Origin of the sequence: Vibrio kasasachensis, assembly GCF_050337565.1 — a bacterium.
GTDB lineage: Bacteria > Pseudomonadota > Gammaproteobacteria > Enterobacterales > Vibrionaceae > Vibrio > Vibrio kasasachensis.
Map to the genome: position 1 here is coordinate 346,029 of NZ_JAKJTB010000009.1, position 57,671 is coordinate 403,699.

Annotated in this window: 52 protein-coding genes (2 of these 52 cut by a window edge); 12 read left to right on the forward strand and 40 right to left on the reverse strand. The window is 41.8% G+C overall.

The genetic code is table 11. The features are described from left to right. From L4C38_RS04400 to L4C38_RS04410, 3 genes are all read left to right on the forward strand, one after another. A protein-coding gene (locus L4C38_RS04400) for an electron transfer flavoprotein subunit alpha/FixB family protein (RefSeq protein ID WP_428796320.1) crosses the window boundary here: on the forward strand, positions 1-132 show its end. 795 nt of this gene lie to the left of the window's left edge; the window shows 132 of its 927 coding nt (coding positions 796-927); its start codon lies beyond the left edge, outside the window; its stop codon occupies positions 130-132. Positions 133-354: 222 nt separating this feature from the next. Continuing rightward, positions 355-2,334, forward strand: a complete 1,980-nt coding sequence (locus tag L4C38_RS04405) for an acetoacetate--CoA ligase (protein ID WP_428796321.1) — start codon at positions 355-357, stop codon at positions 2,332-2,334. Positions 2,335-2,597: 263 nt separating this feature from the next. Continuing rightward, positions 2,598-2,930 carry a PBPRA1643 family SWIM/SEC-C metal-binding motif protein gene (locus tag L4C38_RS04410; RefSeq protein WP_428796322.1) on the forward strand — a complete coding sequence of 111 codons (333 nt, stop codon included), beginning with the start codon at positions 2,598-2,600 and terminating at the stop codon, positions 2,928-2,930. A 61-nt stretch (positions 2,931-2,991) separates the two neighbouring features. Here L4C38_RS04410 and L4C38_RS04415 read toward each other — a convergent pair whose 3' ends face one another. Then, positions 2,992-3,393, reverse strand: coding sequence for an NUDIX hydrolase (locus L4C38_RS04415; RefSeq protein WP_428796323.1), 402 nt, complete (start codon positions 3,391-3,393; stop codon positions 2,992-2,994). Positions 3,394-3,718: 325 nt separating this feature from the next. On the opposite strand from L4C38_RS04415, the gene exaC reads away from it, so the two are divergent. From exaC to L4C38_RS04430, 3 genes are all read left to right on the forward strand, one after another. Next, entirely contained in the window at positions 3,719-5,239 is a 1,521-nt protein-coding gene (exaC, locus tag L4C38_RS04420; RefSeq protein WP_428796324.1) for an acetaldehyde dehydrogenase ExaC, read from the forward strand. Between the two features lie 457 nt (positions 5,240-5,696). Then, a complete protein-coding gene (gene nosP, locus L4C38_RS04425) occupies positions 5,697-6,845 on the forward strand; it encodes a nitric oxide-sensing protein NosP (protein ID WP_428796325.1) in 1,149 nt (382 codons plus the stop codon). Further along, positions 6,838-9,408, forward strand: a complete 2,571-nt coding sequence (locus tag L4C38_RS04430) for a hybrid sensor histidine kinase/response regulator (protein WP_428796326.1) — start codon at positions 6,838-6,840, stop codon at positions 9,406-9,408. Before nosP ends, L4C38_RS04430 begins: the two co-directional genes overlap by 8 nt. Before the next feature lie 300 nt (positions 9,409-9,708). Here L4C38_RS04430 and L4C38_RS04435 read toward each other — a convergent pair whose 3' ends face one another. The 19 genes from L4C38_RS04435 to L4C38_RS04525 all read right to left on the reverse strand — a co-directional run bounded on the left by L4C38_RS04435 (position 9,709) and on the right by L4C38_RS04525 (position 32,634). Continuing rightward, entirely contained in the window at positions 9,709-10,365 is a 657-nt protein-coding gene (locus tag L4C38_RS04435; protein ID WP_428796327.1) for a response regulator, read from the reverse strand. Positions 10,366-10,501: 136 nt separating this feature from the next. Then, positions 10,502-10,831: a DHCW motif cupin fold protein gene (locus tag L4C38_RS04440; RefSeq protein WP_428796328.1), complete on the reverse strand. Its 330-nt coding sequence runs from the start codon at positions 10,829-10,831 to the stop codon at positions 10,502-10,504. A gap of 26 nt (positions 10,832-10,857) precedes the next feature. Beyond that, the gene (locus L4C38_RS04445) at positions 10,858-11,145 is read right to left on the reverse strand and encodes a carboxymuconolactone decarboxylase family protein (RefSeq protein WP_428796329.1); all 288 of its coding nucleotides are present in this window, start codon (positions 11,143-11,145) and stop codon (positions 10,858-10,860) included. A gap of 131 nt (positions 11,146-11,276) precedes the next feature. Continuing rightward, on the reverse strand, positions 11,277-11,780 hold the full coding sequence (def, locus tag L4C38_RS04450) for a peptide deformylase (protein WP_428796330.1): 504 nt from the start codon (positions 11,778-11,780) through the stop codon (positions 11,277-11,279). 359 nt (positions 11,781-12,139) lie between these two features. Next, the gene (gene tssM / locus L4C38_RS04455) at positions 12,140-15,685 is read right to left on the reverse strand and encodes a type VI secretion system membrane subunit TssM (RefSeq protein ID WP_428796331.1); all 3,546 of its coding nucleotides are present in this window, start codon (positions 15,683-15,685) and stop codon (positions 12,140-12,142) included. 17 nt (positions 15,686-15,702) lie between these two features. After that, positions 15,703-17,100, reverse strand: a complete 1,398-nt coding sequence (gene tssA, locus L4C38_RS04460; protein WP_428796428.1) for a type VI secretion system protein TssA — start codon at positions 17,098-17,100, stop codon at positions 15,703-15,705. A gap of 9 nt (positions 17,101-17,109) precedes the next feature. Then, positions 17,110-17,769, reverse strand: coding sequence for a type VI secretion system-associated protein VasI (gene vasI / locus L4C38_RS04465; RefSeq protein WP_428796332.1), 660 nt, complete (start codon positions 17,767-17,769; stop codon positions 17,110-17,112). Next, positions 17,766-19,331: a sigma-54 interaction domain-containing protein gene (locus tag L4C38_RS04470; RefSeq protein WP_428796333.1), complete on the reverse strand. Its 1,566-nt coding sequence runs from the start codon at positions 19,329-19,331 to the stop codon at positions 17,766-17,768. Before L4C38_RS04470 ends, vasI begins: the two co-directional genes overlap by 4 nt. A 2-nt stretch (positions 19,332-19,333) precedes the next feature. Continuing rightward, the gene (gene tssH, locus L4C38_RS04475; protein ID WP_428796334.1) at positions 19,334-21,952 is read right to left on the reverse strand and encodes a type VI secretion system ATPase TssH; all 2,619 of its coding nucleotides are present in this window, start codon (positions 21,950-21,952) and stop codon (positions 19,334-19,336) included. Positions 21,953-21,974: 22 nt separating this feature from the next. After that, entirely contained in the window at positions 21,975-22,748 is a 774-nt protein-coding gene (gene icmH / locus L4C38_RS04480; RefSeq protein ID WP_428796335.1) for a type IVB secretion system protein IcmH/DotU, read from the reverse strand. Between the two features lie 2 nt (positions 22,749-22,750). Then, positions 22,751-24,085: a type VI secretion system baseplate subunit TssK gene (tssK, locus tag L4C38_RS04485; RefSeq protein ID WP_428796336.1), complete on the reverse strand. Its 1,335-nt coding sequence runs from the start codon at positions 24,083-24,085 to the stop codon at positions 22,751-22,753. Between the two features lie 4 nt (positions 24,086-24,089). Next, the gene (tssJ, locus tag L4C38_RS04490; RefSeq protein ID WP_428796337.1) at positions 24,090-24,569 is read right to left on the reverse strand and encodes a type VI secretion system lipoprotein TssJ; all 480 of its coding nucleotides are present in this window, start codon (positions 24,567-24,569) and stop codon (positions 24,090-24,092) included. Between the two features lie 2 nt (positions 24,570-24,571). Beyond that, positions 24,572-26,044: a type VI secretion system-associated FHA domain protein TagH gene (tagH, locus tag L4C38_RS04495; RefSeq protein WP_428796338.1), complete on the reverse strand. Its 1,473-nt coding sequence runs from the start codon at positions 26,042-26,044 to the stop codon at positions 24,572-24,574. Between the two features lie 3 nt (positions 26,045-26,047). Continuing rightward, a complete protein-coding gene (tssG, locus tag L4C38_RS04500; RefSeq protein WP_428796339.1) occupies positions 26,048-27,064 on the reverse strand; it encodes a type VI secretion system baseplate subunit TssG in 1,017 nt (338 codons plus the stop codon). After that, positions 27,028-28,797, reverse strand: a complete 1,770-nt coding sequence (tssF, locus tag L4C38_RS04505; protein WP_428796340.1) for a type VI secretion system baseplate subunit TssF — start codon at positions 28,795-28,797, stop codon at positions 27,028-27,030. The genes tssG and tssF overlap by 37 nt, the downstream gene beginning before the upstream one ends. A 6-nt stretch (positions 28,798-28,803) precedes the next feature. Further along, positions 28,804-29,241 carry a type VI secretion system baseplate subunit TssE gene (gene tssE, locus L4C38_RS04510; protein ID WP_428796341.1) on the reverse strand — a complete coding sequence of 146 codons (438 nt, stop codon included), beginning with the start codon at positions 29,239-29,241 and terminating at the stop codon, positions 28,804-28,806. Between the two features lie 2 nt (positions 29,242-29,243). Beyond that, positions 29,244-30,719, reverse strand: a complete 1,476-nt coding sequence (tssC, locus tag L4C38_RS04515; protein WP_428796342.1) for a type VI secretion system contractile sheath large subunit — start codon at positions 30,717-30,719, stop codon at positions 29,244-29,246. A gap of 36 nt (positions 30,720-30,755) precedes the next feature. Then, the gene (tssB, locus tag L4C38_RS04520) at positions 30,756-31,262 is read right to left on the reverse strand and encodes a type VI secretion system contractile sheath small subunit (protein ID WP_428796343.1); all 507 of its coding nucleotides are present in this window, start codon (positions 31,260-31,262) and stop codon (positions 30,756-30,758) included. Positions 31,263-31,635: 373 nt separating this feature from the next. Continuing rightward, positions 31,636-32,634, reverse strand: coding sequence for an SEL1-like repeat protein (locus L4C38_RS04525; RefSeq protein WP_428796344.1), 999 nt, complete (start codon positions 32,632-32,634; stop codon positions 31,636-31,638). Positions 32,635-33,534: 900 nt separating this feature from the next. Between L4C38_RS04525 and L4C38_RS04530 the strand changes: the two genes are divergently transcribed. Further along, positions 33,535-33,873, forward strand: coding sequence for an ArsR/SmtB family transcription factor (locus tag L4C38_RS04530; protein ID WP_428796345.1), 339 nt, complete (start codon positions 33,535-33,537; stop codon positions 33,871-33,873). A gap of 100 nt (positions 33,874-33,973) precedes the next feature. Beyond that, a complete protein-coding gene (gene arsB / locus L4C38_RS04535; protein ID WP_428796346.1) occupies positions 33,974-35,032 on the forward strand; it encodes an ACR3 family arsenite efflux transporter in 1,059 nt (352 codons plus the stop codon). Positions 35,033-35,087: 55 nt separating this feature from the next. Here the strand turns inward: arsB and L4C38_RS04540 are convergent, their stop codons facing one another. The 7 genes from L4C38_RS04540 to L4C38_RS04570 form a co-directional block, all read right to left on the reverse strand. Beyond that, positions 35,088-37,118: an EAL domain-containing protein gene (locus L4C38_RS04540; protein WP_428796347.1), complete on the reverse strand. Its 2,031-nt coding sequence runs from the start codon at positions 37,116-37,118 to the stop codon at positions 35,088-35,090. A 272-nt stretch (positions 37,119-37,390) separates the two neighbouring features. Beyond that, positions 37,391-38,239, reverse strand: a complete 849-nt coding sequence (locus tag L4C38_RS04545; protein WP_428796348.1) for a mechanosensitive ion channel domain-containing protein — start codon at positions 38,237-38,239, stop codon at positions 37,391-37,393. 66 nt (positions 38,240-38,305) lie between these two features. Further along, positions 38,306-38,773, reverse strand: coding sequence for a DM13 domain-containing protein (locus tag L4C38_RS04550; RefSeq protein ID WP_428796349.1), 468 nt, complete (start codon positions 38,771-38,773; stop codon positions 38,306-38,308). 52 nt (positions 38,774-38,825) lie between these two features. Further along, a complete protein-coding gene (pepT, locus tag L4C38_RS04555) occupies positions 38,826-40,055 on the reverse strand; it encodes a peptidase T (RefSeq protein ID WP_428796350.1) in 1,230 nt (409 codons plus the stop codon). Positions 40,056-40,391: 336 nt separating this feature from the next. Further along, on the reverse strand, positions 40,392-40,949 hold the full coding sequence (locus L4C38_RS04560) for a hypothetical protein (protein WP_428750092.1): 558 nt from the start codon (positions 40,947-40,949) through the stop codon (positions 40,392-40,394). 250 nt (positions 40,950-41,199) lie between these two features. After that, on the reverse strand, positions 41,200-42,408 hold the full coding sequence (locus tag L4C38_RS04565) for a NupC/NupG family nucleoside CNT transporter (protein WP_428796351.1): 1,209 nt from the start codon (positions 42,406-42,408) through the stop codon (positions 41,200-41,202). Positions 42,409-43,079: 671 nt separating this feature from the next. Beyond that, the gene (locus L4C38_RS04570) at positions 43,080-43,265 is read right to left on the reverse strand and encodes a hypothetical protein (protein ID WP_428796352.1); all 186 of its coding nucleotides are present in this window, start codon (positions 43,263-43,265) and stop codon (positions 43,080-43,082) included. A gap of 73 nt (positions 43,266-43,338) precedes the next feature. Between L4C38_RS04570 and L4C38_RS04575 the strand changes: the two genes are divergently transcribed. Further along, positions 43,339-44,175, forward strand: a complete 837-nt coding sequence (locus L4C38_RS04575) for an alpha/beta fold hydrolase (RefSeq protein WP_428796353.1) — start codon at positions 43,339-43,341, stop codon at positions 44,173-44,175. 88 nt (positions 44,176-44,263) lie between these two features. Here the strand turns inward: L4C38_RS04575 and L4C38_RS04580 are convergent, their stop codons facing one another. The 11 genes from L4C38_RS04580 to L4C38_RS04630 form a co-directional block, all read right to left on the reverse strand. Further along, on the reverse strand, positions 44,264-45,160 hold the full coding sequence (locus L4C38_RS04580) for a hypothetical protein (RefSeq protein WP_428796354.1): 897 nt from the start codon (positions 45,158-45,160) through the stop codon (positions 44,264-44,266). Positions 45,161-45,416: 256 nt separating this feature from the next. Next, positions 45,417-45,752 (reverse strand): YnfA family protein, encoded by a 336-nt coding sequence (locus L4C38_RS04585; protein WP_428796355.1) that lies wholly within the window; start codon positions 45,750-45,752, stop codon positions 45,417-45,419. Positions 45,753-46,217: 465 nt separating this feature from the next. Further along, the gene (tdh, locus tag L4C38_RS04590) at positions 46,218-47,249 is read right to left on the reverse strand and encodes an L-threonine 3-dehydrogenase (protein ID WP_428796429.1); all 1,032 of its coding nucleotides are present in this window, start codon (positions 47,247-47,249) and stop codon (positions 46,218-46,220) included. Positions 47,250-47,422: 173 nt separating this feature from the next. Beyond that, positions 47,423-48,616: a glycine C-acetyltransferase gene (locus tag L4C38_RS04595; protein ID WP_428796356.1), complete on the reverse strand. Its 1,194-nt coding sequence runs from the start codon at positions 48,614-48,616 to the stop codon at positions 47,423-47,425. Positions 48,617-48,792: 176 nt separating this feature from the next. After that, the gene (locus L4C38_RS04600; RefSeq protein ID WP_428796357.1) at positions 48,793-49,164 is read right to left on the reverse strand and encodes a VOC family protein; all 372 of its coding nucleotides are present in this window, start codon (positions 49,162-49,164) and stop codon (positions 48,793-48,795) included. Positions 49,165-49,174: 10 nt separating this feature from the next. Then, complete coding sequence (locus L4C38_RS04605) at positions 49,175-50,041, reverse strand: DMT family transporter (RefSeq protein WP_428796358.1); 867 nt, start codon at positions 50,039-50,041, stop codon at positions 49,175-49,177. Positions 50,042-50,112: 71 nt separating this feature from the next. Next, positions 50,113-50,904 carry a PhzF family phenazine biosynthesis protein gene (locus L4C38_RS04610; protein WP_428796359.1) on the reverse strand — a complete coding sequence of 264 codons (792 nt, stop codon included), beginning with the start codon at positions 50,902-50,904 and terminating at the stop codon, positions 50,113-50,115. Positions 50,905-50,985: 81 nt separating this feature from the next. Next, complete coding sequence (locus tag L4C38_RS04615) at positions 50,986-51,678, reverse strand: aspartate/glutamate racemase family protein (RefSeq protein WP_428796360.1); 693 nt, start codon at positions 51,676-51,678, stop codon at positions 50,986-50,988. A gap of 19 nt (positions 51,679-51,697) precedes the next feature. Continuing rightward, entirely contained in the window at positions 51,698-52,450 is a 753-nt protein-coding gene (locus L4C38_RS04620) for a carbon-nitrogen hydrolase family protein (protein ID WP_428796361.1), read from the reverse strand. A gap of 36 nt (positions 52,451-52,486) precedes the next feature. Then, positions 52,487-53,236, reverse strand: a complete 750-nt coding sequence (locus tag L4C38_RS04625; protein ID WP_428796362.1) for a metallophosphoesterase family protein — start codon at positions 53,234-53,236, stop codon at positions 52,487-52,489. Between the two features lie 73 nt (positions 53,237-53,309). Further along, entirely contained in the window at positions 53,310-53,702 is a 393-nt protein-coding gene (locus L4C38_RS04630) for a hypothetical protein (RefSeq protein ID WP_428796363.1), read from the reverse strand. A gap of 320 nt (positions 53,703-54,022) precedes the next feature. Between L4C38_RS04630 and L4C38_RS04635 the strand changes: the two genes are divergently transcribed. Then, positions 54,023-54,499, forward strand: coding sequence for a putative pterin-binding protein (locus tag L4C38_RS04635; protein WP_428796364.1), 477 nt, complete (start codon positions 54,023-54,025; stop codon positions 54,497-54,499). Further along, positions 54,489-55,601: a GGDEF domain-containing protein gene (locus L4C38_RS04640; RefSeq protein WP_428796365.1), complete on the forward strand. Its 1,113-nt coding sequence runs from the start codon at positions 54,489-54,491 to the stop codon at positions 55,599-55,601. The genes L4C38_RS04635 and L4C38_RS04640 overlap by 11 nt, the downstream gene beginning before the upstream one ends. Here the strand turns inward: L4C38_RS04640 and L4C38_RS04645 are convergent. Both L4C38_RS04645 and L4C38_RS04650 read right to left on the reverse strand, forming a co-directional pair. After that, positions 55,598-56,035 carry an arsenate reductase/protein-tyrosine-phosphatase family protein gene (locus L4C38_RS04645; RefSeq protein ID WP_428796366.1) on the reverse strand — a complete coding sequence of 146 codons (438 nt, stop codon included), beginning with the start codon at positions 56,033-56,035 and terminating at the stop codon, positions 55,598-55,600. The genes L4C38_RS04640 and L4C38_RS04645 overlap by 4 nt on opposite strands. Further along, entirely contained in the window at positions 56,028-57,434 is a 1,407-nt protein-coding gene (locus tag L4C38_RS04650) for an O-antigen ligase family protein (RefSeq protein ID WP_428796367.1), read from the reverse strand. The genes L4C38_RS04645 and L4C38_RS04650 overlap by 8 nt, the downstream gene beginning before the upstream one ends. 190 nt (positions 57,435-57,624) lie before the next feature. On the opposite strand from L4C38_RS04650, the gene L4C38_RS04655 reads away from it, so the two are divergent. Then, positions 57,625-57,671, forward strand: partial view of a porin gene (locus L4C38_RS04655; protein ID WP_428796368.1) — the 5' end (the start) only. 922 nt of this gene lie beyond the right edge of the window; only the first 47 of its 969 coding nucleotides appear in the window; its start codon is at positions 57,625-57,627; the stop codon falls past the right edge of the window.

Here is a 57,671-nt window from a genome sequence, read left to right on the forward strand (position 1 = left end):
GCCGGGATGAAAGAGTCGAAGGTCATTGTAGCGATAAATAAAGACCCTGACTCACCTATTTTCGAAGTGGCCGATTACGGTCTGGTGGGCGATCTATTCGAATTGCTGCCGCAACTCGCGGAACAACTCTAGCTCGAACACCACGAGAAGACAGAAAAACCGCAAAGGGATGAGATTGGGCTATTCATTCCCTTCAATGCTATATATACCCAAGAAACTTGAAGATGCAGGTAGGCGGCAGGTAAGAAAGCCCCTGAGCATAGGTGAACTATGTGATTGGGGCGCACGAACACAGCCAACACCGCTGCAACTTCAAGTATGACGGGTATACCCAAATTAATCGCAGAGGGCACTATGCCAAACCCATCACCTATTTGGTCACCGTCAGCCGAACGTATTGCAAATAGCAACTTGCTTGGTCTTATCGAGCAAATTAACGACCAATTAGATAGCAAATCGATTACGGACTACGCATCACTGCATCAATGGTCAATAAGCGACAGTGCCGCCTTCTGGCAACGTACTTGGGATTTTTGCGAGATTGTTGGTGATATGGGTGACACCATTAATGCTATTGGCGAACCAAAATGGCAACAGCCTAGTGCCAATCGGGATACGGTATGGTTCCCTAATGCTGAGCTAAATTATGCTGAAAACCAGCTCTCCCACGCAGACAAAAACCCTCAACAACCAGTAATACTATTTAGTAATGAATCAGGTGAACAGAGACGATTGAATGGGCAACAACTGCTCGAACAGGTATCAATTGTTCAACAATGGCTTACTGCCTGTGGCATTGAAAAAGGCGATGTGGTCGCCGGCTACCTGCCCTATTTAGCTGAAAGCGTTATCGCGATGCTCGCTACGGCAAGCCTTGGTGCGGTTTGGACATCTACTTCGCCAGACTTTGGCGTAGATAGCGTGGTTGAACGCTTTGGGCAAGTAGAACCCAAAGTGCTATTTTGTTGTAATGGTTATCGCTTTGGCGGGAAAACCTTCGACATGACGGACAAAAACCAAGCGGTTAGCAGCAAGCTAAGCCGTAAAATTGTGGTGTGCGAAATTGAATACATCACCAGTGAAGAACGCCACGCGCCAGTTGGCTTTACCTCTTGGCGATCATTAGCAGATACCTATCAACCTCAGGATCTTGATTATCAGCGCGTCGGATTTAACCACCCGCTGTTTATCTTGTATTCATCCGGCACCACCGGGCAACCCAAATGCATTGTTCATTCAGTTGGTGGTACATTGCTCAACCATGTAAAAGAGCATCAGTTGCACTGTGATATTAAACCGAATGACAAGGTGTTCTACTACACCACCTGCGGTTGGATGATGTGGAACTGGCATGTCTCTTCATTAGCCAGTGGCGCAACGTTAGTGATCTATGATGGTAGCCCCGTCTATCCTGACGTATCGGTATTATGGCAATTGGTGGACGACCATTCCGTATCATTGTTTGGCACTTCGGCTAAATATTTGGAAGCATTAGAACATGCCAACTATCAACCAAGAACTCAGCACAATCTAAGTACACTCAACACCTTATGCTCGACGGGTTCAGTACTTTACCCCGAACAATTTAGCTATGTTTACGATGCTATAAAATCCGATCTGCACTTGGCTTCGATCTCGGGTGGCACTGACATTTGTGGTTGTTTTGTTCTCGGTAATCCTATCTCGCCTGTTTACAAAGGTGAGTGCCAATACGCTGGGTTGGGTAATGACATCCAAATACTCGATGACGATGGCAAAGCATTAGTACAGCAACGAGGAGAATTGACTTGTACCAATTCGTTACCTAATTTCCCCATCGGTTTTTGGAAGGACACTGGTGAGCGTTATCACAATGCTTATTGGAACAAATTCAACGACATCTGGCACCACGGTGATGATGTGATGCAAACGGCTACTGGTGGCTTTATTTTCTATGGGCGCAGTGACGCAACACTTAACCCAGGCGGCGTGAGAATTGGTACCGCGGAGATTTACCAGCAAGTGAACAATCTGCCGGGAATAGAAGACTCAATTGCGGTTGGCAAATTGAATCAACAATCGGAAGAAATATGGTTGCTAGTGAAATTAGACTCTCACAGCGAACTCGACCAAAAACTGACTGATCTAATTTGCCAAACCTTAAAGGCTAAATGCTCACCACGTCATGTACCACGCAGGATTTTTGCCATCAGTGACATCCCAAAAACCCGTTCAGGAAAATTGGTTGAATTGGCGGTCAAGCAAGTGGTTAATGGTCAAGCGGTTAAAAACCTTGGAGCCATTGCAAATCCAAAGATATTGGATGAAATTAAACGATTGTGCGCGAGAAATTAGATGTAAACACGACCAAATTTGAATCAGTATTATCACGATCTAACTTGCGAATACAAAGAACGGAGGAAATGCCTAGTAGAATCACGCCCGCATATACAGCTAAAACACAATAGCTAATCAATTGATGGGAAGTAATATTTCGCTTGTAGTATTCATGCATGTGCATCAACAAAAGGTATACAGAATATCATTGCTTTATCATTTGGCGGATATCAGTATAATCCCCGCTCTATTTCGTCATATCAACCTAAAACGAGCACTCAATGTCGAAACTATTTTTTAAAGGTCGTATCGAGACCAGACAGAATCACGTATTGGCTGGCTTCAATGTAAACCGTGATGTTAAAGCGGGTACTGAAGAGTCACCAATCAAAGTTGTGGTTAATACTGAAGAACGAAAAGCAGAAATTGAAGCGCTTATTGCTGAGCAATCTATCTTTGCAGACATCATTGTAGATGCAACCAAGGAAGAAAATACCCTTGAGCTTGATACTATTCTTAATAAGCCAAAAACCGTGATTTTCGAAAAAACGCCTAACCGTAATGACCCATGTTCATGCGGAAGCGGCAAAAAATACAAGAAATGCTGCGCTTAGATAATCTAAGCCTTTCAATTACCCCGAATTAGCCGGGGTAATTAATTTCGCAATTGACCGATTAACTAATTCGAGTGTTCTCAACCAACCAATCAAGTGCTACCAAAGCTGCTAGTGAACACACCGACTTATCTTGAGCATCAATAAAGCGTAGCTCTTCTATTTCCGCATCCGCTTTGAGTTCACCTTCAAAATCTGCGAAATAGCAGGTTAGCTTGACTGAAACACCACTCGCCTTCCCATCAGCTGCCGCGACAAACGTCTCTGCATATTGGATAGTGTGAGCGACCAAATCAACAGACAGCTCTTCTTTGATTTCACGAATAAGAGCCTGCTCATCACTCTCACAAGCTTCACGCTTACCACCTGGTAAATAAAACAATTCCTTGCCTTTAGAGCGAACGACTAGAAATTTACCGTCACGAATCGTGATCCAAGCGAGTTTATCGATTACTTTGTCCATTTTTTGTTTCCAATGCTTTTACTTACTCTAAACCGTGAGTAACGGTTCCAGATATGGCTAAGAGAGCTAAATTATCTTAGCTCCCACGCAAACTTGGATTCTAACGGTCATCAGTAGTGATGTCGCGGAAAAACTTGCCCGGCTGAATTGTTAAGATCATCAAATCTCCTCCTAAAGTAGGATCTTTTTGGGCCCAATGGAGCATGTCGGCTATCTAATCGAAATACTAATATGAGTGCATCAAGGTGCTTTGGACATCCCAGAGCGGAAATCATCAGACCATGGAAAAAATTGAACTCTAAGGGTCTACATTTCGAGGTGACATATGATCTATGCATATCCGGGTAGCGATAACTCAATTGTGTCTTTTAAAGCGCAGTACGAAAATTTCATCGGCGGTAAATGGGTTGCTCCTGTAAAAGGGCAATACTTTGACAATACTACGCCAGTCACTGGCGAGTCGTTTTGTCGTATCCCACGTTCATGCGCACAAGATATTGAGTTAGCTTTAGATGCAGCTCACGCGGCTAAAGATGCATGGGGACGAACTTCTGTACAAGAGCGTTCAAATATTCTACTCAAAATTGCCGATCGTATTGACGCTAACTTAGAAACATTAGCCGTTGCCGAAACTTGGGATAATGGTAAAGCCGTACGTGAAACCCTTGCAGCAGATGTACCCCTAAGCTCAGACCATTTCCGTTATTTTGCAGGCTGTATTCGCTCTCAAGAAGGTAGCCTGTCAGAAATTGATAACGATACTGTTGCGTACCACTTCCATGAACCACTTGGCGTTGTAGGACAAATCATTCCTTGGAACTTCCCATTACTAATGGCGGCATGGAAACTTGCCCCTGCCCTTGCTGCCGGGAACTGTATTGTTCTTAAACCCGCAGAACAAACGCCTGCCAGTATCTTGGTATTGATGGAGCTAATTGAAGATCTTCTTCCTGCAGGCGTACTAAACATTGTGAACGGCTTTGGTAAAGAAGCGGGCGAAGCTTTAGCCACCAGCACACGTATCGCCAAAATTGCATTTACAGGCTCAACAGCAGTCGGGAGCCACATCATTAAGTGTGCCGCCGAAAACCTAATTCCTTCAACGGTAGAGCTAGGTGGTAAATCGCCAAACATCTATTTTAAAGACGTTACGCAACACGAAGATGACTACCTTGATAAATGTGCTGAAGGTTTTGTTCTTGGTTTCTTTAACCAAGGTGAAGTGTGTACCTGCCCTTCGCGTGCGCTCATCCAAGAAGATATCTTTGACCAATTCATGGAAAAAGTACTGCAAAAAACCAAAGACATTATTCGTGGCAATCCATTAGATACCACGACTATGGTGGGTGCTCAAACTTCACAAGAGCAGTACAACAAAATCATGGGGTATCTTGATATTGGTCGCCAAGAAGGTGCTAAAGTGCTCAGTGGGGGCGATTCAGAAACATTAGGAGATGCATTAAACAATGGCTTCTATGTTCAGCCAACGATCTTGCAAGGTGACAACTCTATGCGCATCTTCCAAGAAGAGATATTTGGCCCCGTCATTGCTGTAACCACATTTAAAGATGAAGCCGAAGCATTAGAGATTGCCAACGATTCTGCCTATGGTTTGGGTGCAGGTGTTTGGACTCGTGACACCAACCTGGCTTACCGTATGGGTCGTGGAATCCAAGCTGGTCGTATCTGGACTAACTGCTACCACCTCTATCCAGCACATGCAGCGTTTGGTGGGTATAAAAAATCTGGCATTGGACGCGAGACGCACAAAATGGCGTTAGATAATTATCAACAGACCAAGAACTTGCTTGTCAGCTACAGCACTAGCCCACTTGGTTTCTTCTAACCCTTAACTCTATCACTCCCAAATCAACTTGGTTTGGGAGTGATATTATTTTTACACCCCCACTGCATCGCTTAGCCATTGCAAATAGACTCCTCACTCCTATTCGAGAACTTAACGATTTATCTCATCCCCTGAGCAACACGCCACTAATTTACCGACAATTATTTATGAGCTTCGCCTACAGTCCTGTGAAAAAATTTAAATAAAACTAAGGCACTGCAAATTTTGGACACTTGACTGCAAATAAAGCCAAAAAATGAGCGACAATCAAGATTTAACGCTAACGTAACATATACGATACACATAGAGACATGATTTTAGCCTTAAATTCCACCAATTTGACCATCATCAAGGGTACGAAATCAGTCAAATGAAATCTCACATACGGAAATAGTGGATTTTAAAACAATTAAAAACTTTGACCAATAGAAAAAAACTGTCAGCAACAGGATAGAAAATGACGACTATAAAAACTAAACATGCGGTCAGTAAAGTACGAGATCCCCAACAGGCAAGCCTTGATATATATAAACAGTTAGATAACCCTCAAAACGGATTTGTACTGTTTTATTGCTCTGTTGTGTACCCACTCGATCAACTTGCCAATGCCATGAAAAACCAATTTACCAATATAGAACTGGCTGGCTGTACAACCGCAGGTGAGGTAACGAGTGATGGCTATGAGCAACACTCTCTCGTTGCTATTTGGTTCTCTCCTGACTATTTTTCCATTAGTTCAACCACTATTAATTCAATTGAATCATTTGATCTCATTGCTGCACAGACAAAAATTAATCAACTGGTTGAGAGATGCAGCTTTAAAGAACTAGCCGAAATTGAAGGCAATACCTTCATTCTTACCTTGATTGACGGGCTTTCAACCAAAGAAGAGCAGTTGCTCAGTATTCTAAACTCTGCGGCAAACGGAATTCCTCACTTTGGTGGTTCCGCCGGTGATGATGTTAACTTGGCAAATACTCACGTTTACCATCAAGACTCATTTATCGCCAACGCCGCCGTTGTCATCATGGTTAATACACGCTGCAAATTTGAAGTGTTCAATTGTAATCACATCTGCTCTTCAAAAGAGAAGTTAGTGGTCACCGAAGCTAATGCGCAAACCCGCACGGTTTATGAACTCAACTCCGAGCCAGCCGCATTAGAATACGCTCGAATCCTTGGTCTCGACATCAGCGAACTCAATCCAGAAATATTTTCACTGCATCCACTCGCGGTAAAAATAGGAGACAACTATTACGCTCGCTCCATCCAAAAGGTCAACAAAGAGGATTTCAGCCTGACCTTCTACTGCGCGGTAGATACAGGAATCATACTCAGCGCAGTCAAAATGGAGAGCATTATTGATTCGTTGTTAAACAAGCTAAAAAACCTAAAACAAAGGCTCCTCAAACCAGAGCGAGTACTCGCGTGTGATTGCTTCTTAAGACGGTTGGAAATTGAACAAATGGGTTTGATGAACGAGATCGCGGACCTTCAGAATCAGTATCGAATTTTTGGTTTTAATACCTACGGTGAACACATCAATGGTATGCACTTAAACCAAACTTTTACCGGTGTGTATATCTCTGGAGACTTGAATGAATGACCTGCATTTAAAGGAGGAAATCGAGAAGCTCAAATTGGAAAATAGTAAGTTGGTTAAAATTAACCAAGTACTAATGAAGCGTGTCGAAGATGGTGGAAGCGTTCAGAACATCCCATACGCAACGTTTGAGCATTCAGTACAGCTCGCTGAACAAGTTAAAGAAAAAACACAGAAACTCAACGAAACCCTCGCAAAGCTCGAACGCAGTAATCGCGCTCTGGTACAAGCCAACGAACAAGCCAATATATTTAAACAACGCTTTATCGATGCCATTGAAAGCATTTCTGACGCTTTCGTTTTACTCGACAGCGAAGGTCGAATTATTCTGCAAAATAGTCATTTCTTAAATTACTGGAAAAATGTCGGCATCAAAATTGAGGAAGGCACTAACCTCAACGACTTTAAAACACTCGCAAAAACACGCGGTATCATCTCTCAAGCGTACCCTGCTAATGCCGATCATAACGCGGTGTACAAGCTGTCCGATAACCGCTGGTTTCAGTTAAGTGAACACCGCACACGCGAAGGTGGCTGGGTCATGTTATATACCGACATAACGGCTTTGAAAGTAGCTGAAAGTGAACGCTACGAACAAGCGATGGCACAGAAATCTAAACTACTTCAAAATCTGGTTGATAACCTGTCGCAAGGCGTCATTCTGATCAGCAGCCATAATCAGATTGAGGTGTGGAATAAAAAGTTTGTCGAGCTCAGTAAACTATCCCCCCAAATGTTACGTGCTAAGCCCTACTTCTCAAATTTTCTTAACTTAACCGAGCTTGATCTTGAAGTTAAATCACACGGGGTTGACTGCTGTTACGTGCAAACATTATCAAATGGAACCGTACTTGAAATTAGAGATCACCGACTGAATAACGGCAAACTAATCAAAACCTTTACTGACATAACCACCTCTCACCGCTATGCAGAATCTTTGAAAAAGAGTGAAAGTTGGTTGAGGCTTATCACCGATAATGTACCCGCAATGATTGCGTATGTCGGTTCTGATCTAAAATTTCAGTTTACCAATAAAGTCTATGTCGATTGGTATGGCAGAAAACGAGGCGAGCTTTTTGGCGTTGATTTAGAAAAAAGTCGTGTTAACGGGGACTTTAGCCAACTGCAACCTTATGTCGCAAGAGCGCTCAAAGGAGAAAGTGTCAGTTTTGAAATAGAAGAAGTGAATCACTTCGGCGAGCCCGCCCATTTGCACAAATCTTATGTCCCTAATCGAGATAATAATGGCAATGTACTGGGGTTCTTTGTATTGGTGAGAGATATTACGACTCGTAGAAACCATGCCCTCGCACTGCAAAAGGCCAACGATTCACTTGAAATACGGGTCGATGAACGAACATCTCAATTACAAAGTCTAAATGATGTTTTACGTGTTGAGGTTGATGAGCGTCGTCGGGCTCAGCTTGAATTAACGACCGCTAAGAGCGAAGCAGAACAAGCTAACCTATCCAAAACCAAGTTTCTTGCCGCGGTAAGCCACGATCTACTGCAACCACTAAATGCGGCTCAACTGTTTACCAGCTCATTGGCTTGCCAATTAGTCAATGACAGTGATGCCTCTCTACTTGATTCTATTTCCAATTCATTGGATGATTTGGAAAACCTCATTGGCTCCTTAGTCGACATTTCAAAGCTTGATGCGGGTGTTGTTAAAGCTGATAAGAGCTCATTTAATGTCGGTGAACTATTAAGTAATCTCGTCAATGAATACCAACACGTATCACACCAGTACAATGTTCAGTTAAGACACGTACCCTTTAACTGTATAGTGCATTCAGATAGCGTGTTACTCGCTCGAATTCTAAGGAACTTTCTATCAAATGCCTTTCGTTACACAGATAAAGGCAAGGTACTGATAGGCTGCAGGCGTCAAGGTGATTCTATTTCTATTCAGGTTTGGGATACCGGCGCCGGCATTGCAGAGAATCAACTCAATGAGATATTTAAAGAGTTTAAGCGCTTAAAATCATCACAAAAAGTATTTAGCAACGGCCTTGGCTTGGGGTTAGCTATTGTCGATAAGCTTTCAAACGTTCTTGAGCACCCTATTCTAGTGCGCTCAGTCGAAGGTAAAGGCTCTGTTTTTTCCGTCAAGGTACCAAGTGGGACAATAGAGAAAGAACCGTTAAAACAAGATAACCTCAGCCGCGTCTTAGCCAATACCAATTTGGCTGGGCGACAAGTATGGCTGATTGATAATGATGCGAGTATTTGTGATGCCATGCGACAACTGCTATCAGGTTGGCAATGCAATGTCGTTACCGCCACCAGCCTAGAACAACTAAAACAAAAAGTGGATACAGAAAATGACCACGCTGATGTTCTAATTGTTGATTATCACTTGGATGATGACATTAATGGGCTTGATGTTACCGTCGATATAAATAAAGACCGAACCAGCCCGATTCCTACCTTAATGATCACAGCAAATTACAGCGAAGATTTAAAAGTGCAGGCCAAAAACATGGGCATTTTATTACTCAATAAGCCGGTAAAACCAATGAAATTGAAAACGTCGATTTTCTACTTACTAAAATCAGGATAAATCCTAGATCAGAAACATAGTTATACCCAAGTGACTTCAAGACGCAGGATTCAGAGCCTTGTCACTGGCTCCAGTTTAAGGAAAACAACGACGTGGAATAGCGATCTATTTCCTAGTTGTTTGACGAGAAAATGGTTCCAGTGACAGGCTCCCGAAGGGCGAGTTTGTTAGGTTTGCAGACTACGTTATCGATTCTTAATTTAGAGCGACTAGATTTGCAAATCGATGCCTTGCCTGCAAACCTAACAACTCTCGCTGAACTAAGCATCTTGAGGTTACTTGGGTATAGACTGATGCAAATTAACGCTTAAGGTATTGGTTAAAATCAATGCCACTGCAACCAAGTACTGCCTGCACTCGATTGGAGACACCCAACTTTTTCAATATTGACGAGACGTGTGATTTCACAGTTGTCTCAGAGACATTTAAGTTGTAAGCAATTTGTTTGTTGGCTTCGCCTTTAGTCATGCACTTCAACACCATCAATTGTCGCCTTGTTAGTGATGACAGCATCTCTGGAAGCAACGGGGATTCATGTCTGGAACTAGCGTTCGTTGGGGTACGAATAATATCTGAGGGCAAATAAACATTCCCCTCTAAAACGGTCGCTATTGCTTCTGAAATATCTTCTTTCGATGAAGATTTAGCGATAAAGCCAACCGCACCATAGGCGATGGTTTGGAGAATGATTTCTTTCTTATTCTCTGCTGAAACGACCACAACAGGCGTTGTGGGGCATTCATTAATAAGATCAAGTAACCCATCGAGCCCCGACATACCGGGCATGTTCAGATCAAGCATGATAAGATCAATGTCTTCATTGCCTTTGGCAAACGCTAGAGTAGTAGCAATATCTTCCGTTTCGTGACTTGTACTGTCGGGAAACCGACTCGCTAAAATATGTACAATTGCATCTCGAAATAGTGGATGATCGTCTGCTATCAATACCTTGTACATGACACAGTCTCGCTGTTAGTTGACCTACTACTCAGCTTAACCCATTGAGTTTTCGATACAAGCAAATGCCCTCATCCATTAGTCGTAAGAGTGTTCGATTTAGAGATCGTTAATGAAGGCGTAATCTCTCAACACGTCAATCAACAACGAATAGCTTTGCACCAAATTCTGTAGAAGAGCGATGAGCCTCGGCATTATCTGCAACCTGATAACTCATACCCGGTTTTAGAACATAAGTACGACCATCTTCTAGCTCTGTGGTCAATTCGCCAGAAATACAGAACAAGACGTGCCCTTTGTCACACCAATGGTCAGCGAGATAGTTAGGCGAATATTCCATCATTCGCACTCGAATCTTGCCAAACTGTTTCGTTCTCCAATAAGCCACACCAGTCTCACCCGTGTGCTCAGTAGCCTCGATTTCACTCCAATCAGTGATTCCAAAAGGTAGGTTATCAATATCCATTTTAGCAACTCCATACTTTAAAGTGGTTATTCAAAACTATCTAAGTCAATATTATACTTACGCAAAACCTCTTGCATTTGTAGCTTTTTTTGCCCAGCCGCAACAGCCATCACTTTAGCTGTCACGTCGGAAATTTCACCTCTCGTGATACCCACTTTCTTTGCTTCATTCAGGTAATATCGAGTACATGGTAAGCAGTTCATCGCCATTGCCGCCGATAAACCAACCAACAATTCCGTACGTCTATCCAAATGCTCATTGTCATGAGTAGAGCGATAAAAAGCCCCATACACTTCTTGATGCTTTCCAAGCATAAAACCTCCTTGTTATATACCTCAAATAATATGACTCCCCACTTAAGCTCATCGTTGACTCTAGTCAGGTGCCTTATTGGTCCTTAATTTCGCTGCGCAAACGCTTAATCCATTATTAGCTATAGGCGTAGTTAAGAGTTGTTCTTAAGATACTTTTTAACTTTCTTCATTGCCATCTGACGCTTTAAAGGAGACAAATAGTCGATGAATAAATTCCCGGACAAGTGATCGATTTCATGTTGCATCACAATAGCAAGGAACTCACCATTTTCTATTGTGATCGGGTGACCGTTGCGATCCAACGCAGAGACAACTACCGAAGTAAAACGCTCCACATCCGCATAGTAATCAGGTACAGATAAACACCCTTCCTGCCCTAGTGCTTTTTCACTACCGCTAACCACTACCGGATTAATAAGTATCAAGGGATCATTTCGTTCATCTGAAAGATCGATAACGACGATTGCCTCTTTACGACCAACCTGAGTTGAAGCTAATCCTATGCCGTTGTCTGTGTCATAGAGCGTATCCAACATATCGTTGATCAATGTTTGTACTGACTCAATGTCACTCACTGTCTCGCTCTTAACCTTAAGCCTTGGATCTGGTACCGTCAGAATTTCTAAAACTGCCATAACTCTATTTAATACTCATTAAGAATGATGTTGATTTCGCCGAGAAAGTGCCCAGTATTCATGCCATTGATTGATATGGCAAGTACGTCCAACGATAAATAGTAAAATTACACACCTCAACAATAAGCTGGTGTGCAAATTTTCATAGCTACTCTATGGGGAAATATAATATCAGCAGGAGGGATTTGAGGAGCGATGGTTATCGCTCCTTTATTAACCTTGATATACCCGTCATACTTGAAGCTGCAGCGGTGTTGGCTGTGTTCGTGCGCCCCAATCACATAGTTCACCTATGCTCAGGGGACTTTCTTACTTGCCGCCGACCTGCACCTTCAAGTTTCTTGGGTATACAACTAGTATCAATACAAGGTTTTAGATAATTTGAAAGACTTAAACAATCTTTCTGTGAACGGGTTAATGTCTGCTTCCGAATTAAGTCGATAAATCATCGCACCGCCATCAACTGAGAACTTAAAGTCCACAGAAGTAGCGCTCGCTCCAACTACGTCACCTTGCTCAAGCAAACGGAAAAACGCCCACGGTCCTCGTATATTTATACTTCGAGGTGACATGTTATTTTTCGAAGGCACTAACGTCACTTTGGAGACGGCAGACTCACGGAAAGTATTTGGCCAAATAAATTCAACACTGTCTCTCGGACCATGATTATAGGCGAGATATTGACCGTCCACATTCAATACACTACGACGCTTGTCGCTGCTTAAAAGCAATGGCTCAACTGAAAAACTAACATCCAAAACCCCTTTGCGGTTAAAGAATGCTTGCCTAATTTTATTCGCCTGCTCAAGCTGATTGATCACCTCTTTTCGCACTACACCTTGCGTGTAACCTTCATCATTTACAGCGACTTTTTCTTCAACAAACATTTTCAATTGAGTGTTATAGAAATTATCCAAGGTGCCATCTGGGGCAAAGAAGGCTTCAAAATCTTCAAACGAACTATCTTTCTTCGACGATGGATTAAATGGATAGCGACCCGCTAACTTTTGCTGGAACGTTTTATAGACATCATCATGCCAACGAACCTCCAAATGCCTAATCGCTTCTTGCTTAACCACATACCAACTTTCTTCGGCTAATTTTTCTAGCATGGTATCCAGTGGTTTTGGTAATCCCGATGCAATACGTTTAACTGTATAAATTGGGTCAGCATTAACTAGCTTGACGCGTGCTTTTGTTGCATCTAATGCCGCCATACCGACATCTGGCGATTCTTTGATAGATTTAACATAATTGTGCAACCCTTCCACAGCTAGCAGAACTTCATTAATGTACGCAGGCTTATCACCCACTTCTACAAGCATGCTGTTCAATTCAGTAAATGGGGCATCAATTTGTGCAGCGACGTTATATTTGGAATTTTTTAACAACTCTTCCTGTGCCACTTCATCGCTGGCAATACTGGCGTACATTTGTGTGTTGCTTTCTAGTACACGGAGTAAACGCTGAATAGGTTCAATACTACTGGTTAAATTTTCCAGAACAGACACCGCATCATTGATATCATGGAAATAGCGAATGTTTATCTCACTCAGTGCACTACTCCAAGTACTGGTATAATCCGCAACATACAGTTTGCGTACGTTTTCACGTAATGCCAGTTTATCCGCTTCGCTAAATTGCGCCGATTTCGATAGCCCCAGAACCCAACTATCAATCAATGCAAGTTCCGAAATAGATTCGGACTGAGGCATGAAATAGTCTTCAAAACCTTTTTTGGTTAACATTTGAGGAATATATATCGCGCTACTATTGACCGCTCGCTCTTCAAACACCACGTCAAAAACCGGACCAATAAGATTACGCAAATTAATGGATGGACCAAGAACAACTTGAGAGTTGAGCTTTAGATTGCGGTATACACGCTGGTCATTCGGTATCACACTCAGCTCTGCTTGAACTCTGCCTATTTCATAGTCATACGGCTTCATGACTTGCTCAGAATTTAGGTCGCCTTTCGCCCGTGATCCCGTCAAATCGGTATGCAACATGGCATAATCTAAGTGATCAATTAGCTCTTTTTGAATCTCTCTCTGACCAGCATATTCCCTCTGCCAATACTTGCCGAAGTAATCGAGTACATAATGTTTATAGCGACCACTATTATCAACCATCATCCGATAGACCCGCAAAACGGCTAACTTATCTTCATCTGTCCTTGCTTGCCTAAGCTGGACCACTAAATCAGCCATCAACATTGGCAGGAAACGGCTTTCGAGCAAGTTTAGATACGTCTCTTCGACCATTGGACCTATGGTATGACCTTGATATAAGCCAAAGTCAGAAATGTACTCAGGTTTATCGCGAAAGAAACCAAATTCTAAAGTCGCTTCACGTATTTTATTCAACGGCTCCAATACATCTTGCTGTGAAACCGTACTGATGTTGGGTACAAACTCATTTTTGTATTCGTTAACTTTAGTTAATACAGCATCGGAATGTTGTACATTGTCGAGATAGTAACGGTGCCACGTTCCAACCAGTAAAACCGTAGCAATTGAACACGCCATTACGGTTAGACCAATTACGCGGCGATTTTGTTTTGTCACGCGGACATTATCAGACGCCAGCCCAGCTTCGGGGTAAATAATATTATTGAAGAGTTTTTGCGTAAAATAGATGGTTGAATTTTTCGCTTGTTGCGCTTTATTAATGGCGTGATCTAACCCATAGCGGCGTGAAGCGGCATCATCAAATGCATTGGTTGGCACACCTTGCTGATACACCGAAGTGAAATAAACACCACGCACCAAAGCCGACGTCGAAAATTGGTCACTCGCTAAAGCTTCAGTTAAAAAATTCGTTAAAATATCTTTTAGACCCGAAACTTGTCGAGTAAAACTGTAAATCGCATTACGCTCTTCCAGAGACATCGGCGCCGAAACCGCATGAGGTAATACATCATTAACTCGTTCGATAAACTGACCATATTCTTGCGAGAATTCATTAAGCCAGCTATCTAATTCATCAACGGAATCAAGCGAGAAAGTAAAGCCCAACACCTCTTCACGTTGGCGACGTGTGTAATGCTTAAAGAACGGTTCAAACCCATGTAACAAGTCTAGTTTTGTCAATGTTACATAGACAGGTAAACGGGTCGATAAACTTTCCATCAACTCACGTAGACGCGCACGCAAAAGGTTTGCGTAAGCTTTGCGCTCAGTTGCGGTTCCTGTCGCAAGACGCGAAACATCCAAAGCCAAAACGATACCATTGAGCGGACGACGGTTGCGCGTTCTCCCTAACCAATTGACAAAGTGCAGCCATAAGCGGCGTTCCATTTCTCCACTATCTTCATTACTGTGATTACCCTGAGTAAGAAGCTCGCCATCCGGGTCGATCAGTACAGACTCATCACCAATCCACCAATCAAATGAATACGGGTTTTCACTTTTTTGTCCAGAAGCGCGCATAACCGATGAAAATACGTAGTTTTGTCCTGAGCGATTGATCAAACTCGTCTTGCCCGCATTTTCTAGACCAAGAACTAAGTACCACGGCAAAGCATAAAGATAGTCATGCTGGTTTATATTCTCTTTCATCGCCACCATGACACGATTCAGCTCAATTTCTTGTCGCTGTTCATACGCTTTTATTGGGTCTTCTCGTAACTGTTGTTCATGTTGTTGATTTTCTCTAAGCCCCAACAGTTTTCGCCATTGCAATACCCCCCATAGGGCAAGCATTGATAAGCTAAATAAGCTGCTTACTACCGCTCGTTCAATGATTGAATCTAAAGGTGTATCACCTGCAATTTCTAGCCAAGGACCAGCCCACCAAATTGCCACGTTCACTAACAGAAATAAGCTAATTAGTAAAATAGGCATCGCCGAGATGAAGTTTGGTTTTAACTTCCGCACGATCCTAAAAATGTAATTCCACATGGATTTTTATCCTTCGTTTACTGTGACGTTGTGTATTGTTCTAATTGCTCGACCAATGAGGGCTCCCAATCAATTACACTCATGGTAGTAATTTGAGAATGCAGCGTTTGGTACTGCTCTTTCGCCATTGCATCTAAACTATTAGCGTTCAACAAGTCTGCGGATAACAACCGCCAATAAAACTTGTCTCTAGGTTCATTTGCCTCTAGTAAGCCATCATTGAGCATGGATAACGCCACCGCTATTCCTCCCTCTTTTGCGAGGATAGCTGCTTCTTCACCCTTCTCTTGCCAAGTACCACCCAATGAATTTGAGCCGCCCGCATTTTTATAGCTTAAAAGCCATTGCTTCACTGCCTCGCTGATAAAAGGTTCACCCCCTTTAAATTTGAGGTCGAGTAACATCGGCATACGCGCCAAAAATTGCTCACTTTCACTTAAGATCGCATCACACCACGACTCCTTTCCAAGGCTTTGTGCGATTTGGTAACTCATCATTTGACCTTCAAACCAAAACGGAGCCATCGTTAGACTCTGTTCTACCTTCTGCCATAAGACTAAATCCGGGCTACGCATATGATCTTGATACTCTTTGACTCGCTCTTGCATCATTCCACGTAGTTGTGTTTCCCCGCTCGCTGCATGTTCTGGCAAAGAAGTAATGCTAGACCAGACAGCATAACGCCGTACCCTTATCGCGAGGTCCGTTCCAAACTCTTGTTGCGATAGAAAATCAGCGACTTTGAGTATTGATTGCTTTGTCGCCTTATCACTCGAGCTGTCAATTGAGACGGCACTCTTAACTGTAGATATTTGCTCTACGACTGAGGTCTCTTCTTCGTGAGTGTCGACATTTTCTCGTTCCGTTGCTCGCTGCTGCTGGCTACCAATTTTTGTAACCAAGCTTTCTACACCGTCGGAAGATACGCCTTGTTTGATGGTGGTTTTTAGCCACGCTTCTGTTGCAAGGGTTAAATCATTACGTTCCTGATGACTAAATTGACTGAAGTCTAGCTTGCCGATAGCCAAAGAAAATCGCTGTACGATCTGGCCAAAAAATTTACCACGAGTAACACGTCCTTTCTCTCCTGGTACGGGAAAGCAACCATCCCAGTACAAATTCATAAAATGAGTTACTAACTCTATTGAAGTAATAAACCGGACAGGTGTTGCGTCGTTGTGCAAACATTGCAACAAATAGATAAGCAACTTGAGATCTTTACTCTTCTCACCCAGCAGCTTTAGCGTACTTTGCTCGACTTTTTCCCATTGCACACTCGTGTGTGATAATGAACCGACCTTCATCATTTGATCTTCGATGAAATCATATAACGGCTCGTCGACTAGGCGCTTTCCTACAGGATTGTCTGCCTGAATCGGCTGAGTTACATAACGGCAATAATTATTTAGTTTCACTGTCACTAGTTACCACCCACAACGCATTTGTAACGCAGTTTGTAATGTCGAAAGGTTACTGGCATCAAACCAAAGTCCATCAACTAAAGGGGAATTTGAACGTAGAACTAAACGGTTTTGCTTTGCCATTGCTTTCATCATTGCGATTGCCGGCATACCCCTTCCCGATGAAAACAACAGACCTAGGTCGTCACTTCTCCATGATTGAGCAGGCATACCAACAATCGATATTTGCACTTTAGGGTCATCTATCGCGCTCGGAAACGCCAACTCAACTCGGCTCAAATTATCAATACAGCTCAGTAGCAACACCGGTTTGGTATTTCCTGCAAAACCCGTATTTTTATTTAGAGCCATTAACGTAACCCAAGCATTACCTTTGTCACTGTTACCTTGCGTAGTTAGATGACTCACGTCCCCTGTTTGATATTGGTTTAAACTATCAAACGCTCGTTGCCATGAAATCGGCACATCAGAGTGCGGTAATGGGTTAGATAGCACGTTCGCCGGTGTATTAAATAGTGCATCAAAACAACTTAACCTATCCAAGCGCGATGTTATCTCGGTGCACTGCTGGGCACGCTCAAATGCTTCATCAGAAGCTTGCGCGACTGACAAGCCCATGCTCAAGCATAGCCCGACAGAAAGACTGAAGTTTATTTTCATCATGGTGTTTTACTTTCCAACTTTTGGCACTTGTAGGCCAAGGTACGCTTAGGTATACCAAGACTTTCGGCAGCTTTTGCTCTATCACCAGAAAAGTATTGAAGACGTTCGCGAATAATATGTATTTCAAATTCATTGACTGCCAACTTCAAGTCATCAATTAATTCAAAGTTTAAACTAAGCCCTGATTTGTGCTCTTCACTCCCGTTCAGATCTGTTGCTGATTTCGCAACGAAATCCATACCAGATAAACGATGTTCAAAGCAGTGTTCTTCAACTTGGGTTGCATCGGCAGTTTGCGCGCAAGCAAATTCGATCAGGTGTTTTAACTCGCGCACATTGCCTGGAAAATCATACCGCTGAAGGCAATCGATTGCTTTGTAATCTAAACCGCGAATACTGGTTTGATGTTGCTGGTTAAAAGAGTCAACAAAGTGCTGGCTAAGCATTTCAATATCTTCAATTTTTTCTGCAAGGGTTGGCAATGTAATTGGATATTGCAGCAATCTGTAATACAAATCTTGGCGAAATACTTTGTTTTTTACTTGTGCCAGCAGGTTCACGTGTGTCGCCGAAACTAAACGAAAATCCGATGTAAGCTCATCTTTACCACCTAAAGGTCTAAACACTCGGGATTCAAGCACACGTAGTAACTTGGCTTGCAAGTTAAGGGGCATGTCTCCAATCTCATCCAAAAACAGCGTTCCACCGTCAGCTTGCGCTATTAAACCTTTCTTTTCTTTGTCTGCTCCAGAAAAAGCGCCTTTGCTGTAACCAAATAGCTCACTTTCAAGCAGGCTTTCTGGAATCGCAGCACAGTTGATCGCAACAAAGGGGGCATCTTTTCTCGGTGAAAGTTGGTGTACTGCTTGCGCGACCAACTCTTTACCTGTACCTGTCTCTCCTTGAATCATCACTGACAACTTTGAAGGAGCGGCATTAATGATCTGCTCGCGTAATTTATCCATAGCGCTACTATTGCCAATCAAGGTTCTAGATAGCTGAGCGATGGTGGTTGAACGTACTTTGTCACGTTCAACATCAGACAGTGATTCAGACAACACCTGACGATTCTGATTTTCACGCTCTATTTCGTTTAACAGTGACCATTGATGAGTAAACACACCTAAGAACTTCACAAATTCCAGCTGCTCGAATAGATTTTCGACAACGCTATGCTCACCAATCAACAGCAGCACAGATTCAACTTGCTTATCTCCCAACGGTAAAGGATGTATCATCACGGAGTCCAATAGACCGACATTGCGTGTAAGTTCATTAAAACAACGATTTAGACGCCAGAACACCAGTTCGTCTGAGTTCAAACACATCGCTTTTGCCGATTGCAATACATGCGCAAAAGGACAATCAAAATCAGTAACAGACCAGCTTAGTTCGAGAGCACTATCCTGCGGCAACAGCATACGACCATCAGAACTAGGAATAAGTAGCATGCACTTATCAAGCCTTAGCTCTTGGCGCAAGATGTCCACAAACATGGTAGCCAATTGACTCGGTTTTCTCGCGACAACCAGTTCAGTTGCGTAAGCTAACCACTGATTCATGTTCACTCAACCTCTCCGATGAACTCGCCGTCCTCAGCCGCTAAATAGATGCGGTTGACTGGCTTACGGTCAGCCAATTTGTTTAATAACGACAATGAAATCGGCGGTAGTAGTTGCCCTTCAATGATCGCTTCGAGCATACGCGCACCATTTTCAGAGCGTGTCGCTCGATTTAAAATTTCAGCGATCAAACTGTCTTCAATGACAACTTCGGCGGCATATCGCTGTATAAATAGTTGTTCAAGGCTAGCCAGTTTTCCTCGCACTATCTGCTCAAGTACTTCTTTCATAAGCGGCAGATAGAAAACCGTTTCCATTCGCGCAAGCAACGCTGGTTTGAAGAATGCGGCCAACTCCGAGTAAAGGCGCTCATCCAGAAGGCTTGGTTGATCAGCATGATCAACTATCGTTTGATAGCCCAAATTCGATGTGAGGAAGAAAACAATATTCTGACAATCTATCAAACGCCCTTCACCATCACACAGCTCCCCTTTATCAAACGCTTGATAGAAAATATTGAGTACTTCAGGGTGAGCTTTTTCCACTTCATCGAGCAACACTACCGAATAAGGCATCTTGCGGATCGCTTCCGTCAAAACTCCCCCTTCGCCGTAACCGACATAACCTGGAGGCGAGCCGATTAGGCGTGATACGGTATGTTTTTCTTGATATTCCGACATGTTGATTGTGGTTAAAAACTGCTTGCCACCGTATAAATGCTGAGCTAACTGCACCACCGTTTCTGTTTTACCAACCCCACTTGGACCAACGAGTAAAAAAGCACCTTTAGGACGCCCAGAGCGGCGTAAGTCAGCGCGGGCAGTCAATAAATGGCGATGTATACGTTCAATCGCAGCATCTTGACCTTTAATTGATTCCGCTAGAATTGATGATAAATGAGTTATTTTATGTAGCTCATCACTATTCATCTGATCAACGGGGACTCCTGTCCAATCAGCAATTACTTCTGCTATCTGTTTCGAGTCAACCTGTGGGTGCATTAAATGCTCATTTTGCGGAATACTGTCCAACACTTGATAGCGTTCTTGAAGCCTAGCAACCAGATCCTCACGATCAGATGATGAACCTTCTTCTGTAGAGTCACGAACAGCCAAAAGCTGTTCACGCAGTTCAATTATATTTTCAATAATTCCTTTTTGTTCTTGCCATTGCAGGGTTAATTCAGTTTTCTCTAATTCATCAGCGTGCTCTTCACTGCATAACCTATCCAAGCGACTTGTATCAACGTCTTGTCCTAAGTATTGAGCTCGCTCTAGTATGTCAATTTCAAGTTGACGTTGGTAGCAAGTCGTTTCTAATTGCGCCAAACGCTTGGGTGGTGTCGTAATATTAATTGCGATACGAGCACATGCGGTATCAAGGACATCTATCGCTTTATCCGGGAGTTGGCGACCTGAGATATAGCGGGCTGAAAGTTCAGCGGCGGCTTTCAGAGCATCGTCTGTGATCAATACATTATGTGCTTTTTCATACACACGATTTAGGCCACGCAGAATATCGACCGCTTGAGAGATCGTGGGTTCTTCCAATTTGACCAGTTGGAATCGACGAGTCAGTGCCGGGTCTTTTTCAAAGTACTTTTTGTATTCTTTCCATGTGGTCGCAGCCACCGTGCTCAGCTCACCACGTGCGAGCGCTGGTTTGAGTAGGTTAGCCGCATCACTTCCCCCCTCTTGGTTACCAGAACCAATCAAAGTGTGCGCTTCATCGATAAACAAAATAATCGGCTTAGGTGAGGCTTTTATTTCATCGATGACACCCTTAAGGCGTTTTTCAAACTCACCTTTTACTGATGCGCCAGCCTGTAATCGACCAAGATCAAGTGAACACAATTCAACATTTTGTAATTGTACAGGTACGTTCCCCGCTACAACACGCAATGCAAGCCCTTCGATCATCGCACTTTTACCAACACCTGCGTCCCCCACGACGATAGGGTTGTTTTTTCGACGACGACATAAAATATCTATCATCAAGTTTAGTTCGCTTTCCCTGCATAACACAGGGTCTAACTCACCATTACGTGCTTGTTCGGTAACGTTAGTGCAAAACTTAAATAATGACGAAGAAGCTGAATCGCCAACAAGATTTGTTTGGTCAGATGAAGCCGACGACTTATCACTCACAGTTTCAGAGGAGTCTTGCAATAAACCATCAAAATCCTTTTTCAAACTTTCTTTATTAATGTGTTGGAATTGATTAATTAAGTTCAACGACAAATAACGATCTTCGCGTACCAGCGCCGCTAAAAATATCGCCCCAGATCTAAGCTGATTTTGATTGAGTTCTGTGGTTGAAAGTAACCATGCTTCTTGAAGCAACTCCACTAGCAGCGGTGAAAATACCGGATAGGTATCTAATGTTTGCTCACGCGTATAGTCCGCACTGATTGCTTGCTTGATCGTCTCCACATCAAGATTAGCTTGCTTACAAATAATACGTATATCTGACAGTGGATTTTCAAGTAGCACTTGCAACAAATGCTCATAGGTCACTTCTGAGTGTTGGCGCTCAATGCACAATGACGCAGCTTGCTCCAGAGCGAGCTTACTCTGTTCATTAAGTTTCGAAATTAACTTGGGTAATTCAATACGGATCACTACGTTCACCTAGCCTGTATAATTAGAGTATTTGATTTAACTGATTTAATACGTCAATCGATTTGCCGTTAAGTGCGTTGGAATAACTAAAAAACACCACCAACCAGATCACCAAGAAGCCGAGTAAAACAGACCAAATGGGCAATTGGCGCCTTAAGTTATATGTCGACTTAACTACCTGATCTGTCGCGGATGTTAACTCTTTTGGCTCATGTTCATTTAGGGTGGCAATGGTACTATGCAAACGAGCAATCACTTTTTGACGCTCGTTATGCCCACCTTCCATTACTCGATATTTACCTTCAAAACCCAACACCAAGCATTGATAGATAAATTCCAATAGTGAGCGATAACGTTGAGGTTCATTTTCTAGGCGATTTAAAATCGTAAATACCTTTTCACCACCCCACGTTTCGTTATGAAAGCGTGACAACATCGAATATTCGGCCCATACACTTGATGACCCCCAATCGGTTCCCATAACTGCTTCATCAAGAAAAGCGCATAAAACATAGCGATAAGCCATTAAGATGGCGTGTTCAAAACCTTGTTCAGTCAGCTCAATTTCAATTGCTTTAATTTCTTCAACGGCTTGTTTGTAGATTTGTTCGATATTGTCACATTCGGATAAATTTCTGACGCGTAGCGACAAACCAAACAATGGGGTTGCCGCATCAATCAAGTTATTGCTGTTATCACCACGCAATTGAAACCAGTAATCTTGGTCACGATTGATTTGCTCAACGTTGTCAAAAAGCAAACTGCTGTACTGTGTGTTCTTTTTATCGATGTCCATCATCAACTCCTAATTGCCCAGAACTGAAGGTCGAGATCCTCGAATGCCCCTGCTACATGAAAAGCAAACCCACTTGATTGAGATAACATCGACCATGCTGCGCTCGTTTTATCCAATTGGTAGTACGCATAACCTGCGTGATAAGGCAGTTGTCTTGGCGCCACAGGCAAAGGCGTAATCGGAATACCCGGCAATTGCAAAGAGATCAATTCGCGAATTTTTTCCACTGAAGACACCTTAGTTTGCTGGGTGAAAAGACTGCGTAATTCATCAAGTGGTAAGCGCGCTTTCACCGCAATGATAAACTCAGCACTCTCAATCAATTGAGGGTCTTGAATTGGTGCGACCATCAAGCCATATTTACGTTTATCTAACTGAATCGAGACGGCTCTCGGCTCTAACACGATACTCAAGCTTTGTCTTAAGCTTCGAATCAAAGGTCCAAAGGAACTATTCGGCATATCATGGTTATAGCTTGGAATGCTCGGCGGCATCCGGCTTTCATCGGTAAACGTAGCGAGTTCGCCACACACACTCGAAAGGCATTCAAATAATCGTTCTGGATGCAGACTGCGTAATTGTGCAAGATGCTGAACTTGCGGTTGCAAGCGGTTCAAAGCCTGTAACAACATAAAATCCGACACGTCAGCTACCGCTCCTTGAGAGGGTGAACTGATACGCTGTGAGATATTTTTTGCGCGTTCCCGCATTAGCCCCGATATTTCGTTAACGAAACGGTGCAATGCGGCATTGCTCGCGACATTGAGATGACAAGGAATAAAGTCCGGGTCTAGAACGACGCTCCCATCAGGGCGTTTCTCCAAGATTCGTGCAATAGCAATTGAGGCGAATGCGCTCCTGTCTTCATGCTCAAGCATTAGCTGGATTCGCACTGGCGATACATCTAACGTAGTGATATCGCCACTAACCGTATGTACATCACGCACTTCAATACGGCTGCTTGTATAACGCCCCGTCCCGCGATCTTCTGGCCAGTTTATTTCCATCAAAGATCCACTCCTCAAAGGAACAGCTAGGTAAACTAACTGGTTCGCAAGTGAAGAGTCTTCAATCTCTAATGCATCGGGCAAAGTATCTTCCTGCGGGATACGAAACACCGTACCATCAGGCATAATACCAACTCCCCGTTCGATAGAAATACGACCAAACGAAAGATACTCAGGATTGAGTATTAGCTCAGAAACACCGTATAAGTAGCGGCTAACCGAAGAGACCCGTTCATCGATAATATGTTCAAAGTAACGTTGTTGCTGCTGGAAGTGCTGCGGTTTAATGAATAAACCTTCATTCCAAATTACACGATTTCGCGTAAACATCTTGTTATTCCACCCTTTCCAGCTTTACATCGTAATCTTTGAAATACATCAAAAGATGGTATTCCCGACCCGTCTTGAGTACTTTTACTGCCTTTTTCCACTCACTCAGTTCTGGTTCGGAAAAATGCGCCATAACACCGATAAAATTGGTGTCTTCATCTATCTCAAACGCATCAACAAATTTAAACTGACCCGGTGTAAGGACATAATCGTAATTATCGACAAAATTACTACGTAACGTACCTTCGTAGTCTTCTTTCATCTGGTCATAGTCGGCTGACATAAACATCGAGTCATCCTCCAACTCAAATACTTGAAGCTCTATCGGTGTTGCTTCTCCCCAGATGTTTGGGTTTGTGCCTTCATCACTGACTAAACTGAAAGTAACTTTAGTCGGCAGTTTTTCTGGCTCATACTTCTCTGACGAACTACATGCAGTTAACACCGTTAGTAGTATCAGCAGGACAAAAGACCGTTTGTTCACTGTTATAACTCCAACTGTTTTTCACGAATTTTCTTGTCGTAGGATTGTTCAAAAATTTCCCAAAACAACTTCTCAAAACCTTTTTGACGATCAGAGGTTAACTCTTGGTAGTAATGACAATACATCTCCCACGCCCATGACTCTGACGATTGATGCTGCGCATCACTATTACGTTTGTAATGTTGGAATCGACGCAGTAACACTTGGGGTGAGAAAGCATGGAGGATCTGTTGCAACGCTTCCGCAGTTGCGTGTTGCATTGCGACGTTATGATCGCGAATGCTCTTTAAACTTTCGGAAATGGCAGCAGGTGCTGACAGATGCACCAAACTTTTGTCAGCATCGTACAATGTACGAATAGTCTCTTCATAAGAGAGTCCTAAACGGAGTGGATTGTCTTCGATAGGTTGTAGATTACGATTCATCATTCCGAAACGTCCCTCAACCACTTGTTGATTTAGCTCGAGCAAACCTTGAACGCATGCTTGCAACGATTGTCCGAGTTCTTCAGACAACATGTGCATCTTATCCATGTCATGAGTATTGCCTACATCCACACCTAACCCAGTGAGCATAGGGCCCGTAAGTAGATGATTTGCATTCGTTAACGATCGATCTTGTATGTCATGATGAGACTGGTAACTTTTAGCTACTTCTTCCTCTAGTAGATCCAATGCCTTGTCGTTCATCCCTAAGCCCTCTGGTGCGTTATAAGTGCTGTTGCTAATATTCAAATGAGTCGCCTGTTGCGTTTCATGATGGCGCTCAACTGACGTTTTTGGTTTTGAGTCTTTATCTTTTCGACCAAAACCGAGAATTTTTTTTAAGCGAATTGATGCGCTCATTTCATACTCATTATCCGCTTGAGGCGTAAATTGTGGCTGCCCACTTTGCGTCTCGCATTTGGGTATAATGGTTTGATTTTTATGAGGCTGAATTGGTTGCGTTTCTTCTATCAATGACTGTTCTTTTTTTGTATCGTGCAACAAGCTATCCAGCGCAGTAATTGGATCAATTGGACTAACTGTTTCCACTTGAACTTCGCGTTCTGATGCATCGAAATCACCATCACTGAGCAAGTCTAGGCCTTCGTTCTCAAACAGTTGTTCAATCGAATTGTTAGCCAATGCGGAATCCTCACCTACCTGAGAAAACATAACTCGAACAAGATAAGGACCAATCACAATCTCATTGTTGTGCTCAAGTTTGGCCGAAGCCCCTTTTCCTAGAGGCATATGCGATCCATTCACATAGGTGCCACCGGATAGGTCCTCAATACAGAACGCACCATCAATAACACTGACCTTGCAATGTTGATGTTGAATCTGCCCCTTGGTATCTCGTAAGTACCAATGTGCGTTGTCAGAGCAACCAATTACACCGCCGGCTATATCGAAAGCACACTGAGCCGATAAACCTGATTCAAGCAGGTGGGCATTACTCACTAACATTGAAATTGTTTGATTTTTTTGCATATCCTATTGCCTCACCTGGATGCGTACATTTTTGTCAGATAGATCTTGACCTAGGAATGATGTCCAACCCAATGTCACTCCGTTATCTCGCGATAGATTCATCATAGGCACCTCACTTTCATGCATAGTGAGTTCTAAGTCGTAGGCCATTTGTTCTCTCATGATGAACTCAACCAACTTACAAAATGGTTGGTATTCTTTACCTGATGGCAAGAAATCAGCGAACCTTTCACGAGTTAACCCTTTGATGCAAATATTGAACTTTCCATTGCAATCCATTACAGAGTCACCAAGAATGGTGTTTTGTCCCAACTCACCATTCTGCTTTCCCAAGCAAAACTGTTGAGATGGATTTATCTCAACTTTTCTTCTCACCCACTGCGAAATACTGACATCTTGCAGATCAAAACAATGCGCTATAATTCCCGAGACAACTTGTGGTGATCGACTACGCCCTGCCAACATCCCCGAGTAAGCAAGCATCTTGCACCAGTTGATCGGCGTTTCGCCTCTGAGATCTGCATCTCCCAGCCCGACTAAAGCAAAAAGCTGATTTGATAACTGGTCTTGTGCCCCTTCTTGGAAGCGCACGTAATAACGATATTTTCGCCAAACGCGATACACTAAGTTAATCAATCGATTGTTAAAAAAATCGAGAAATGGTCGCTTAAACCCACCTCGATCTTCTTCTACTAATTGCTGTAAAATAAAGCCAGGCAATGGAGACTGAGCGCCCGTTAAACCGAAAAAATTGGTATGTAAGACAAGCCTCTCATCGTCTAATTTATTTAAATCGATTACATCCGAAGGAGCGAAACCTAGACTGGGATTCGCGCTAAATACCAATCGGCATTCACGTTCCCAATCTTCTGATTCAGGATTAAACGCATTCAGTTTTTGTAGCAATTCAACCAACTGATAAAAATTGTAGGTGCGTACATCACTTGGTAAGTCCATCAGAGATTCCTGCATCGCAGAAATTTCTAAATCAACGGCTGCATTCCAGACTGTGTTCCCCATCGGTACTTCTCTTGATTGGACGTATTAATAACTATCAACTCGTGAAATGAATTGATGCTGGCATAAAGTGCAAAAAAATGGCTCAGTACGGTACCAAACAGGTACAGTTCGCCTTCAGAACCGAAGCCGCTTTGCTCAATATAGATCGTGGATTGAAGTCCTCTTACTGGTAAGCCACGGAGTATTTTATCGACGGGCTGTGACTCTATTTTTTGGATACCTTCAAGGCGTAAGCGTGCTACACGTTCCGCTTGACGATCGACAAGAGCTCGAAAGTCATAAGCGCGCAATACGCTGCTCAAAGCATCTTTTGAAAGCAAAGAGAGATAGTTAAGTGATAAATTTGAAATCAACATCCACAATAAGCTGCCATCTAACATGGGGCGAAGAGATTGAGACGGAACGGTTATGTTGCTAAACGTTGCAAATGGGGGCGAACTGTCTGTCGGTTCACAAATATCCCCAACTCCTAACTCCAAAGGTAATAGCCGGTTAGTACACGTCAGTTTTAGAGATACCGCTTCATCTACATGAGTTGATTGGGTTTCGTCACCGCGGATGAATGAGATAAAATTATCGAAGCCGTCTCCGCGGATACTATCTTTAACGCGTGTTCGGTAATAAAGCGCCTCTCGATTACGGACTCGTTCAACTTCATGTTGAAAGCTTTCAAACGCGGTATAAACACGTTTTTCGCCACGGATTCTTTGGCTTGCTTGTGTTTTATCTTGCCAGCCAAACACGCCATCAACACTAAATACTTCATAGTGAGATGGGTAACGGCTAGAAGGCACAATACGATATTCTGAACGTTTACCAGATAGATCGATTGGATCTGCATCATGCTCAAACAAATTGATCACAGGCGTACAGTACAACTGAAAATTATCCTTTCGCACTCGAACATCGGTTGGCAACGTCTTAGAAAAACTGATTTTCAGTTTGAGCTCGCTTAGCTCTGACTTAGGTAGCACGCTCGCAAAATGGGCAATATCAAAAAAGTGAAACGCATCAGGAAACGATAGATACTCTTGTAGAATTCGATAACCTTCATAAACATTTTCTGGATATGGTAGCAATGACTGCTCACTATCAAACCCTACAGTTTTTACTGTGTTTCTCGGCAGAATAAACTCCGTTCCCGCCACTTCAACACTTACTTTATCGAGATAGTGATTGAGCCATAGATACAGCATTTGCGAACTATACTTATCTCCACCCAAGTAAAAACGAAGCTCATCAAGTTGTGCATCCATTATGCTGTTCTCGCCAAGCATATTGAGTGTAATGTCGATTACCGAGGCCTCTCGAGTATGGTGGGCACCGACATCACTGCACGTGACTGGGTAAATATTGACATCGCGGCACGTTCTAAAATGGCACTTGGTACCAAACACTGGCTTGCTATCAAGCTGAGTCGCTCGAGCTATCTTCTGTTTACCACTGACACTTTTATCTGGAGTAAACGCCACTATGCTCATGCTGGGAACAGGACGAAGATAATTTGGCCACAACATGTTGATAATAGAATGCGTCAACTCAGGGAACTCATCTTCAACTTTTTCACGTAAACGTGCCGTTAGAAAAGCAAAGCCTTCTAACAAACGTTCTACATCAGGATCCGTGGTCCTTCCATGTAAGAAGCGAGAAAGTTGAGGATGAATTTCAGTGAACTGCTTTCCCTGTTCCTTAAGGAAAGCAAGCTCTTCTCTAAAGTACTTATCTTGGCTCATAATGTCCTAATACACTTGGTACTTTCGGTTTTGATCCAGTAACAGATTTAACTGAACTTTCTCGTGCAACGCTTCGCTGTCTATTTCAGCCACAATGTGAAAACGCAGCATTAGAGGGCTATATGCATCTGCCTCAGTTCGAATCTCGATGTTCCGTAATCTCGGTTCGTAGGCAGTTAAACAACTTTGTATCGCAAGTTTAATCCGCAACGACAAATCTAATACTTCTAACGTTGCATCATTGAAATCGATGAGCCCTAACATTGGTGCGCTTTGAGCTTCACCCATACGCGTATTCAATATATTGGACACATTCCGCTTAATTGATTGGAGTACATCTTCAGGCTTAGGCCCTTGAGTCAATGACATTGGCTTGGTGCCGGTTTCTAAACGCTCTAAAAATCCGACACCAAATGCACTCTCTTCCGGTGCTATATATGTCATCGTTATGCTTGATCTAAGCGACCAACTAATGACAACTCAAAGTTCGCACCCATGTACTTAAAGTGCGGACGAACTGAGAGTGAAACTTGATACCAACCCGGTTCCCCTTCTACATCCATCACTTCAATTTTCGCAGCACGAAGAGGACGACGACTGCGTACGTCTGCTGGCGGATTTTCTTGATCTGCAACGTATTGTTTGATCCAGCCGTTCAACTCACGCTCAAGATCTTGACGTTCTTTCCAGGCACCTATTTGCTCACGCTGTAGCACTTTCACGTAGTGGGCTAAGCGATTAATGATCATCATATAAGGTAGCTGTGTACCTAGCTTATAGTTCGTCTCCGCTTCTTTCCCTTCTCGGGTATTTGGGAAAGCCTTCGGCTTTTGAATCGAATTCGCTGAAAAGAAAGCAGCGTTGTCACTGCCTTTACGCATCGTTAGCGCAATAAAACCTTCTTCTGCCAATTCAAACTCTTTACGATCAGTCACCAACACTTCGGTAGGGATCTTGTTCTGTAATGCCCCCATCGACTCAAACGTATGCACTGGAAGATCTTCAACTGCGCCACCACTTTTGGGACCAATAATATTTGGGCACCAGCGGTACTTAGCAAAGCTATCTGTGAGGCGAGTTGCAAATGCAAATGCTGTATTCCCCCACAGATAATGCTCATGTGAAGCACTAACATTTTCGACATAGTTAAATGATCTAATTGGATTTTCAATTGGGTCATATGGAACTCGCAATAAGAAACGCGGAGCAGTTAGTCCGAGGTATCTTGCGTCTTCTGATTCTCGCAAAGCACGCCATTTAACATACTTTGGACCTTCAAACGTCGATTTTAGATCTTTAATATTTGGCAGCTCTTCAAATGAATTAATGCCAAAGAACTCAGGTCCTACACTCGAAATAAAAGGAGCATGGGCCATAGCACCGAGCGCGCCCATGTACTGCAACAATTTCATATCGGCTGATGATGGTGTAAAAGCAAAATTACCAATAATAGCGCCTGTAGGTTCACCACCGAATTGTCCATAACCGGACGAATAGACATGCTTATATAAACCTGATTGAGTTGTCTCTGGGGCAAACTCGAAATCTTCGAGCAACTCATCCTTCGTTGCGTGCAATAAATCTACTTTGTTATTTTCACGAAAATCGGTACGATCAATAAATAACTTCAATCCGCGCCATGAAGATTCCATTTGTTGGTAGCTTTCTTGATGTAGAATTTCATCCATTTGAGAACTGATTTTCTTATCAAGCTCTACAAGCATCTGGTCAACTAGTGATTTATTTACTGGCTCTCCCACCTGGTTAGAGCCAATTAAATTTTCAACAAACGCTGCTATCCCCTTTTTAGCTACATGGTAACCTTCGTCGCTTGGAGCGATGCGCGTTTGAGCCATGATTTCATCAAGCAGACTGCTTTGTTCGGTATGTTTCCTTTCTGAAACAGCTTCGGTAGTAGACATCAACTTCGTTCCTAAATTTGATTAAGTGTGCGGTGATTAAGCTTTAGGTTCTTCTTTGTCGCCCACGAGACTAAGCTCAGACAATAGTTTGTCACGCGACTCTTCCGAGTTAAGAAGTCCCTGCAAACGCTCTCTAAAGGCAGGAATATTGCCTAAAGGTCCTTTTAAGGCGACTAGAGCTTCACGCAGTTCAACCAATTTCTTCAATTCAGGGACTTGCGATGCTACCGAATCTGGTGAAAAGTCCGCGAGTGATTTAAAACTGAGATCAATCGGAAGATCAGGGCTTCCATCCTCACCCAATCTATTAGGTACAACGGTGGTTAATTTTAGATTGCTCTCACGCATTACTGCTTCAAAGTTACTTTTTTCAACCGAAACAGTTTCTCTCTCTTCGAGAGGGCTATCTTCTGAATAACCTTTAAAATCACCGACAATAAGCGTTTTTAAAGGTAATTCTACTTCCGCCTGTGTATCTCCCGTTGCTGGAATATACTTAATATTAATCCGTTCTTTCGGGGCTACACTTCCTTCTTTAGACATTTTATGTCTCCAATCCCTATGCCAATAATTATAATTCACGGTCAGACCTATGACCAAAGTCGCGGACATTCTAGTCAAAACCGGTATTGCATTGTAAATTTGACGTGATTTCTCAGTTATTTTATTAACAATAAAATTTGCAATTTAGATATCAAATCTTGTATATTTAAGTAAGTGCTTAATTAGCAAATCAACTATAAACTGCTAAACCTTGCAACCAATTGTAATTAACAATACTATCTGTTAGCGACAATTTAAATCGACGGAATACTATATTAAGTAGCAGAATATATTAAACATAAAAATTACAAAAATTGTATAAGCATGACACGCACCCAAAAAATAATTTATTTTATCACGATTTCAACCATTATTAATGCGTGTCCCAAAACTTGTCATGATTATAAAAAATGAGACTAGTCTTATATTTGAGATATATCTCTTCAGATTGTTTCCTTTCTTTGTTATTCATCGCCACGGATATATTCTCTTCATTCAACTCCAGAGCAGTACGTAGAGATGTCATCCTTTCATCCCCTGCAAATAATAAGTAAAGATCTATGTATGCTTTGGCTCTCACTCGATCTTGAGGAACAAACGAATAAGTAGAGCTATGTCCAAGAAGAATTTTTGATACTACTGCTAAAGAGGTTATATCCCCTTGTTCGAGAGCAGTAAGTCGCCATTCATACGCTTCCTTATAGCGACCTTTATCCTCTAAGAGGCTAATGTAGTTTCTTATTGCAGGAATATACAGAGTCTTTGCCGCAGCTAGATAGAGTTTATCTGCATGATCCCCCCCTCTATCAAATTGAAACAATCCCTCATCATCACCAATACTCTTAGCCTTATCCATCAAGGCTAGAGGGTGGTCAAAGCCAGCGGCTACATCGAGGTAGTGGCTAAAAAGTTCGCTATCTGAGCCTTTGTGAAAACGGGCAAGTTCATACATCGCTTGGGATGGATTATCACGACCTAACATAATCAGGCTGGAGTAGTATTGATTTCTCCAATAAGCGATATCCATATCTCTCAACCATTTAGCACTTGTAAATAACTGGTACATCGCCCTACGATTACCTAATTCAGCGGCTTTGAGTAGATACTTACGGGCTTCAGGTGGTGTTCTAATGGTTGTTTTGTAGTTTGACAGTTCCATTGCATACAGAAATAGGGCTTCTGGATTCTCATTCTCTGCTGCTAACTTTAAATACACTCGTGATTCTGCATTTTTGAACTGAGCACGAAGTAATCGTCCCGTTTCAAACGCCTTTTCACTAGACATCGCACCAACGTCATATTCTTCTGATGCAGCCAACGAGGGGGCAAAAAATGAGGTTAATATAAGGACAGCGCACATTTTACGCCACATAGACACTACCTCCTTTCACAGGTCCAATAAAAAACCTTCTGCTTTTTTTGATATTATTATCGCTAAATTGACTGCTTTTCTTCGAATGACAGCAAACAATTTCATCCTTTGTTGACCTACTAATAAAAAAATAACAATAACGTGACATACTATTCTCCTTATGAGAATTAGGTTATTAACGTATAGCATCAGACCCGAAATTCTCAATTTGTCATTACCGATTGCAGAATATAAACATCATCATATTTAAATAAATATGTTAATAGTACTTAGATAGTAAGCCCTATCCGCAATTCACAAATTTAACAACATCACACTCGCAAGTTCCACCAAAAATTAATCTATTCAATCTTCCAATGGACGAAATCAACAATAGCTGATTAAATCAACAATAAAACAGACTCTGGCTTAGATATTGGTTCAGAAATGTTATTTAGATAACATTTCTGAACCATAATTTTCAAAAAACGCTATTCAAGAGTCTATATTACAGCAACTAGTTGTTAATTAGCCTTATATTTACAATAGAGAATTCGTTGAAATCTGTCGGGTATCTATTTATTTGTTCTAATTCTTAAAAATACAACGTGAAAAACTCTGTTATTCTCTCTATTAAGAATATATTTACACTATCTCTAGAATAATTAAGATTAGCCTTTGAAAGATTATTCTTAATTATTGACAATTTCGGGGCAAAATCATACTTGCTATGCATGAGGGGGTAGGACGTGTATCGAAAGCGATTGGTTTCATGATATTCATGTGTCCAGACAACGAACTCTACCACTGAAATCTGAATTTGAGTTAGATATTACATGTTTCTTTCGAGCATAAACCCTTGATCGAATTTTTTTGATGAACTACTATATCGTCATTCGACGATTGACTATTGTGTGACATATGAATCTATGTAATTCGACCGATGCATCCTTGCTTCAAGCAAACCAGCAACAACTCGACTTGGAACATAAATTTGCTGTGCAAGCTAAAGCACTAGCTCACCCAGCACGGGTACGTATTATTAAAACCCTTTTAGTGCTAGAAAGTATGGGAGGATGCTTAAATAGCGATTTAGTCTCTCAACTTGGTTTGGCTCAATCAACAGTTTCGGAGCATTTGCGAATTCTTAGGCTAGCTGGTTTCATTATCGCCGAGCCCAATCCACCTAAAACCTGTTATCGAATCAACCCTAGCGCTAACAAAGAATTTATCAGCTTGTTTGAACAGATTACCCAATAAAAATTAGGTCAGGGCTGAGTATGTCTTGCTGGCATCAACTTTATCTTTTAGCGCACCATGAATCGCAATTCGACGATGGACGATATAGAAAGAGTAATATATGACAAACAAAAATCAAAAACCTGAAATAAGCTTTCTCGATCGCTACTTAACATTATGGATATTTTTAGCGATGGCTATCGGTGTAGGTATCGGCGCACTCTTTCCCGAAGTTGCCTATTGGAATCAAGCGATGTCGGTGGGTTCAACCAACATCCCTCTCGCTATTGGTTTGATTTTGATGATGTATCCACCATTAGCGAAAGTGGATTACCGCTTACTCGGAAAAGTGAAACACGATAAACAAGCCATTAAACTCTCCTTGGTAATGAATTGGATCGTTGGTCCTATCTTAATGTTCATTTTGGCTATGACATTCTTAGCTGACAAACCGGGATATATGGTAGGTATCATTCTCATTGGTTTAGCTCGCTGTATCGCGATGGTCCTGGTTTGGAATGATGTCGGTGGCGGCAACAAGGAATACGGCGCTGCCTTGGTCGCGATTAACAGTGCCTTTCAGATCGTTACTTATAGCTTTATGGCGTGGCTTTTTATCACTGTGCTACCACCATTGTTTGGCTATCAAAGCTTTGCAATTGACATTTCAATGACCGATATTGCACAAAGCGTGCTAATTTATCTAGGTATCCCATTCTTAGCTGGCTTCCTTAGCCGAGAATTGCTCGTAAAGACAAAAGGTGAAATGTGGTACAACCAAGTATTTATTCCCGCAATTTCCCCTATAACACTTATTGCGCTTCTGGCAACGATCGTTTTGATGTTTAGCTTAAAAGGAGAGATGATCCTAGAATTGCCCATGGACGTCGTTCGAATTGCCATTCCTTTGACGATCTATTTTGTTCTGATGTTTTTTTTGAGCTTTTTTATCGGAAAACGGTTGAATATCCCCTATGATAAAAACGCTTCGATTGCGTTTACTGCCACGGGCAATAACTTTGAGCTCGCCATCGCAGTTTCTATCGCAGTGTTTGGGTTAAATTCAGATCAAGCTTTTGCGGGTGTGATTGGACCACTCATTGAAGTTCCAGTGCTTATAGCGTTGGTCAACATAGCACTAAGACTAAAACAGAATTATCCTAAATTTGCCAAAGCGTAAGAACGTGATAATGATAAAAAGAGGGCATTCGCCCTCTTCTATTGATTTAATGCCTTTAACAAAAGAGATTCTTGTCGACTATCTCTTTAAACGGCATTGGTTTATAAAAATAGTAGCCTTGGATTAAATTGATGCCTTGTTCAACCATAAAGTCTATTTCTTCTTGTTTCTCTACGCCTTCAACTACAATCTCCGCACCCGTAGTGCGTACAAGCTGGCTGGTTAAGCTAAACATCTCTTTACCATTATTCTCATTTAAATTGAGTACCAAAGAACGGTCGATCTTCACTTTATCAAACTCGTAGCGGCTCAAATAGCCTATTGAAGAGTATCCTGCACCAAAATCATCCAAAGCAATACAAATTCCCATCCGGCGAAGTTGCTGTAAAACAGACCACGTTTTATTTTCATCTTGTATCAACAGATCTTCCGTAATTTCAAATTCGACCTGACTATAAGATAGGCTGCTTTTCTCAATCAAATTAGTCACAATATTGGCAAAATCTTCAATCAAAAACGTATCCGGCGATATGTTAATTGAAACTTTAAAATTCGGGTTGACCGCCAATGGACTCACTTCATTCAAAGCTTGTTTAACGACCCAAAGATCAAGCTCTGACATGAGCCCTAGTTTTGCAAAGCTGGAGAGAAATCTTGGCGGAGTAATTCTGCCATTGTGGCTTTGATGGCGAATTAAGACCTCCACAGAATTTACGCAACTCTGTGACATATCGTATTGAGGTTGATAAAACAGTATAAATTCACCTGTTTTTTGCAACTGACTAATATCGCGTTGCGCTGCTAAGTTGGCGCTCATTTGCGGTAATACGCCCATCACAGATCGGTTATTACCAAGATCACGATAATTGAAGAAATTGTCTGATAGCCCTTTGGTGAAAATCGCATTGGTACCAGCAACCTTATCCATCTGTTTAAAAAACGGCAGGTAAATCAACATCCCCAGCAGCACAATCACCAATTGTAATACTGATGCAGCGAAATCATTGCCCGTGGCAAGATAGCCACTAAAAAATGCGGGAGTCATCCAACTGATTAATGTTGAAACAGGAGAAACCCAACCTAATGACGTGGCTACGTATGCGACGCTTAAACCGGCAATAGGGGCGAGTAAAAATGGGATCACTAGAACAGGGTTAAAGATAACGGGCAAACCGAATAATATCGGTTCATTTATATTGAATATACTCAATATAAGCGTTGCAATGGCAAGAGCTCGGTAGCCTTTATTCTTAGTAAAAAACAGCATACATATAACTAGGCTTAATGTATTACCTGCACCACCAATACCAGCATAAATATCGTAGAAGTTACTTGTCAAAATAGGGAGTGGCGTACCAAAAGTAGCATAGAGCTCAAAACTTTGAGTTGTGAATTCAAAAAGCTCGTTTTTTAACGGTGCGAGAATAATGTGACCGTTAACACCTATGCACCAAAAGAGATTGCGTACTAGCTCATACAGCAATGCATCGCCAAGAGAGTACTCATCTAAACTGGAGATCAATCGAGTCACCTCCCCGAATGACTGAATCCAACCTTTAAAAAAGTAACCAGCCCCTACATATAGCACAACCATAAAGATACACGCGCCAACTAAGTTAATGGTTTGATCGACCACATTAGGTAGATCACTCTCCATAAACAATTTTTTACGTTCCAAGATCTGCGTAGTTTTACTAACTAAAAGTGGGATGAATATGGCTAAGGGGTAGTTAGATGGGATCGTGCTCCCCGGTGTCAACATCCCCCATTCGTAACCAAGAATCACGTAAATCAGCAGCGAAGGCGTAATAACGTTTGTGCGTGATGTTTTATGATAGGTCGCTAAAAACTGTGAGTAATAAACAACTAATAAGATGGGAAATAATTTCCAGATCAGCGTACTAGAAAATTGTATTTTATTCGCCAATTCCGTCATACCAATCATCGTCAAACCACTACTAATCAGCATACAAAATGCTGACAACAAACTGATCGGTAGAAGCATCAAAAAGACATTACATAAGCCATTAACGTAGCTATTTTCTGATGTATTCGCTATCAAACGGTAGAGGGGGCTAAAGTTCATCTTGAGTTTTTCGTTCTTTATTTGCGTTAAGCGAGCCATGCAAACAGAAATGCAGCTCCAACTTTTTCTTTGTGGTGTTCCCCTTCAATGAGGTAGTTGCCCTATCAATCGCGCCATATTTGACTGCTCGTAATAAGTTACAGCTCTATCTAAGCATCTCGATTGGTATATAGGCATGCGGGCGCACAATACTCTCAATGAAACCAAAGTTCCATTGAGATTTATTATGGTGACGATTAATTTAAGTATTTCAGATTGTTACGGTGCAAACTCTACACCGTAGATACCACCGGAAAGCGTTCTTCATACAAAACCATAAAATCTTGGCGAATCAGTTGTTCGATGTGGCTTGCCTGATCTGTCGGGCAAAAAATCATAACGTGGAAGACCTGTTCACCAGTAGATGTACTATTGATATGGATATGTGGCTCTGAACCGGGTAAATCGACACCAGCGTGTCTTTCAATAATAGAGTTGTATCGACGCGCTACTTCAATAAAATCCAGACAATGCACTTCGATTTTCGTAATCATCTCTGGAAGCATTGGGTAAAGATTGACGAAATCTCGCACCACGATAGAAAAATCATGGTAGACAAAACGCTTCATAAAATTGAGATTTTTGACTGGATAAGTGAAAAACATGCTATTCGGCAAAGTAGCGGTTTTGCCCGTGAAATGATACTGACCATGGTACAAGTCTATTTCTTGGATAACTGTAGCCATCATGTTGTGCTCGATCACTTCGCCACACAGTTTACCAACTTCAATCCAGTCACCAATACGGAATGAGCGCGAGCTTGCCCTTTGAATTGAACCAGTAAAACATAGAATAATTTCTTTGCTTGCAACAACAACCGCGACTGCAATGGCCGTTAATGATAGCGCGAATTCATTGATCTCCGACTGCCAAAGTATAAACAGCAGCAGTACGATTAAACCAAACGATCCATTTTTAGTACGAGACATCCAATTACGTTGATCTTCCGTAACGAACGCTACATCACCACGAATCTTAGAAAGAGTGAACCTACGAATAATGGCAATTATTGTGATGATAACAATAGAAAATATAGCTTTATGAGTAAGAAGAAAATCGATAACAACTTGTACTTTCTCCACGTGTTACTCCTGTAATCAATTTGGTCAGTTGTTTGTACATGAACAATGAATTAATAAATCCAATTACTAGTTATAGCGAGCCGAAGTGATAAATTCACCAAAACTTTCACACCATACTATTACTGTGTTGTACTCAGCAACAACTACCTCCGGTGGCAAATTCAAACTGAATCGATCAAAGGTTTTAATATCGCCGATTTGAATCATTGTGTCTTTATATTGATTGAATGTATCTTCGCTCTCCACGAACACAGGTGAAAGATACAGTTTGTAATCAGGACCTGGTGATAACTCACCAATAAACACAATCTGAGTATCACTGATAGCAATTGAGCCCTCCCCCCAGTGAAGAAAATCACTATCCAACCGATCTCGTTGAAACATACCGTTGTAAAGCGCGTGCTTTGAAACATCTTGTATTTCTTTCATCGCCGGGGAGGCGGGTTGCGTAAGAATGGGCAATGCATAAATACCAAGAGCAAAGCCCATAACCATAACAGTAAGATGGGAACCTAGAAGTAGCAAAATTCTCATTAGAAGCTCCGAAAAATGAGGCACTTACCTCAATCGTAGAGCATTCAGCACATTATCGGTATTCTAATGCTGTTTTTTCTGACAGCTTCACAATAACGTTGACGGCATGCGACATCCCTTCAACGGTAATAAACTCGTGAATACCATGGAAATTGTAGCCACCAGTGAATATATTAGGACAAGGTAACCCCATAAATGAAAGCCTCGCACCATCAGTACCACCACGAATTGGCTTGATCATTGGCTCGACATTGCACTCAATCATTGCTTGTTTAGCTAACTCGATGATATGTGAGTGTGGCTCAACCATCTCTTTCATGTTGAAGTACATGTCTGTCATTTTGAGTTCGACACGCCCGTGGGTTAATTCACTGTTTAGTTGATCAACTTTGCTCTGCATAAAAGCTTTGCGTTCAACTAAACCGTCACGATCAAAATCACGGATAATGTAACCCAATTCACTTCGAGCAACAGACATTTCAGCCGATTTTAGATGGTAAAAACCTTGATAACCTTCAGTACATTCAGGCGTTTCTTGCGACGGCATCATCATTTGAAAACGTGCAGCGATATTCATCGCATTAACCATTTTGTCTTTTGCGGTGCCTGGATGCACGTTAATACCATGCACAATCACATCAGCGCTGGTTGCGTTAAAGTTCTCATACTCAAGTTCGCCAACAGGACCACCATCAATGGTATACGCCCACTTGGCAGTAAATTTTTCAACATCAAACAGATCGGCGCCACGACCAATTTCTTCATCGGGTGTAAAGCCAATACAGATGTCACCGTGGGGAATCGAAGGATTGGCGAGTAAGGTTGCGACAGCGGTAATAATTTCAGCAATACCTGCTTTGTTGTCTGCGCCCAATAGCGTGGTGCCATCTGTCGTTATGAGGTTGCAACCATGTAGCTGATGCAATTCAGGGTATTGAATTGGTGATAACACTTCATCACCCTGCCCTAATGCGATATCACCACCTTGGTAGTTTTCGACTAACTGCGGCTTAACATTTGCTCCAGAAGCATCCGGAGCGGTATCCATATGCGCAATAAAACCAATCGTAGGCACATCGTAATCTACATTGCTTGGTAAACGAGCCATCAAATAGCCATTGTCGTCCAATGTAACGTCACTTAATCCCAATTCAATAAGCTCATTTCTAAGTACATTGGCAAAAGTGAATTGCCCTTTACTGCTTGGGCAAAATGGGTTGGTAGGGTTAGATTGCGTATCAAACGTTACGTAACGCAAAAAACGGGGAACCAGATTATCCATAATTAGTATATCTCTTAAAAATTTATCGTTATAACAACCACAATTATGCAGTCAATATTATTGCCATAAATCTACAATGCAATGATTTAGGTAATACTATTGCCATTTACCCAGTATTTTCTATTGTTTGGTGTTGAATTCATTTCCTTAGATACAAAAAAAGCACCATTGATCTGGCGCTTGCTATCTATTGATTGCTTACAGCAACATAAATCCATAGGGCAGCCCGCCGCTCCGATGCGTTACGTCAATAGAACCTAGCTAGGTTGCGATTAATCACGACGAGTACTGGAATAGCACCCTCTTATACTGAACAAAATTAATAACCGTGCAAACTCATTCATAATCAGAAGTAAAGTTGCTGATATCCGTTGCGATTGTCTTTGACCAAAATAGTCGTAAATATTGCTCCGGGCTTTGTGCAAACACTGGCCAATTGGCATAGGCAAATTCCGACGTGTATATAACATCCTCTTCTTCTGAATCACCATAAATTGCTTTTAATCGTTCAATCATTTCATTAGGATCGCTGTGTGTTGCGATTGTATGTCCAAAAATGGCGACGTCAATTAACAGGCTCTGAGCATAATCAAAACGATCGATTGTAGCTAACTCTTCTATGGGTAATTCTGGGTTGCTGTCAAAATCATAGTCATAATAAGGACAATGATGATCATCCCATGGATAATCTTTATCTTCAGTTAAATACAGCATGGCAAGATCAGCTGACCGTAGCTTTTTCTCGAACTCAGTAAGATATTCAGTGGCTGATTCTTCCATTTGCTCTAAAGAGTCAGCTTGTAGAGAGAATGGAAAGATTAGAATGAGCAACAATATATATTTTTCACTATTGGTATCCTTACTTAATTTGCAAAAGGTGGCGCTTGTAAACATGGCTTACAACCATTCAAATGAAACCAGTTGAATATATAACAATATAAATGTAACACAATATGTGAAACGACATCGAATCGTTAACCGCGACGAACTTATATGCAAATATCGACTTAGCGCAAACACTCATAAAAAAAGCCAAGTGCATCATATGCACTTGGCTTTTTGACCTTTGAGGGGACAATCAAACGCTGATAGTTCTTCAAACGTTAGTATTGCCATCATCCCTGCCAATTTACCAATGTCTGGCTTATAGCAATATAAAGATTCCGGCTAAACAAGCACTCATAAGGTTAGCGAGCGTGCCTGCGGCAACCGCTTTGAGCCCCAAATTCGCTACTTCTGAACGTCGTTCTGGTGCGATTACACCAATAGAACCTAGTTGGATTGCAATTGAACCAATGTTAGCAAAACCACACAATGCAAAGGTCACAAGAATCTGAGAATGCTCTGATAACAATTGCTTGTGTTGAACAAAGTCAATGAACGCAACAAACTCATTCATCACCACTTTTTGACCAATATATGAACCAGCCATCAACACTTCATTTGCTGGTACACCAATCACCCAAGCAAGAGGGGCAAACAAATAACCAAATACACCCTGCAAGGTAATACCCGTGAAACCCGCTAGCTCACCAAGATTTTCTAGACCTGTATTCACCATCGCAATAACTGATACGAACGCAATGAGCATAGTACCCACCGCCACTGCGACTTTCATACCATTCATCGCACCACTCGCAAGCGCATCAATCACATTACTATCTTGTGCTTTGTCCATTTCGATATCAGTCTGATCGACTGGCATGCCGCGCTCTGGCACGATGATTTTAGCCATCATTAAACTACCCGGAGCCGCCATAAAACTAGCTGCGATCAGATATTTAAGATCAACACCTAAACCGGCATAACCGCCAAGTACACTGCCCGCAACAGACGCCATACCACCAGCCATTACGGCAAACAACTCTGAACGTGTCATACGTGAAAGGAAAGGACGGACTAAAAGAGGTGATTCACCTTGTGAAAGGAAGATGTTGCCCGTCGCAACAAGAGATTCAGCTTTACTGGTACCAAGGAATTTTTGAATACCACCACCAATGAACTCTATCACACGCTGCATGACGCCTAGATAGTAAAGTGCAGAGATAAGCGCACTGAAAAAGATAATGATAGGGAGAACGCGGATGGCAAAAATAAAACCAGTATTAGCAAGATCACCGAAAAGGAACTTAATACCTTCATCGGCAAAAGATAGGAGTCCCGAAACGCCGTTGCTTAAACTAGCTAACGCTACCTGACCCCAAGGGAAATAAAGAACTAAAGCGGCGAAACCAACCTGTAAAAGCAGGGCTCTAGAGACTGTTTTCCAATTGATCGCCTTACGGCTTTCCGACAACAGTACTGCACAGCCCATCAGAACGAGGACACCGATTAAACCAAAAATTACATTCACTTAAGATTACCTTATACAAGCATTGAATTAACAGCTGGTCCTGTCCTTGGGGTCATTCACTCGTCCATGTGACGGCTTGTATTGGTTGGGTCTTTTGCCCATAACCGGACGGAAAGTATAGAGATAGAATCGGGATATTCATCACATATTTTTACGCAAACGTTCAACCGCGTAAAATTTAACCAAGCAATCGATTCTATTAAACAACCGAAATGTCGATTTTGTTGAATAAAGATCACAGCGATCATAAAAAGTGAGACTAAACGCATAATGAAATTGGTAATTCTACAACTTTATTTCTACTCTTAAACAAGTTAGAAAAACACTTTGCTTTCACAACAAACGTCAGTTGAGCATTGAACTACAACAATAACCTTCTTTTCCCCGCTTCCTCGCGGGGTTCTTTTTTTCTGCGGTAAATACTTGGAGGAGAACCGAAACCAAGACGGTATGGTAGTGAAACGCTTCAAGGCGAGAATGTCGTACGAAAAAAATAGAATTGATGAATTTGCATAGCGTTGGTAGAGCTAACGTAAAGTTAAACCGAACATGATGTTCGGCTTGAGATAATGCGGTTATTTCCAATCTTAAATGACTTGATCTCACACTCCAAAGCGCATGATATTAAAGCCTTTCTATGATGTATATCATCGCTCAAATATGATGGTTTTTTATTCACCACCACTATCAAACGAAACGAGTTTAATTTCTAAATGCGCACCAAAATAACTGAATGTTAGTCTTGGGTCTTGTTCATCGGAAACTTTTTTTCCTAACGCTTCCAACAATTCAGCCATGAAATTTTTTACCGGTTGATCTGCATCAGCCAAATATTGTTCTAGTGTGTGGTTTTTCATTATTTAACTACCTAGCCATAACGTTAACTATCAATCGTTTATAGTTAAGTCCTTTCTAACAAAGGACACTATAATGGAAACTATTAAAACTGTTTTAAACGGCAATCACTATCGCTATTCTTTCCACCAATGTGCAGGGTCAGACCAATACGCACTCTTCTTATTAGGTGCGTTACAAGACATCGAAAGCGTACAGTCATTTACTAAATATTTCGCGACGAAACTTAACTGTATCACTATCGAAGTACCGGGTACTGGTCACACTGAAAATCTTGAGTCAACGATTAGCATTCGTGATCAAGCGATTATGTTACGTGATTTAATCGATTATTTAGGCGTGAGTAGTGCTCACATTATTGGCTTTTCTTACGCCACCGCAGTCGCGGTTGAGCTCTGTGATATATGGTCTAATGTACTCACCATGTCAATTTGTGGTGGCGTACCAGGAATCCCATCATCAGGACGGCTTGCAACAAAAAAAATGATCGCAGCAGCAATGGATAGCCCAAGCAAATTTGCACAGTCTTTTACGGAATCGTTAACGGTTAGTCATTGTGACATTCCGAGAAACAAAGCCATCATAAAAGCCACTGTTAGGAATATCACAAATATGCAGCAAGAACGTATTGACGTGTTTTTTGAAAACTCCGTCAGATTGCTTGTTCATACACCTTCAAATATCACCAATATCGCGGCGCCATGCACAGTGTGCGTCGGTGAATTTGATCCTTATGTGACAAAAGAAACAGCCGCTGTATTTGCAAACCAGTTAAAAAACGGTCGATTAGTGGTGATAAAAAATGCTGATCACCTCGTCCATTTACAATATCCAGACAAAGTTGCGTCCATAATGTTAGCGCAAGCAGTCGCATTTCTTGAATTGCAAAAAACACTTGAAGCTCTAACCTAAACAAAACAGCATTATTGTTATTTTTTAACTAAATATAATCAACTCAAGTCTCTGTGTAATTTGAGTTGATTATTTTCACTTGACCTAATTAGACCGCATTTTTTATGTATATTTTTGATAAAGTGGTCAAAATTTCAACGGCACGCAGTTTGCACTCCCCGTTTAGGTGACGCAATGCCTCAACAATCAAGGAATCTCTTATGTGTTGAACTTGTCTCAATTGGTGGAATTGTGGGAATTGGCGCATTTCACTTGTAAAGTTAACATGAGAATTCAATTCAAAACCTAGCTTAACTCTAAAGCCTATTGAAACGGAAAAATCACGGACTTTACTAACGTTTTCAAGTTGAAGGTATTGATATTCAGACAAACCAAGAACCCGCGCAATAACTTCAATCGGGATCTGATTCTCCTCTCGGAACCGCTTCACAGTGATGGCTGCAGAGCGATAGTAATCAATTGCAAAGGCATTAATATCCAGCACTGGTGGCGGAAGTAATTCATCGTAAATAATGTTCGGATCAAATTGAGATTCAGTCTCTATTCGAAACTTGGAAAATTGAGCTCTACTCTCTGCACTCATCATATTGGTGATCAAATCTAAATAGAGATGAAATTGCTCGCTCGGTAAGCGACCAATACAGAATAACGCCTTGATCGCTTCGTCATCCATCCCCCGATAGTGTTCTTTCATTTTTAGCGCAAAGTAGAAACTGGTCATTGGAACCATCATGATCCAAGACATTGCAGCTACCATGTGGATTGGGCGTATTGAGCGGTAGCTTTGCTGCATATAGCGTTTTAATGTTGAACCATTCAACCCGGATACACGCTGGTCGAGATCATTAAAAGACAGGCTTTGCGCTCGTCGAACAAACGACATCGATACGGCGATATCGGTATCGATCGTCTTCAGAAAAGTATCAAGCTTTTGAATCCTTTCTTCAGATACGCTGATTTTTAATTGATTGGTACGACCGAACATAAAACTATATCTCACTCAAACTGAATGGGTAGAACTATTCTACTGGGGAGTAATCTATCACATTCTATTGATTTTATAATTAACGCTCAATTTTCATGCGCTTTGCTATAAGCCCTTAACAAAGTTTTCCATACGTTTTCATCCAAAATACGAGTAACGTCTGAATCATCGAATGACGTTGAGGGATGTCGTGATTAATTGTCCATCAGGTGCATATTGTCAACTTACACACCTTCAACTCACCATTTGGGTAGGGCTATCCTGTACTACGAGGAGCAAACATTATTATTGCCATACCAAGTAAGGCAACGGCTACACCTACGAAGTCCCATAATGTCGGACGAATACCATCTACTACCCACAACCATAATATCGCAACAAAAATATATACACCGCCATACGCTGCATAAACCCTACCCGCTGCAGTTGGGTGAAGAGACAACAACCAAGCAAATAGAGCAAGGAAAAATACTGCAGGTAACAAGAGCCAAATCGACTTACCTTCTTTTAGCCATAGGTACGGCAAGTAACAACCCAATATCTCAGCGATTGCTGTGATAAAGAACAACCCTATCGTTTTTAATTCGAGCAACTTAACCCTCCTCTACTACTGCTACCACATAACCAATATTATGGAGTCCCTCTACCGAAACAACTGCACGATTAAAGAGCGGTTCGGTAATTTAATGTCGCTACGCAACGACTATTCGTTATAACCTCATATTCGCAAAATAAAAATACCAATCTCTAATTGCATCTTTTAACAGTTTAAAATTCAGCTTCTTTATTTTGTAAACAAACCCTTGATACAACATATCTAACACAACAGTATAAATGATATCGATTAGTATTCTCAATCTAAGTTAGATCTACAATCAAGACTAGATTTGGTGCTGCAGCAGCAAACAATAGAAATTTGCCTATGTAATTCTTAGATTAAAAATCAAACAGCATATAAGTGACCCATTACCCCAAAATCGAAAGACCCTTTGGGCGAGTTTCGCTGTTTTTACATAATTGATTAAACTAAGTATGCCGCTTCAAGGCACGATAACTTTTATTCCCAATCAAGAATAACCTTACCGGAAGCCCCGCTACGCATGACATCAAAGGCTTTTTGGAAGTCATCTACTTTGAACTGATGAGTGATGACTGGTGTGAGATCTAAACCCGACTGGATCAGCGTCGCCATTTTGTACCAGGTTTCGAACATTTCTCGACCATAGATTCCCTTGATCTTAAGACCTTTGAAAATCACTTGATGCCAATCAATACCCATATCTGGAGGAGGAATTCCAAGTAGTGCAATTTGACCACCATGGTTAATGGTTTTTAACATGGAATTGAACGCTGAAGGACTTCCCGACACTTCAAGACCAACATCAAATCCTTCCAACATCTTTAGATCAGACATCACCTCATCTAGCGAATCTATTTCTGCATTTATTGCTCGAGTCACGCCCATTTTACGAGCAAGATCGAGTCGATATTCATTTACATCGGTGATCACCACGTAGCGCGCGCCAGCATGTTTTGCCACCGCTGCCGCCATAATACCAATCGGTCCTGCTCCCGTGATAAGTACATCTTCACCGACAAGATTGAACGAAAGTGCTGTATGAACGGCATTACCAAATGGGTCAAAAATTGATGCGAGATCATCTGAAATTCCGTCAGGGATCTTAAAGGCGTTGAATGCTGGAATCACAAGGTATTCTGAGAAACAACCGGTACGGTTTACACCTACACCAATAGTATTGCGGCAAAGATGAGTACGGCCAGCGCGGCAATTACGGCAATACCCGCAAGTAATATGCCCTTCACCAGAAACACGATCACCAAGTGCATAGCCACGCACTTCTTGACCAATGCCAACCACTTCACCTACGTATTCATGCCCGACCACCATGGGTACCGGAATGTTATTTTGTGACCACTCATCCCAATTATAAATGTGTACATCTGTTCCACAGATAGCTGTTTTCTTTATTTTAATCAGCAGATCGTTGTGACCAAGCTTCGGCTTGTCCACTTCCGTCATCCAAATGCCTTGTTCAGGCTTTAGTTTTGATAGTGCTTTAATTTTCATACTATTCATTAACATCGCCCCCAACTATCTCTGAAATAACGCTTGTTGATTTTCAAAGTAATTCGTTCTGAGTAAACCGGTGTAAAGGCTTGATTCATTAAGCTTAGTTCATCAGCCAATCGACCCCGTCCTTGAAAGTAGACATCGCGCATAGTGAAAAAAGCGCTGACTATCTAGATAATGTCCATATCGTGACCAACATCTATAAAAGCATCAATAGCACGATCAAGTTGTTCACGAGAATGCGCCGCTGACATTTGTGTACGAATACGAGCCTGACCTTGGGGAACAACAGGAAAAGAGAAAGCTATAACGTATATGCCTTTTTGCAACGAACGTTCAGCAAACTCAGAAGCGACCTTTGCATCACCCAACATGATCGGAATAATCGCATGATCGGCACCCGATAAGGTAAAACCAGCTTGGGACATACGCGTACGAAAGTGCGCCGCGTTTTTCCATAGGTGCTCGCGCAGATGCCCACTCTCTTGGAGCAAATCAAGTACTCGAATCGAGGCATTTACAATCCCGGGGGCAACTGAATTTGAAAATAAGTAAGGGCGAGAGCGCTGACGTAGCCATTCAATCACTTCTTTCTTCGCCGAAGTGTAACCACCCGAAGCTCCCCCCATCGCCTTACCTAACGTACCCGTAATGATGTCGACTCGGCTAATGACATCATGGTATTCATGCGTTCCTGCACCATTTTTCCCCATGAATCCAACCGCGTGTGAATCATCAACCATCACTAGCGCATCGTACTTATCTGCAAGGTCACAAATAGCTGGCAGATTCGCAACCACACCATCCATCGAGAATACGCCATCAGTCACAATTAAAATGTTACGGGCAGCATTCTTTTGAGCTGCAATCAATTGCCGCTCAAGCTCGACCATGTTGTTATTTGAATAACGATAGCGCATTGCTTTACACAGACGGACACCATCAATAATTGAAGCATGGTTTAATGCATCTGAAATAATCGCGTCTTCATTACTCAAAATGGTTTCAAACAAACCTGTGTTTGCATCAAAGCATGATGTGTAAAGAATGGTGTCTTCTCTACCAAGGAATTGAGACAGCTTGTTTTCCAGCTGCTTATGGATATCTTGCGTACCACAAATAAAACGCACCGAAGCCATTCCAAAGCCATGTTGATCCATACCAATTTTGGTGGCTTCAATTAATGCAGGATGATTAGCAAGACCTAGATAGTTGTTTGCACAGAAATTAAGTACTTCTTGACCAGTAGAGATTGTGACTTGGGCTTGTTGCGGAGAGGTAATAACACGTTCAGATTTGTAAAGACCTTCAGCCTTCACTTCTTCCAGTTGTCGTTGAATTTGTTGGTAAAATGCAGAAGACATATTTAATTCCTTCTTAACTTTATCATTTTTAATTGCGCTCATTCCAGCGCTATAATGGCATATATTCTAACCCTGTTAATGCCCACTAAACAGCCGGCATTTATTGATAATAGCGTCACGCGCATCGGATAAAAAGTAACCGCATGACATAACATTGCTTAACCATAACTTCAATGCTAGCCCATAAATACGGCTTCGAGTTTATTGCCATCTTTATCACGGATATAGGCAGCATAATAACCCTCGCCATATTCTGGTCTCATTCCTGGCTTCCCCTCACAGGTACCACCAAGTGCTAATGCTTTAGTGTGAAAATCAGCGACTGCTTTTTGACTTGCAGCATTAAAGGCAACATGTGTACCATTTCCTGCCGAAGAACGCTTTTCACACGGACAACCTATCCAAAATTCAAAACGCTCACCATAAGCTGAAGCGATGTTTTCAATGGTATGGCTGCGATGGATATCTAACGCGCCCAGTACATCATCATAAAATTTAGTCGCTGCTACAACATCACTAACACCCAATGAAATATGGTTTAAAATCATTACTACTTCCTTAAACTTTGCTATCTGATTCATTTTGACTGCATTTGGATTGAATCTTGCCACTTTTTCGACGATATAAGTTAACTACATTACCAAATAGCATTAGTAACGCGCCTAAAAATAGAGCTGGTTCAATTTTTTCTGCATAGAATAGCGCCCCAACGATGGCGATCGCTGGCAGGCGTAAAAAATCCATAGTAACCACCACCGCGGCATCGGAATATTTCATCGCATGTGACAAGCAGTAATGTGCTGTAAGGGCACTAACACTAACGACGAGAAGCCAAAACCACTGCCTCAAATCAGGTGTTTGCCACTCATAAAAAGCAAAACACAATGTGATAGGGAACTGGATCGCACACATATAAAATAAGATAGTCACAGGGTTTTCTGTTGTTGCTAACGCGCGAGTACCTATGTAAGCAAAGCTGTAAAAAATTGCAGCCAGAAGAATAACCATCACACCAGCATCAACTTGCTTGAAACCCGGTTGAACAATAATCATCACACCAGCAAATCCAAAGAAGATCGCAACTAACTTACGTAAAGAAAGTGACTCTCGCAGTAACAAAAATGCCAGCAATGCCGTCCAAAAAGGCACCGTAAACTCCAGCGCGAATACTTCCGCCAATGGCAGCATACCAATCGCAACAAACCAACCATACTGCCCTGCTAAATGGGTAATATTTCGTAAACCGTGCCAGCCTAACCGCTTGGTTGTAAACCACTGCCAGTTGTTACTCAGCGTGATAATCGACACAATAATCATTAAGCTAATGGCACTACGAATGAACAAAATTTGAAAGGTATTAATTTCTCCACTCAACTCTTTTGCTGCGATTGCCATAAAACAAAAAGACGATAGAGCACCCATCATCCAACACACTGATTTGTAGATAATGATCTCCTTGTATACCCAAGTGACCTCAAGATCCTTGGGTATATCAATTACAGATATATCGTGCCGCGTAGATAAATCACAGCAAAACCTGAAACCAACACTCGCTCACCTTTTATTCGGCAATAAAGCATTCCACCACGAGTTGACGCTTGAAATGCTATCAATTCTTGCTTAACCAGTTTCTGTGACCAATAAGGAACAAGACCAGCATGAATCGATCCCGTTACCGGATCTTCATCTCCACCATTTGCCGGCCAAAAATAGCGGGAAACAAAATCATATTGCGTGCCCGGAGCAGTCACAACTACATCATATGGCGCGAGTTGTTGCAGTTGAGAGGCGTCATAAATTACTTGCTGCACATCTTGTTCAGATTCATACACCGCAAAGTAAGCTTGGCGATTCTTCAATACTTCGATTGGTGTAATCGATAAGCCATCTAATAACGCAGCGGGGATCGATTCAACGGCGGTAGGAGCGTGGTTGGGAAAGCTCATTTCAATACGACCATCATCCTTGCAGTTCACATATAATGACCCAACACTCTGAGTGAGAAACTCAATTTCACCTTCACTCTCATACAAGTTATATAGTACATACGAAGAGGCAAGCGTGGCATGCCCACAGAAATCGATTTCAGTTAACGGGGAGAACCAACGAATCAAGTATTGATTCAGCGACTCTTGCTTGATAAATGCGGTTTCAGACAGGTTATTTTCTAGCGCAATTTTTTGCATTAGATCTACATCAATCCACTCATCCAATATTACAACTGCGGCTGAATTCCCTTTAAATTGCTGATTGGTGAATGCATCAACAATGTAGATTGGTAACTCCATGACTTTCATCCCTGTAAATCGTGACTCATTGGAGGAATAACAACGCGATACCTCCCTCCTCTTTGGGCAACCAGTGGATATCTAGTTTAGTGCCCATTTAATGGCGGCATCAGCATGAATTTGCGTTGTGTCATACAGCGCAGCTTTGGTATGTTGCGGTTCCACTAACAAAGCAATTTCAGTACAACCTAAAATGACTGCTTGCGCTCCCTGCTCGATTAACGCGTCAATAATGGCAACATATTGGCTTCTTGATGAATCTTTAACGATGCCATTGCACAACTCTTGGTAAATAACATCATGTACGATCGTCCTTTGTTCTACGTTTGGTGTTACCACTTCAATACCAAAATTGTCAGTTAAACGCTGTTTGTAAAAGTCCTGCTCCATGGTGAATCGCGTACCAAGCAAACCGACCTTAGTAATACCATCAGCAACTAACACCTCTGCTGTAGCATCAGCGATATGTAAAATGGGCTTAGATATGCACTGTTCAATCTGTGGTACCACTTTATGCATGGTATTTGTACAAATCAAAATGAAGTCCGCCCCACCCGCTTCAACCGATTGAGCTGCGCGAGTAAGAATATTGGCGGTTTCTTCCCATTTACCTTGATGCTGAAGCTGTTCAATCTCGTGAAAATCGACGCTATACAAACAAATTTTGGCAGAATACAACCCACCTAGTTTTGATTTTATTCCTAGGTTCAATGCCTTGTAATAGCTAGCCGTCGACTCCCAGCTCATACCACCAATAAGACCGATCGTTTTCATTATTTATTCCTCATCGACATCATAAAAGATGTACTTTTCCTACTATATGATTGCCCGTAATTTCAACGACAGCCAAACTGGCTTGATCATTTTCAACTTCAAACGCGACGCTTCCATCGATATTCCAAACCGCGCTTTTGCCTGCAGTTTGCCAACCACCAGTTGGGCTAATGTGGTTTGAAAGCAAAACTGGTAAGCGACAAGTTGCCGCAATGTTGGAGAGGATATCAGCATCAGCACCGTACCCTGAGGGGGAGACCAATGCACTCGCTAGGTAGACATCTGCCTCATCTTCTACGGCATCATGGCTATGTTGAGGATTAGAAAAATCTGAACAAATCGCTAATGCCAATTTGTAACCTTTGAGTCTCAAGTAATGGTTATGTTGACCTGCTGAGCAATACTGCTCTTCACCACTATGTAAATACTGTTTAGCGTAAAATCCTAGCTCACCTGTTGGGTTGCAAATTACAGAACTAATCGTGGGTTTTTCAGTGCCATTTTCCAACGGGCAACCAGCGATTACTGAAATTTGATTCGCCACAGCTTGCTCTGAAAGCACTCTTAAGATGCCATGCTTGGTATTGAATGCAAGCTCACCGACTCGATCTAAAACATAACCACTAAGGGACAGTTCAGGAAAGACAACTAGGTCTGCTCCATACTCAGCTGCCTGTTTAATTGCGTGTAAATGCTGTTGCAAGTTTGCTTCAATATCACCATCCACTATTGGAATTTGTGCCAAAGCAATTGATAGGTTATTTGAGTTCATAATCATCCTTAATACAACATTGGTTATCTAACTAAATTACCTACCACGTCCAGTGGTAAGAAAGTGTACCCAGTCCTCTCTTTTCCTTAATGCCGCCTGTTCAGTTGCTGCAGCAACATCATAGGCAACCTTGTGAAAACTGACATTCCACTGGCATTGATCAGATTCGGTTAACATGGCGTAGCTCGCTAGAGAGCTATAGGTTTGCATGGAGTGTAAATGTGGCTCGTCATCCGTATACGCTGGCATACCTACGCTACCTGGATTAATGATCAACTGCCCAGTAGAAAGTTCAACGCAACGAGGAATATGGGTATGACCACATAAAATAACGGCAGTATCATTACCTGACAGCAAGTTAACAATCTCTTCATCACTACGAAGTTGCGGGTCCCCTTGCAGAGTGTCCTCCAACAAGTAAACTAAATCATCTTTCGGGGTTCCATGGCAAGCGTAAATTTGATCGGTAATTTGCTTATCAAATGGCAATTTCTTCATCCACTCAATTGGCTCATCGCCCAGATCATTCAATATAAATTGCATTGTAGGGTTGGACGTAATTTGAGGAGGAGTTGCTTGAAAGATCTGCCTGTCTTGATTGCCGCAAATGGTCACAGCATCTAGCGATTGAAGAAATTCGTACGTGGCTTTGGGAGCAATTGGACCATAAAGAATGTCACCCAGATTAATAAATTGGGTCACACCTTGTGCGTGCGCATGCTTAACCACCGCGGTAAGCGCAAATACATTACTGTGTATATCTGAAAGTATGGCGTACTTTTGCATTTTCCTCATTCCTTGAGTTAATACTATACCGCCAATATAACAGTAAAAACAAATGAGAAACAATACGTTAAAATCATCTAGTTACTTTAAATAGTCTAAATTGACTAGATTTAGGCGGCGCTCTTGGTATTGCAAGTTCAAACCGAGCGCTTAGAGCCAAAAAAGCGTATTCGGCGTCTCTCACAATGGACGTTCGCGTAAAGTATAGTGTTGGAGATGTGGAAAAATGATGGAAGTTAGAAAAATGAGTAAAAGGACAAGGCTTGCTATGTTGGGTAGCTGGCTGGTCCTGTTCGACTTGCACATACTCAAACCCATTGATGGTGCATAGCCGAGCCCAAACACCAGCATTTGGACCATGCGCATTAATCACCGGCATCAACGTCACTACCAACCAGCTCAGTGCACTGGCAAGTAACATTTTCTGCTGAAAAACACTACTGTGTTTTGGTGTGGGTGATTGCATCTTTGCCCTCTTATCTAGAAGAACAAATATATAACCAACCTGAAACACATTCAGATAAAGTGTTTAAAATTCACTCATAGATCATATAATTGTGTTAATTTAATCACTCAATAGCCAATTATGCCTATTGGTTCTTAAGTAACATCATAAACAGACCATTACACTAGGTGACAGTGTCACCAAAAATCACAACTCGAGCAAATCAGTTTTCCCTTATAGTCCTTTTAATGAGCGCTATTGATAAAAATATTTTTATTTGCATTGCTCTACACATATAATAATAACAGTCTCATTCAACTCGCATTGCCGAAGGATTCGATATGCGCAACTTGGTCGTCTTGCTTATTTTGTTCTTCAACTGTTCAGTTTTTGCATCACCGTTGAAGATCCATCTTGCCGACGGATCAACTATTGAGACAAATATGGTGAGTTTACTCGAAGAGTTTCCAACCACTAGCTTTGCAACTCGCTTACCTTGGTTCCCCAATCAACGGTCTTTTACGGGTATCCCAGTAGAGAAGCTGATCGAGCGATATGGTGATGCCACCACGTTTGCGGTAACTTTTTTAGCTTTAAATGATTATGCAGCCACTAGCACAATTGAAGATATTCAAATGTTCGCGCCAATAATTGCCATAAAAATGAATGGCGAGCCAATGCGAATTCGACATAAAGGACCTTATTGGTTAATTTTCAATTTAAATAAGTACCCTGAAATAGACAACATTAACTACCATTCTCAAATGGTGTGGCAAATAGACGAGATAATTTTGCACAGTAGGAATGATGACGAATAGTAATATAAACCGATCTTTTGTCCGTTTTTTCACTCGTTCTAAGGCACTCCTGATTGTCTTATCTATCCTATTGATCGTCGCCAATTTTTATGTATTGTCTGAAACAAGAAAACTTACCCGCTCTTTTTCAGAACAACAAAATCAAGCGACTTGGTTTTTGTTTCAACTGACTAAAGAGTTCTCTTCTCTTGTCGCAATTGCTCCACTCGCTCTAACCAATTCAAAATACAAACAAAATACTGAGCTATCCTATGAGCTTACGTGGAGTCGTTTTGATCTGCTAATCAATGCCGGAGAAGCAGATAATTTAATGCAGTTAGAAGGGACGCGAGAGTTTTTTAGCCAACTTTTTGCTCGCTATACGCAATTAGAGCCATTGGTTTTTGATTTAAAAGACGATCACCATATCTCAAATCTAACCACGCAGCTCTCTGCCATATACAAAGATATGCTCGGTTACGTAAATCATAACTTTCGCATAAAAAATCCGATTTACCAGAAACAAATGAAACAGGCGATGCTGCTTGCTCACACCCAAGTAGCATTAATGCTACTGCTCTTTTTATGTGCTGCTTTAGTGGCGTACGTTTTACACCATGAGTCAAAAACCAACAAACAACTCGCGATGACCGATGCATTAACCCGCATTCCAAATCGCTTGGCAATGACACACGATGTCCAACAGCACATAGAGCAAAATAACACTTTCACTCTATGTCTATTAGATTTGAATGGATTCAAACAAATTAATGACCAATATGGTCATCTGGCTGGTGATAAAGCATTGCAGATATTGGCCCAACGGTTCGCTGACTATAGTGACAGCTCCTTATTTTCCTCATATCGAATTGGCGGGGATGAATTCGCGCTTGTATTACTACAGCAACCAAGTGATCAAATGGAGCATGCATTGAACTGTGCGCTAGATTGTTTTGCAGAAGAAATCGAAGTGGTTGATGGCATTTTCTATGCTTTATCCGCCAGTGTCGGTTTAGCCAGCTTTCCAAGCCAAGCTAGCTGCTACAGTGACCTGATTAAAATTGCCGATAAAAACATGTATCAGATGAAATTTGCTACACGTACTCATACTCGCCAAACTTAAATTTTTTTACTCCAAGATTCGCAAGCAGATTTAATCTGAGTCACTGCCGCTTGATAATGAAGCTCTGTACATCGAAAAGGATCCTTGATGCTCCCTTCCCCCCACTGCCCAAGAAGAAACGTTTTACCTCGCGAACGAAGGCATACTTCACTTACTTTGTTAATCTGCTCTGGTTCCATGACCAATATTATGTCGCTCCATACACAATCTTCTTGAGTTAATTGCTTAGCCGAGTGCGAAGTCAAATCTAAACCTAATTGCTCGGCCAATGATTGAATAGTTTGATCGGCAGCAAACCCAACCATCTCACTCTTTTTTGTAAGTATACCCGCAGATCGAACCTCACTTTCCGGAACCAAGTGGGTGAGCAACGAAGCGGCGAAAGGTGAACGGCAGATATTGCCACTGCAAACGATGAGGATACGATTAAACATGCTTTACGTCCTTGTAACGACGAGGTGATACAACCGAATAACTGGCTCCAATGAGCACTAGAACAGTCAAAAATGTCACTGTATTCGCTGGGGATTGTAAATTGAAATCGACCCATATATGCATAAGCATCGCGCACAGTGCCATCAAACAACCAAACGCAGCCCCTTTACATGTTTGGCTATTACGATTGATCATAACCCAAATAGAAAGTCCAAACGCCCACAGAAGAGTGCTTCCGAGCATTATTGTCGCAGGTAATCCCGCTTCCGTGACAAACTGGATATATTCATTGTGAGCATGGTCATAGTAGCCGATGGCGTGTTGAGTGTAGCTAGGAAAAACAACATAAAAACTACCTAACCCAATCCCTGTAAGTAAATAATCCTTTATCATCGGAATGCTCCACGTAATGACCAAATGGCGGCTATCTTGATCTATATAAGAATCTGCCACACGCTGCTGGAGTTTATCCAAACCAAATAGTGACCCCATTATTACGATATCTACTACCAATATACTCACAAGAAACCAAGTCAAATTGGATGGTCGATTGCGATAAAAAATGAGAGCAACAAATCCAACAACAAGAGTTGCAGCCAAAAACGCACCATTGCCCATTCTAGAACGCGTCATAACCAACGCAATGACAATAATAACAAGCGCCAAGCGAACGAGCATCCTCTGCGATGAAACTAACCGTAACCACTGTTGTATACGATCTTGCCAAGAGTTATAACTAGCTCGGCCACTTTGCATATCAGTGACTATCAACCCAATTCCTATGCACAGGCAAAGTAATAAATAGTTGGCAAGATGGTTCTTATAAACAAATGTCCCTGTTGCAATGCCTTCCTCTTGCAATCCGAAAAGAATCGACTGTTCTACACCGAGTAATACATTCAATACAGCATAGAAAGCTTGCAAAGTACCACCAACAACAATCGCTAACATGACCGTTCTAATCCGCTCACCATTATTTATTAATATCGCACTGCAGAGTACGAAAATAAAATAAAACACCCCTTTCAGCAGCGCGATATATGTCGTTCTAGGATCCAATGAAATATAACCGACATCCGCACCTGTGCGCTGATAAGCTATAGAAGCTGCGGGAGAAACCCATTCAAGCCATGATAGCGGCATTGGAATAATTTGGCATAAAATCCACAATTGAAATAACGCAATGGGAAACAATAACCAACCGAACTGTTTGATACTATCTAGCGCAAGTCTACTTCCATGCCTCATCAAGGAGATAACAAGCATGCATGCAGACAGACCTATCCAAATTTCTGCAATTGTCCAAGCCCATATACGATTTGAGCCCAATGGAATCGGTAGCCAAACTAATAACAATAAGTAACTGGCAAAACACATTCGTTCAAGTTTATTCGTCACAATTCCCTATCTCAGTCGTGAACATACAAAATCATTTTGAGTGTCAATATTCGACTCTAGTAAGTCAAAATATTACTCATACTAATTGACTATTTTCTCAAACAAGAGACAAACTCAAGTTGTTATTTATATTATATTTTTTGATTGCTTTGAGTGATTTTTATCGACCACAATGAATTATGGATGAATCATGTATAAATATACGTTACCGCTGTCGGGTTTGATGTTGTTCAGTGC

What these genes read in the sequence shown, in the direction of transcription:
- L4C38_RS04405 (WP_428796321.1), top strand. Translation starts at nt 355, where the DNA reads ATGCCAAACCCATCACCTATTTGGTCACCGTCAGCCGAACGTATTGCA.
- L4C38_RS04410 (WP_428796322.1), top strand. Translation starts at nt 2,598, where the DNA reads ATGTCGAAACTATTTTTTAAAGGTCGTATCGAGACCAGACAGAATCAC.
- L4C38_RS04415 (WP_428796323.1), bottom strand. Translation starts at nt 3,393, where the DNA reads ATGGACAAAGTAATCGATAAACTCGCTTGGATCACGATTCGTGACGGT.
- exaC (WP_428796324.1), top strand. Translation starts at nt 3,719, where the DNA reads ATGATCTATGCATATCCGGGTAGCGATAACTCAATTGTGTCTTTTAAA.
- nosP (WP_428796325.1), top strand. Translation starts at nt 5,697, where the DNA reads ATGACGACTATAAAAACTAAACATGCGGTCAGTAAAGTACGAGATCCC.
- L4C38_RS04430 (WP_428796326.1), top strand. Translation starts at nt 6,838, where the DNA reads ATGAATGACCTGCATTTAAAGGAGGAAATCGAGAAGCTCAAATTGGAA.
- L4C38_RS04435 (WP_428796327.1), bottom strand. Translation starts at nt 10,365, where the DNA reads ATGTACAAGGTATTGATAGCAGACGATCATCCACTATTTCGAGATGCA.
- L4C38_RS04440 (WP_428796328.1), bottom strand. Translation starts at nt 10,831, where the DNA reads ATGGATATTGATAACCTACCTTTTGGAATCACTGATTGGAGTGAAATC.
- L4C38_RS04445 (WP_428796329.1), bottom strand. Translation starts at nt 11,145, where the DNA reads ATGCTTGGAAAGCATCAAGAAGTGTATGGGGCTTTTTATCGCTCTACT.
- def (WP_428796330.1), bottom strand. Translation starts at nt 11,780, where the DNA reads ATGGCAGTTTTAGAAATTCTGACGGTACCAGATCCAAGGCTTAAGGTT.
- tssM (WP_428796331.1), bottom strand. Translation starts at nt 15,685, where the DNA reads ATGTGGAATTACATTTTTAGGATCGTGCGGAAGTTAAAACCAAACTTC.
- vasI (WP_428796332.1), bottom strand. Translation starts at nt 17,769, where the DNA reads ATGATGAAAATAAACTTCAGTCTTTCTGTCGGGCTATGCTTGAGCATG.
- L4C38_RS04470 (WP_428796333.1), bottom strand. Translation starts at nt 19,331, where the DNA reads ATGAATCAGTGGTTAGCTTACGCAACTGAACTGGTTGTCGCGAGAAAA.
- icmH (WP_428796335.1), bottom strand. Translation starts at nt 22,748, where the DNA reads ATGGACATCGATAAAAAGAACACACAGTACAGCAGTTTGCTTTTTGAC.
- tssK (WP_428796336.1), bottom strand. Translation starts at nt 24,085, where the DNA reads ATGTTTACGCGAAATCGTGTAATTTGGAATGAAGGTTTATTCATTAAA.
- tagH (WP_428796338.1), bottom strand. Translation starts at nt 26,044, where the DNA reads ATGCAAAAAAATCAAACAATTTCAATGTTAGTGAGTAATGCCCACCTG.
- tssG (WP_428796339.1), bottom strand. Translation starts at nt 27,064, where the DNA reads ATGGGGAACACAGTCTGGAATGCAGCCGTTGATTTAGAAATTTCTGCG.
- tssF (WP_428796340.1), bottom strand. Translation starts at nt 28,797, where the DNA reads ATGAGCCAAGATAAGTACTTTAGAGAAGAGCTTGCTTTCCTTAAGGAA.
- tssE (WP_428796341.1), bottom strand. Translation starts at nt 29,241, where the DNA reads ATGACATATATAGCACCGGAAGAGAGTGCATTTGGTGTCGGATTTTTA.
- tssC (WP_428796342.1), bottom strand. Translation starts at nt 30,719, where the DNA reads ATGTCTACTACCGAAGCTGTTTCAGAAAGGAAACATACCGAACAAAGC.
- tssB (WP_428796343.1), bottom strand. Translation starts at nt 31,262, where the DNA reads ATGTCTAAAGAAGGAAGTGTAGCCCCGAAAGAACGGATTAATATTAAG.
- L4C38_RS04525 (WP_428796344.1), bottom strand. Translation starts at nt 32,634, where the DNA reads ATGTGGCGTAAAATGTGCGCTGTCCTTATATTAACCTCATTTTTTGCC.
- L4C38_RS04530 (WP_428796345.1), top strand. Translation starts at nt 33,535, where the DNA reads ATGAATCTATGTAATTCGACCGATGCATCCTTGCTTCAAGCAAACCAG.
- arsB (WP_428796346.1), top strand. Translation starts at nt 33,974, where the DNA reads ATGACAAACAAAAATCAAAAACCTGAAATAAGCTTTCTCGATCGCTAC.
- L4C38_RS04540 (WP_428796347.1), bottom strand. Translation starts at nt 37,118, where the DNA reads ATGAACTTTAGCCCCCTCTACCGTTTGATAGCGAATACATCAGAAAAT.
- L4C38_RS04550 (WP_428796349.1), bottom strand. Translation starts at nt 38,773, where the DNA reads ATGAGAATTTTGCTACTTCTAGGTTCCCATCTTACTGTTATGGTTATG.
- pepT (WP_428796350.1), bottom strand. Translation starts at nt 40,055, where the DNA reads ATGGATAATCTGGTTCCCCGTTTTTTGCGTTACGTAACGTTTGATACG.
- L4C38_RS04560 (WP_428750092.1), bottom strand. Translation starts at nt 40,949, where the DNA reads ATGTTTACAAGCGCCACCTTTTGCAAATTAAGTAAGGATACCAATAGT.
- L4C38_RS04570 (WP_428796352.1), bottom strand. Translation starts at nt 43,265, where the DNA reads ATGAAAAACCACACACTAGAACAATATTTGGCTGATGCAGATCAACCG.
- L4C38_RS04575 (WP_428796353.1), top strand. Translation starts at nt 43,339, where the DNA reads ATGGAAACTATTAAAACTGTTTTAAACGGCAATCACTATCGCTATTCT.
- L4C38_RS04580 (WP_428796354.1), bottom strand. Translation starts at nt 45,160, where the DNA reads ATGTTCGGTCGTACCAATCAATTAAAAATCAGCGTATCTGAAGAAAGG.
- tdh (WP_428796429.1), bottom strand. Translation starts at nt 47,249, where the DNA reads ATGAAAATTAAAGCACTATCAAAACTAAAGCCTGAACAAGGCATTTGG.
- L4C38_RS04595 (WP_428796356.1), bottom strand. Translation starts at nt 48,616, where the DNA reads ATGTCTTCTGCATTTTACCAACAAATTCAACGACAACTGGAAGAAGTG.
- L4C38_RS04600 (WP_428796357.1), bottom strand. Translation starts at nt 49,164, where the DNA reads ATGATTTTAAACCATATTTCATTGGGTGTTAGTGATGTTGTAGCAGCG.
- L4C38_RS04605 (WP_428796358.1), bottom strand. Translation starts at nt 50,041, where the DNA reads ATGATGGGTGCTCTATCGTCTTTTTGTTTTATGGCAATCGCAGCAAAA.
- L4C38_RS04610 (WP_428796359.1), bottom strand. Translation starts at nt 50,904, where the DNA reads ATGGAGTTACCAATCTACATTGTTGATGCATTCACCAATCAGCAATTT.
- L4C38_RS04615 (WP_428796360.1), bottom strand. Translation starts at nt 51,678, where the DNA reads ATGAAAACGATCGGTCTTATTGGTGGTATGAGCTGGGAGTCGACGGCT.
- L4C38_RS04620 (WP_428796361.1), bottom strand. Translation starts at nt 52,450, where the DNA reads ATGAACTCAAATAACCTATCAATTGCTTTGGCACAAATTCCAATAGTG.
- L4C38_RS04625 (WP_428796362.1), bottom strand. Translation starts at nt 53,236, where the DNA reads ATGCAAAAGTACGCCATACTTTCAGATATACACAGTAATGTATTTGCG.
- L4C38_RS04630 (WP_428796363.1), bottom strand. Translation starts at nt 53,702, where the DNA reads ATGCAATCACCCACACCAAAACACAGTAGTGTTTTTCAGCAGAAAATG.
- L4C38_RS04635 (WP_428796364.1), top strand. Translation starts at nt 54,023, where the DNA reads ATGCGCAACTTGGTCGTCTTGCTTATTTTGTTCTTCAACTGTTCAGTT.
- L4C38_RS04640 (WP_428796365.1), top strand. Translation starts at nt 54,489, where the DNA reads ATGACGAATAGTAATATAAACCGATCTTTTGTCCGTTTTTTCACTCGT.
- L4C38_RS04645 (WP_428796366.1), bottom strand. Translation starts at nt 56,035, where the DNA reads ATGTTTAATCGTATCCTCATCGTTTGCAGTGGCAATATCTGCCGTTCA.